General features: G+C 44.0%; 44 protein-coding genes and 1 pseudogene (1 of these 45 running past the window's edge). 22 read left to right on the forward strand and 23 right to left on the reverse strand.

Annotated elements, in window-relative coordinates:
- Positions 1–33: 33 nt before the first annotated feature.
- Both Q0590_RS23710 and Q0590_RS23715 read right to left on the reverse strand, forming a co-directional pair.
- Positions 34–243, reverse strand: a complete 210-nt coding sequence (locus Q0590_RS23710; protein ID WP_302040105.1) for a S41 family peptidase — start codon at positions 241–243, stop codon at positions 34–36.
- 59 nt (positions 244–302) lie between these two features.
- Complete coding sequence (locus tag Q0590_RS23715; RefSeq protein ID WP_302040106.1) at positions 303–767, reverse strand: S41 family peptidase; 465 nt, start codon at positions 765–767, stop codon at positions 303–305.
- Between the two features lie 261 nt (positions 768–1,028).
- On the opposite strand from Q0590_RS23715, the pseudogene Q0590_RS23720 reads away from it, so the two are divergent.
- A pseudogene (locus tag Q0590_RS23720) lies at positions 1,029–2,265 on the forward strand (IS3 family transposase).
- Between the two features lie 273 nt (positions 2,266–2,538).
- Here Q0590_RS23720 and Q0590_RS23725 read toward each other — a convergent pair.
- The gene (locus Q0590_RS23725) at positions 2,539–2,883 is read right to left on the reverse strand and encodes a hypothetical protein (RefSeq protein WP_302040107.1); all 345 of its coding nucleotides are present in this window, start codon (positions 2,881–2,883) and stop codon (positions 2,539–2,541) included.
- 188 nt (positions 2,884–3,071) lie between these two features.
- Positions 3,072–3,257, reverse strand: a complete 186-nt coding sequence (locus Q0590_RS23730; protein WP_302040108.1) for a hypothetical protein — start codon at positions 3,255–3,257, stop codon at positions 3,072–3,074.
- A gap of 406 nt (positions 3,258–3,663) precedes the next feature.
- Between Q0590_RS23730 and Q0590_RS23735 the strand changes: the two genes are divergently transcribed.
- The 3 genes from Q0590_RS23735 to Q0590_RS23745 are packed head-to-tail and all read left to right on the forward strand — an operon-like array spanning position 3,664 to position 11,971.
- Positions 3,664–4,566, forward strand: coding sequence for an ABC transporter ATP-binding protein (locus Q0590_RS23735; protein WP_302040109.1), 903 nt, complete (start codon positions 3,664–3,666; stop codon positions 4,564–4,566).
- 2 nt (positions 4,567–4,568) lie between these two features.
- Positions 4,569–8,279, forward strand: coding sequence for an ABC transporter permease/M1 family aminopeptidase (locus Q0590_RS23740; RefSeq protein WP_302040110.1), 3,711 nt, complete (start codon positions 4,569–4,571; stop codon positions 8,277–8,279).
- Positions 8,280–8,302: 23 nt separating this feature from the next.
- Positions 8,303–11,971: an ABC transporter permease/M1 family aminopeptidase gene (locus Q0590_RS23745; RefSeq protein WP_302040111.1), complete on the forward strand. Its 3,669-nt coding sequence runs from the start codon at positions 8,303–8,305 to the stop codon at positions 11,969–11,971.
- Between the two features lie 48 nt (positions 11,972–12,019).
- Here Q0590_RS23745 and Q0590_RS23750 read toward each other — a convergent pair whose 3' ends face one another.
- Positions 12,020–12,409, reverse strand: a complete 390-nt coding sequence (locus tag Q0590_RS23750; protein ID WP_302040112.1) for a Dabb family protein — start codon at positions 12,407–12,409, stop codon at positions 12,020–12,022.
- 347 nt (positions 12,410–12,756) lie between these two features.
- Here Q0590_RS23750 and Q0590_RS23755 point away from each other — a divergent pair, with 347 nt between their 5' ends.
- Positions 12,757–13,686, forward strand: a complete 930-nt coding sequence (locus Q0590_RS23755; protein WP_302040113.1) for a ThuA domain-containing protein — start codon at positions 12,757–12,759, stop codon at positions 13,684–13,686.
- Positions 13,687–13,970: 284 nt separating this feature from the next.
- On the opposite strand, the gene Q0590_RS23760 is transcribed toward Q0590_RS23755, so the two are convergent.
- On the reverse strand, positions 13,971–14,246 hold the full coding sequence (locus tag Q0590_RS23760) for a hypothetical protein (protein WP_302040114.1): 276 nt from the start codon (positions 14,244–14,246) through the stop codon (positions 13,971–13,973).
- 393 nt (positions 14,247–14,639) lie between these two features.
- Here Q0590_RS23760 and Q0590_RS23765 point away from each other — a divergent pair, with 393 nt between their 5' ends.
- The 8 genes from Q0590_RS23765 (at position 14,640) to Q0590_RS23800 (ending at position 28,224) form a co-directional block, all read left to right on the forward strand.
- A complete protein-coding gene (locus Q0590_RS23765; RefSeq protein ID WP_302040115.1) occupies positions 14,640–15,359 on the forward strand; it encodes a hypothetical protein in 720 nt (239 codons plus the stop codon).
- Positions 15,360–15,361: 2 nt separating this feature from the next.
- Positions 15,362–18,142, forward strand: a complete 2,781-nt coding sequence (locus Q0590_RS23770) for a TonB-dependent receptor (RefSeq protein WP_302040116.1) — start codon at positions 15,362–15,364, stop codon at positions 18,140–18,142.
- Between the two features lie 6 nt (positions 18,143–18,148).
- A complete protein-coding gene (locus Q0590_RS23775; RefSeq protein ID WP_302040117.1) occupies positions 18,149–19,297 on the forward strand; it encodes a DUF4249 domain-containing protein in 1,149 nt (382 codons plus the stop codon).
- An 82-nt stretch (positions 19,298–19,379) separates the two neighbouring features.
- Complete coding sequence (locus Q0590_RS23780) at positions 19,380–21,788, forward strand: hypothetical protein (protein WP_302040118.1); 2,409 nt, start codon at positions 19,380–19,382, stop codon at positions 21,786–21,788.
- Between the two features lie 352 nt (positions 21,789–22,140).
- On the forward strand, positions 22,141–22,473 hold the full coding sequence (locus Q0590_RS23785; RefSeq protein ID WP_302040119.1) for a type II toxin-antitoxin system HigB family toxin: 333 nt from the start codon (positions 22,141–22,143) through the stop codon (positions 22,471–22,473).
- Positions 22,470–22,826: a helix-turn-helix domain-containing protein gene (locus Q0590_RS23790; RefSeq protein ID WP_302040120.1), complete on the forward strand. Its 357-nt coding sequence runs from the start codon at positions 22,470–22,472 to the stop codon at positions 22,824–22,826. The genes Q0590_RS23785 and Q0590_RS23790 overlap by 4 nt, the downstream gene beginning before the upstream one ends.
- Before the next feature lie 588 nt (positions 22,827–23,414).
- The gene (locus Q0590_RS23795; protein ID WP_302040121.1) at positions 23,415–24,659 is read left to right on the forward strand and encodes a GDSL-type esterase/lipase family protein; all 1,245 of its coding nucleotides are present in this window, start codon (positions 23,415–23,417) and stop codon (positions 24,657–24,659) included.
- Between the two features lies 1 nt (position 24,660).
- The gene (locus Q0590_RS23800) at positions 24,661–28,224 is read left to right on the forward strand and encodes a PVC-type heme-binding CxxCH protein (protein WP_366970505.1); all 3,564 of its coding nucleotides are present in this window, start codon (positions 24,661–24,663) and stop codon (positions 28,222–28,224) included.
- 200 nt (positions 28,225–28,424) lie between these two features.
- Here the strand turns inward: Q0590_RS23800 and Q0590_RS23805 are convergent, their stop codons facing one another.
- The 5 genes from Q0590_RS23805 to Q0590_RS23825 all read right to left on the reverse strand — a co-directional run bounded on the left by Q0590_RS23805 (position 28,425) and on the right by Q0590_RS23825 (position 35,361).
- The gene (locus Q0590_RS23805) at positions 28,425–30,989 is read right to left on the reverse strand and encodes a cation-translocating P-type ATPase (RefSeq protein ID WP_302040122.1); all 2,565 of its coding nucleotides are present in this window, start codon (positions 30,987–30,989) and stop codon (positions 28,425–28,427) included.
- A 105-nt stretch (positions 30,990–31,094) separates the two neighbouring features.
- Positions 31,095–31,733 (reverse strand): carbonic anhydrase, encoded by a 639-nt coding sequence (locus Q0590_RS23810; protein WP_302040123.1) that lies wholly within the window; start codon positions 31,731–31,733, stop codon positions 31,095–31,097.
- A gap of 28 nt (positions 31,734–31,761) precedes the next feature.
- The gene (locus tag Q0590_RS23815) at positions 31,762–32,673 is read right to left on the reverse strand and encodes a bestrophin family protein (protein ID WP_302040124.1); all 912 of its coding nucleotides are present in this window, start codon (positions 32,671–32,673) and stop codon (positions 31,762–31,764) included.
- Positions 32,674–32,924: 251 nt separating this feature from the next.
- A complete protein-coding gene (locus Q0590_RS23820; RefSeq protein ID WP_302040125.1) occupies positions 32,925–33,854 on the reverse strand; it encodes an AEC family transporter in 930 nt (309 codons plus the stop codon).
- On the reverse strand, positions 33,838–35,361 hold the full coding sequence (locus Q0590_RS23825; protein ID WP_302040126.1) for an FAD/NAD(P)-binding protein: 1,524 nt from the start codon (positions 35,359–35,361) through the stop codon (positions 33,838–33,840). The genes Q0590_RS23820 and Q0590_RS23825 overlap by 17 nt, the downstream gene beginning before the upstream one ends.
- A gap of 186 nt (positions 35,362–35,547) precedes the next feature.
- Between Q0590_RS23825 and Q0590_RS23830 the strand changes: the two genes are divergently transcribed.
- The 4 genes from Q0590_RS23830 to Q0590_RS23845 all read left to right on the forward strand — a co-directional run bounded on the left by Q0590_RS23830 (position 35,548) and on the right by Q0590_RS23845 (position 38,765).
- Complete coding sequence (locus tag Q0590_RS23830) at positions 35,548–36,066, forward strand: GreA/GreB family elongation factor (RefSeq protein WP_302040127.1); 519 nt, start codon at positions 35,548–35,550, stop codon at positions 36,064–36,066.
- A gap of 35 nt (positions 36,067–36,101) precedes the next feature.
- Positions 36,102–36,350 (forward strand): hypothetical protein, encoded by a 249-nt coding sequence (locus Q0590_RS23835; protein WP_302040128.1) that lies wholly within the window; start codon positions 36,102–36,104, stop codon positions 36,348–36,350.
- Between the two features lie 380 nt (positions 36,351–36,730).
- Positions 36,731–37,465, forward strand: a complete 735-nt coding sequence (locus Q0590_RS23840; protein WP_302040129.1) for an SDR family oxidoreductase — start codon at positions 36,731–36,733, stop codon at positions 37,463–37,465.
- 172 nt (positions 37,466–37,637) lie between these two features.
- Positions 37,638–38,765 (forward strand): mannonate dehydratase, encoded by a 1,128-nt coding sequence (locus Q0590_RS23845; RefSeq protein WP_302040130.1) that lies wholly within the window; start codon positions 37,638–37,640, stop codon positions 38,763–38,765.
- A 565-nt stretch (positions 38,766–39,330) separates the two neighbouring features.
- Here Q0590_RS23845 and Q0590_RS23850 read toward each other — a convergent pair.
- The 7 genes from Q0590_RS23850 to Q0590_RS23880 all read right to left on the reverse strand — a co-directional run bounded on the left by Q0590_RS23850 (position 39,331) and on the right by Q0590_RS23880 (position 45,162).
- Positions 39,331–39,999: a carbonic anhydrase gene (locus Q0590_RS23850; protein ID WP_302040131.1), complete on the reverse strand. Its 669-nt coding sequence runs from the start codon at positions 39,997–39,999 to the stop codon at positions 39,331–39,333.
- A 170-nt stretch (positions 40,000–40,169) separates the two neighbouring features.
- A complete protein-coding gene (locus Q0590_RS23855; RefSeq protein WP_302040132.1) occupies positions 40,170–41,105 on the reverse strand; it encodes a bestrophin family protein in 936 nt (311 codons plus the stop codon).
- Positions 41,106–41,214: 109 nt separating this feature from the next.
- Positions 41,215–41,709 carry a hypothetical protein gene (locus Q0590_RS23860; RefSeq protein WP_302040133.1) on the reverse strand — a complete coding sequence of 165 codons (495 nt, stop codon included), beginning with the start codon at positions 41,707–41,709 and terminating at the stop codon, positions 41,215–41,217.
- Positions 41,710–41,917: 208 nt separating this feature from the next.
- Positions 41,918–43,336 carry a HAMP domain-containing sensor histidine kinase gene (locus tag Q0590_RS23865; RefSeq protein ID WP_302040134.1) on the reverse strand — a complete coding sequence of 473 codons (1,419 nt, stop codon included), beginning with the start codon at positions 43,334–43,336 and terminating at the stop codon, positions 41,918–41,920.
- A gap of 8 nt (positions 43,337–43,344) precedes the next feature.
- Positions 43,345–44,028, reverse strand: coding sequence for a response regulator transcription factor (locus tag Q0590_RS23870; RefSeq protein ID WP_302040135.1), 684 nt, complete (start codon positions 44,026–44,028; stop codon positions 43,345–43,347).
- Positions 44,029–44,348: 320 nt separating this feature from the next.
- Positions 44,349–44,846 carry an SRPBCC family protein gene (locus Q0590_RS23875; RefSeq protein ID WP_302040136.1) on the reverse strand — a complete coding sequence of 166 codons (498 nt, stop codon included), beginning with the start codon at positions 44,844–44,846 and terminating at the stop codon, positions 44,349–44,351.
- Complete coding sequence (locus Q0590_RS23880; protein ID WP_302040137.1) at positions 44,836–45,162, reverse strand: ArsR/SmtB family transcription factor; 327 nt, start codon at positions 45,160–45,162, stop codon at positions 44,836–44,838. Before Q0590_RS23880 ends, Q0590_RS23875 begins: the two co-directional genes overlap by 11 nt.
- Positions 45,163–45,477: 315 nt before the next feature.
- Between Q0590_RS23880 and Q0590_RS23885 the strand changes: the two genes are divergently transcribed.
- Both Q0590_RS23885 and Q0590_RS23890 read left to right on the forward strand, forming a co-directional pair.
- The gene (locus tag Q0590_RS23885) at positions 45,478–45,918 is read left to right on the forward strand and encodes a DoxX family protein (protein ID WP_302040138.1); all 441 of its coding nucleotides are present in this window, start codon (positions 45,478–45,480) and stop codon (positions 45,916–45,918) included.
- Positions 45,919–46,042: 124 nt separating this feature from the next.
- The gene (locus tag Q0590_RS23890; protein WP_302040139.1) at positions 46,043–46,531 is read left to right on the forward strand and encodes a DinB family protein; all 489 of its coding nucleotides are present in this window, start codon (positions 46,043–46,045) and stop codon (positions 46,529–46,531) included.
- Positions 46,532–46,758: 227 nt separating this feature from the next.
- On the opposite strand, the gene Q0590_RS23895 is transcribed toward Q0590_RS23890, so the two are convergent.
- From Q0590_RS23895 to Q0590_RS23910, 4 genes are all read right to left on the reverse strand, one after another.
- A complete protein-coding gene (locus Q0590_RS23895; RefSeq protein WP_302040140.1) occupies positions 46,759–47,538 on the reverse strand; it encodes a 50S ribosomal protein L11 methyltransferase in 780 nt (259 codons plus the stop codon).
- A 68-nt stretch (positions 47,539–47,606) separates the two neighbouring features.
- Positions 47,607–49,427: an SGNH/GDSL hydrolase family protein gene (locus Q0590_RS23900; protein ID WP_302040141.1), complete on the reverse strand. Its 1,821-nt coding sequence runs from the start codon at positions 49,425–49,427 to the stop codon at positions 47,607–47,609.
- A 226-nt stretch (positions 49,428–49,653) separates the two neighbouring features.
- Entirely contained in the window at positions 49,654–51,975 is a 2,322-nt protein-coding gene (locus Q0590_RS23905) for a PAS domain-containing sensor histidine kinase (protein WP_302040142.1), read from the reverse strand.
- Between the two features lie 523 nt (positions 51,976–52,498).
- Entirely contained in the window at positions 52,499–53,512 is a 1,014-nt protein-coding gene (locus tag Q0590_RS23910) for a zinc-binding alcohol dehydrogenase family protein (RefSeq protein ID WP_302040208.1), read from the reverse strand.
- 356 nt (positions 53,513–53,868) lie between these two features.
- Here Q0590_RS23910 and Q0590_RS23915 point away from each other — a divergent pair, with 356 nt between their 5' ends.
- The 3 genes from Q0590_RS23915 (at position 53,869) to Q0590_RS23925 (ending at position 57,299) form a co-directional block, all read left to right on the forward strand.
- A complete protein-coding gene (locus Q0590_RS23915; protein ID WP_302040143.1) occupies positions 53,869–55,437 on the forward strand; it encodes a PAS domain-containing sensor histidine kinase in 1,569 nt (522 codons plus the stop codon).
- Positions 55,438–55,833: 396 nt separating this feature from the next.
- Positions 55,834–56,223 carry a response regulator gene (locus tag Q0590_RS23920; protein WP_302040144.1) on the forward strand — a complete coding sequence of 130 codons (390 nt, stop codon included), beginning with the start codon at positions 55,834–55,836 and terminating at the stop codon, positions 56,221–56,223.
- A 206-nt stretch (positions 56,224–56,429) separates the two neighbouring features.
- Positions 56,430–57,299, forward strand: a complete 870-nt coding sequence (locus Q0590_RS23925; protein WP_302040145.1) for a transglutaminase family protein — start codon at positions 56,430–56,432, stop codon at positions 57,297–57,299.
- 185 nt (positions 57,300–57,484) lie between these two features.
- Here the strand turns inward: Q0590_RS23925 and Q0590_RS23930 are convergent, their stop codons facing one another.
- Positions 57,485–57,671, reverse strand: partial view of an SAM-dependent methyltransferase gene (locus Q0590_RS23930; RefSeq protein WP_302040146.1) — the 3' end only. It continues 716 nt past the right edge of the window; the window shows 187 of its 903 coding nt (coding positions 717–903); its start codon lies beyond the right edge, outside the window; the stop codon is at positions 57,485–57,487.

Genomic DNA, 57,671 nt, shown 5'->3' on the forward strand with positions numbered 1-57,671 from the left:
CCTTACTTAACGATGAATCCTCCTACTTTTCACCTAATCTGACGCTGAACCAACATACTCCGGATTCTCCAGCTTGTCTCTCTTCATGGCATGGAATGCTTGTACGAATTCTTCGGCGGCTGAAAAGGTTCTGCCACTTGTTAGTACTACTACAGGTTTAATAAATGCTTTTTTATCATGGGCAGGCCAACTACCTGTGCCCTGACTTTCATAAACTATCTCTTCTCCCCTGGCACGCCGCAAGGGGCTATATAACTTGGAAGCGTAAGAACCAGTTTAGAAAGAGGAGTCTGTTAGATAGGCTAGATATCCCATCCATAATTACTGTGCCTACCTCCATTAAGCCGAAGGTCCAAAATAAGTGCACGACAAGAAGCAATCGAGTCAAATTTTTCTATGAATCCTTTTTTTGATGCTTCACTTTCAAAATCATTTAGCTGCACATAGGCAATATCACCGGCTAAAATGCGAAATCGGAAGGAAGCCGGCCATTTCAAATTACTATATCCCGAACGCGGTAGTAGCCGGTGGAAAGTTTTGCCTTTGGCATCTTTGAAGGTTAACCGGATAGATTGAGTTTTTGGCCCTTTCAGCAACTTATAGCTAAAGGCGGCCACATCCAGATACTGACTCGTAGAGCTACTTTGATAAAGCCTTACCTGCCTTGTGGCATATTCATGGACAGGTAGTTGATCTATATGGGTCAGTTCTAATCCCGGATATATACCTGTTTTTGTAAGGCTATCACTGAAAATTTCACCGATCATAACCTTGTCTTCTACCAAATAGGTACTAAAAGGAGGACTGCCACTCTCATAGCTAAATGATTCAAGTTGCTAGTTAGTAACAGTGTTATCGTAAGGAGCAATGGGGTAAGTTTGAAATCGCCAAACCTCAAATCTTATCCTTGTATGCTCTACGATAACACTATTGCAATATACATTCTGCTAGATGATATTTTTGGACTTGCTACCTTTGACTGGAGGGAAAAAGATAGGCAGATTTAATAATGTATTAGATTTGACACTATGAAAAGACAAGTATTTGATGAGGCATTTAAACAAATGGCTGTAGAGTTATCCTATGCAAAAGGATCAGTCAAACTAGCAGCAGCAGAATTAGGGATAGATCCAGGTAGATTAAGTAAGTGGAGACAAAATCAGCAGGATAGCCGTGTTGTTTCTAATGAAAAACCTGGGTTCACTGCAGAACAACTAGAAATCAAACGCTTACAAAAGGAGTTGAAGGAGGCTCAGTTAGAGCGCGACATTTTAAAAAAGGCGGTCAGCATCTTCTCCAGGAACGACGGGAAATATTCAGGTTTATAAATGAGCATAAGGACGTATTTTCTGTTGAGAGGATGTGTAGAGTATTCAAAGTGAGTGTAAGCGGCTATTATTACTGGCTCAAACACCCTGTTAGTTCCATATCTATCAAGGAAGAAAAATTATTAGTTGATATTTATAAGATATACGATAATAGCAAAAAACGCGGACCCGATGCTCACGCTCGTGGCAGGTCCATGGTAGTCCTAGAATTACAAGTGAACTAAGAGAACAGGGCATTCAAGTCTCACGTCCACGGGTGGCCAGACTGATGAAGAAAGCCAATATCAAAAGCATTATTAGAAAGAAATATCGAGTACAGACGACTGATTCTAACCATAAATATGCTGTAGCTGAAAATCATCTCAACAGAGATTTCTCTGCACCAACGACAGGACAGAAATGGGTAAAGGATCATTCTCGATCCGTGATCTGACTTATATCAGAACTGGAGAAGGATGGTTGTACATGACGGCTATATTAGACCTAGCTGACAGAAAAGTAGTAGGCTGGGCCGGACCTCAAATGAGATTTGATCTCAGGTCCGAGTGATACTATGAAAGCTGCAGACACTACGATAGCCGCTTGGAAAATGGCTATTAAAAACAGGCCTATAAAGCAGATTCTGTTGTTTCACTCTGACAGAGGTATACAATACGCCTGTACAGATTTTAGAGAACAGTTAAAAGGAATGCCCGTTTTGCAAAGCATGAGCAGGAAAGGGAACTGTTGGGACAATGCAATAGCTGAAAGCTTCTTCAAAACATTGAAAACAGAATTGGTTTATCATGTTAATTATGCTACAAAGCAGCAGGCGAAACTTTCTATTTTTGAATATATTGAAGGTTGGTATAATCGAAAGAGAAGACATTCTGCATTGGGTAACAGAAGTCCAGAACAATATCAATTCTATTTGGAAGAAAAAAGAATGGCTGCCTAAAAAAATCCTCCAGTAAACTGTTGCAATTCCACAATTCCTACGTAATCATTCACTAAACAGGCTTTGCCATAATCCGCTTCCTGAGCATCCATAAATCATCTGCCTCTTCCTCTTTCTTCATTAAATAGGAACTTCTTTTTAAAATGCCCCCTCCAGGATTCTATGATAATTTCCCCTAATAAAACAAATGGTCCACCAGCAGTTTCTATCCAATGCAATTTTTTCTTAACCTAATTTTTCTGTAGCAACTACTAATAAAACTTGAGTAAATGATTAGGGTATATTATGCTGCTGTTTATTAAATATTTTTTTAAAAGGTACGCTAAAAAATAAAGCCACTATACCGCTGAAAGGTATTCCAATAGGTATGACAATTGGAATACCATCAATAACAGAATGTTTATTTCCAACAAAACTCGTTATATGTTCTATTACCAAAGGCAAAGCAATTCCTACTAAAATCAGATACGTGATATAGCCTAAGATAAATGACTTTAAAAAAGTAAGATTGCCCTTATGCCATCGCTTGTAGAGTAGGTTTCCTAGCAATACAAAACTTAAAACAGTAAAATCCACCATAAAGAATACATGTTCATCCTGTTCCTTTACTTCAGGCACTATCACAAAGTACAGGAACAAAGCTCCTAAAATACCTGCTACGATAGAGGAAGGCAATATGCTTGGTTTAAATAGCTTTATTTTGTCACTTATAAAAAAGGAACATATAAAGTGTCGTAACCTATTTTAATTGTTAATCATGGTCTATGCTAGCTACTTCCACCATGGCACACGGGTTATAGAAACAGTTATGTATTTCGTTTTTTTTCAATCAGCCCATCTATCTCTCCCATTCTAGTTTGCCAAACCTCAGCCAATACCTGAAAGTACTTCTTATTTTTAACCGTATAATTTTCGGCTCTTGTCGTATAACTATCAACTTGCTCTAGGCAATACTGCCTGGCGGCTACTAATTCTGAATAGGTTGGTTCCATGAGATGATGAAGTTAAGTTGAATTTGGCTACAAAGTACTACTCTTCTTATGGAATCTACTATTCTGGCCAAACTTTAATTATGACGCCTTTTGCATGACACGCCTGTGTTTCGAATAAAAATAACAAGCAGTTTAAATTCAGGTTGTCTTCTGGCCTTATCTTAGGTTCTTCTACAGCGGCACCCAATACGTGAGAACAGCAAAGATCACTTTTGTACTTGGGTAACATTTTAAATTTTTCCCTACACTAAAAAAACACTCAACCTCTAAGCTATATAAACTTGATTAAAAATATTTATTGCAAAGAACTTTGCAATTCAAAGTTACTTTTGATACATTTAACCCTGTAAAAAAATAAAACATACAGGTTCTTACACCAGCCATCTTATGGTATAATCAGAAAGCTATGACACTCAAAATTACGAACATCTCCAAAACCTATCCGAATGGTGTGCAGGCGCTGAAAAACATAACCCTTACCATCCCTAATGGAATGTATGGCTTGCTCGGACCTAATGGTGCTGGTAAATCTACCCTGATGCGTATCCTGGCAACCTTGCAAGAACCTGATGAAGGAAGCGTTTACCTCGGAGATATAGATGTAGTAAACCAAAAGGACGAAGTTCGCAAAACGCTAGGCTACCTGCCGCAAGAGTTTGGGGTGTATCCAAAGGTAAGTGCCGAAAGTCTGTTAGATTATTTTGCTATTCTGAAGGGCATTACAACACGCGGAGCCCGGAAGGAGATTGTTGAGGCGCTCCTCCGGCAAACCAACCTTTGGGATGTACGCAAACAAAAACTGGGTGGCTATTCGGGGGGTATGCGTCAGCGATTCGGTGTTGCCGTAGCGCTTTTAGGCAATCCTAAGCTGATGATTGTGGACGAACCCACAGCAGGACTGGACCCGGCTGAACGTGTACGCTTTCTGAACCTGTTAAGCGAGTTAGGTGAAAATAGCGTTGTCCTTCTTTCCACGCATATTGTCGAAGATGTCAGCGAGCTCTGCACGCACATGGCAATCATCAACAAGGGAGAGATTTTACACGAGGCTGAACCACTGAAGGCAATGGAAAAGCTAACCGGACGTATTTGGCGTAGGATCATCCAGAAAAGTGCCCTATCACAACTGGAACGCGAGCATAAGATTATTTCTACCAAACTGCTGGGAGGGCGCACGGTTATCCATGTGTATAGTGAAGAAGAGCCGGCCGGTTTTGACAAGGTGCAGCCTGATCTCGAAGATGTGTACTTCACCACCATGGCCGGGTATTACCGGCAAGAAACTAAACAAGAGCCAAAGGAAAAATAACCATGAAATTCCTGGAAATTTTTCGTTTTGAGTTCATCTATCAGGTACGCCGACCCTTTACATGGCTATTTGTTATCGTCCTGCTTGTCCTCTCTTTCCTGATGGCCAGAGACGGCTCGCTGTCTGAAGTTCTGTATGCAGACTTCTTTCTTAACTCCCCATTTGCTATTGCAAAAACCACTGTGTTTGGCAGCCTGATCTGGCTGGTAATGGCTGGAGCCATAGCCGGAGATGCGGCTGCGCGGGACAGAGGAACAGGAATGCATCCACTCACCTATACCGCACCCATTAGCAAGGCCACTTATCTCGGCGGGCGATTCCTGGCTGCTCTCACGATGAACGCCTTGATTCTTCTGGCCGTACAGGCTGGCATTCTGCTGGGTGTCTACTTGCCTGGCGTAGATAAAGAACTGATTGGCCCATTCCGGCCGGCTGCATTTCTTACAGCCTATGCCTACATTGCCTTACCCAACGCCTTTGTAGCTACGGCGATCCAGTTCTTCATGGCCGTGAAGATGGGCCGGGGTATGGCAAGTTATGTTGGAAGTTTCCTATTGGTTTTCATGGGTTTCTTTGTCGCCTCACTTCTGCTATTCAACCGGGGCTTGGGAACACTGCTGGACCCCATCGGTATTCGCTTCGTTGTAGAAGATATCGCACATCTGTGGACACCGATTGAGAAGAACCGGCGACTGCTGGAGCTGGAGGGCATTGTGCTCACAAACCGCCTCTTTTGGATTAGCATTGCTCTAGTAACCATCGCAATCACCTACCTCGGGTTTCGTTTTACACACCACACTGGAAACATAAATTTCTCACTTCACGCCTTAGGGGCAGGTTGGTGGAAGCGCATAACACCATTCTTCAATCCGTTCAGCAGAGGATACCAATCCTTGCCTGCCAATTTTTACGATATGAAGCCACACTCCCACCTGTCCGGGCATAGCATCACGGATAGCCAGCTGATTTCCCTCCCACAGTTTCCTAGGACGTTCGGATTTGCCACCCACACACGTCAAACTTTGGTTATCGCCTGGGCATCATTCCGGGCGATCACGGGAAGCTGGGCAGGTATTGCCCTGCTGATTGGCATCCCACTCCTGACAGTGCCTGTCATACTGGATCAGATGCAATCCAACGGCGTTCCACTGCTCCCCACCACACCACTTGTCATTGCCGAATTGACAGCCCCTATGTCTGATGAATTGAGCCGCTGGGTGATAATCCCTTTTCTTATTGTTTTCTTCGCTGGTGAGCTAATCTGGCGGGAACGCGATGCCGGACTTGGAGAAATCACTGCCTCCATGCCCGGGTCAGAATGGGCTCCTTTGTTAGGGAAGTTCCTGGGCCTCACCCTCGTCCTCGTCCTTTTCATGGCAATGCAGGCAACAGCCGGAATTCTAGCTCAACTAATCATGGGCTATCAGAAGTTCGAAATAGGCCTGTATCTGAAAATTCTATTGGGTCTTCAATTGACTGATTATCTGCTTTTCGCACTCCTAGCCCTTGTAGTACATGTGGTGGCAGATCAGAAATATACTGGGCACCTGGTGGCAATTATGACCTTTGTTTTCATCACCCTCTCCTCCCTATTTGGAGTCGAGCACAATTTGTTAGTCTATAGTGCCAGTCCAGGCTGGACGTACACGGAAATGCGAGGCTTCGGACCATCCATAGCGCCTTGGTTGTGGTTCAAGTTTTACTGGGCCGCATGGGCAGTACTTTTCGCAGTAATAGCAAAGTTACTTTGGGTACGGGGCAAAGAGACTAGTCTACAGGATCGTTTTCAAATAGCAAGATATCGGCTCGGGCATTCCACACGGTGGGTTGCCGGAGTGGCATTGGTGTTCATTCTCTGGCTGGGTGGGTTTATCTTTTACAATACAAATATATTGAACGAATACCTCAACACCACTGAAACAAAAGAGCGGGCGGCTTCATACGAGCAGCGTTATGGACGGTATGCAACATATCCACAACCACACCTGACGGCTACCAAGCTGCTAATAGAAATTTATCCGGAGCAGCGAAGCCTGGGCATTCGAGGCACATACCGTTTGGTGAACCGCAGCGGCGTGGCGATCGACTCCATCCATATAGCGACTGTACCTGAGGTTGAAAATAGAGCCCTGACGTTCGACAGGTCGTCCACTGGTGTGCTTACCGACAAGAAACTTCACCACCGGATTTATGTGCTGGAAAAACCACTGGCTCCCAACGACTCGCTGCAGCTCAACTTTCAAGTTCACATTGAGCCACAGGGATTCCGTGAGAATGGAATTGATGCCTCAGTAGTAGCAAACGGTACCTACTTCACGAATGGATGGTTACCTACCATAGGCTACAAAAGCAGCCGTGAGTTGATCATCGCTAGCGACAGGCGTGAGCATGGCCTAGTGCCCCGACCCTTGATTGCCTCTCTTTATGATGTAGAAGCGCGAAAAGACCGTGGCCAAGGCAGCACCTTTGAAGCGGTAATTGGCACGGATAAGAATCAAGTAGTTGTTGCACCTGGGGCAATCCGCAGGACGTGGACAGAAGAAGAGCGCCGGTACTTCCACTATTCTACGAATGGCCTGGTCGGAAACGAATATGCTTTTTTTTCAGCTAACTATGCGGTGCATGAAGTATCTTGGAAGAATCCTGATGTAGATGCTGTACCATCACTTGGAGACTCTCAGCTCACAGGAGAAGTGAAGATCCGGATTTTTCATCATCCTGCCCATACTGCGCACCTGAACCGAATGGTTCAAAGCATCCGGGCATCTCTTGACTACTACACGGCACAATTTGGCCCCTACCGACGCAACTATCTGAGTGTGGTTGAAGGACCCGGGAATGGTACTGGAATGCATGCTGAGGCTGGAATGATCACGCATGCGGAAGGATTTACCTTCTGGAATCCGGAAGACGATCCGGAGAGCCATGATCACCCCTTTGCGATAGTGGCACATGAGATGGCTCACCAGTGGACGGTACCGTATGCAAACGTCGAAGGGGCCCCAGTGATGTCTGAAAGCCTGGCCTGGTATTACGGAATGAAGGCAGTAGAACACGCCAGGGGGCGCAGGTACCTCCGGCATCTTCTGAATTTCATGCACCAGCCGCATCCCTACCCGGCAATCCGCCGGGGTGAACCGTTGCTGCGTGGACTAGATCCATACCTTTCTTACCGCAGGGGGCCCTTTGCCCTATTCGCATTGAGCGAATACGTAGGTGAGGAGCAGGTAAACCGTGCGTTGCGGCTCTTGTTAGAGAAGCATCGACAGAAAGAGGCTCCTCTGGCGACAACACTTGATTTATACCGTGAGCTCCAGGCCGTAACGCCAGATTCCCTCCACTACTTGCTCCACGATCTCTTCGAGGTAAATACATACTGGATGCTTGAAACCAAGCGAGCGACTACGAAGCAGACTTCCTCAGGCATCTGGGAGGTGGCACTGGATATTGAATCGCGCAAACTAGTGCATGATAGCACAGGGGTAGAGACCGAAGTGCCGATGGATGATTGGATAGAGGTTGGCGTATTTCCCCCAGCCAAAGAGGATGAGCCAGGGCCCCCGCTTTACCTTCAGAAGCACCGCATCCGTTCCGGCAAGCAGACAATCCTTCTTCAAGTGTCCGAAAAACCTGCACGGGCCGGAATTGACCCGAATCAATTGCTGATCGATCTGGATTCAGATAATAACATCAGGCATGTAAAAATTGAATGATGAGCAAACGTAACACGCAACGTATGAAATTTATTAAAATCTTTCAATTTGAATTCAGGTACCAGTTACGCCATATTTCTACTTGGCTGCTGTTCATTGTATTTCTGCTATTTGGTTTTATGATCCTGAGAATGGTCACCCTTACCGATGATACCTACCTAAATGCACCTGGCACAATTGCCTTCTTTACTATTTTTGGCACCGTGATATGGATGGTGATTGGAGGAGTCGTTGCCGGTGAGGCAGCAACACGCGACCGGCAGACATTAATGCATCCGCTTACCTACACCACGCCGGTGAGCAAGGGCAGCTACCTTGGTGCACGGTTCCTTGCTGCATTAGCATTAAATGTATTGATTCTGCTTATCCTTTATACCGGCATGTTCTTCTCCTTTTATGGCCCTGGTGCCAAAACGCAGTTTATCGGGCCTTTCCGGCTGGCGTCTTATCTGACAAATTTCGCTTTCATTGCCTTGCCTACGGCCATTGTCACTACATCCATCCAGTATGCTTTTGCTGTAGTAAGCGGCAGGGCTATTGCCAGCTATTTTGGAACCCTTGTTATCCTTATACTTTCCCATCTCATCGGCACTACGGTCCGGTTCAAGCTTGAATGGGTGTTTTTCGGCAGTATGTTAGACCTCCTGGGTATTACGATCATCCAGGATATGGAGGGCTGGACACCCATCGATAAAAATACCCGGCTTATCACCTTAGAAGGCACATGGCTCTGGAGCCGCATCCTATGGTTTTGTATAGCTGCAGGTGCACTTATGTACACTTACTCCCGGTTTCAATTGAGTCATATTACGCCGAACGCTAAAGGATTGAGACTTTTTAAGCGTCGATTACGGATTCGTAGCAGCACTCAGGTGTCATCCAGTTCATTAACCTATACTCGCGAGGATGTAATTACTCCCGTCAATGTTCCGAACATCACTCGTAATTTTAGTTTCTCGACCTATCTGCTACAGGCACTTACCATCGCCGGGACATCATTCTGGACAATTGCCAGAAGCCCAGCTGGGCTTACGCTGGTTGCCGTGCTGGCCATTGGCACTGGGTTGTTTGCGACGGAGTATATGGAGTGGTTTGGCGTTCCACTATTTGCCCGGACTGAGGAGGTATTAAGAGTCTTAACGCCTCCTTTAAACAGCTACCAAACACACTGGATTATTATTCCTTTACTCACCATTTTCTATGCCGGTGAACTCCTCTGGCGTGAGCGCGAAGCAGGACTACATGAGCTTTCAGACACTGCTCCAGTGCCCGAATGGGTTATGTTGGTTGGCAAATTCCTAGGACTTTCCCTCATCATCGGTGCATGGGTAACCTTGTTAATGCTGGCTGGACTCATTAACCAGCTGGTCATGGATTATCATCATTTTGAGATGGATGTATACCTGAAAGCACTTTTTGGAATTCAACTGACGAACTACCTCCTGTTTGCAATCCTTGTTTTCGTGATCCATGTACTGGTAAATCAAAAATATATCGGTCACATGATGGCATTAGGGGTGTATGGTTTCATACTCTTTGCTTCGCTAATCGGAATTGAGCATAAGTTACTCATCTACGCTTCCGATCTGGGCTGGTCGTACAGTGACATGCGGGGTTTTGGGCCATTCATCAAACCGTGGCTATGGTTTAAACTCTATTGGGTAGCTTGGGCATTGCTTCTGGCGGTACTAGCAATGCTGTTCTGGATGCGAAGCAAAGAAACTGGACTAAAGATGCGGTTTCACCTGGCACAAGGCCGGTTAGCTACGTATAAAATGACTCTGGTCATAGCCCTTTTTTTGGTCATTGCATCTGGTGCTTTCATTTTCTATAACACGAATGTGCTGAATGTGTATAACAATAAGGAAGATAGAATGGAGATGCGCGCGGAATACGAGCGACGGTACGGGCAGTATGAAAACAAAATACAACCACTACTTGCGCGTACCAATCTGCATGTCGAGATTTACCCGGATGAGCAAGCGGCCGACATCCGGTGCACCTATCATCTGGTGAACCGAAGCAAAGTAGCCATCGACTCCATTCATCTTTCTACTACTCCCTACTCAGGGGTTACTGCTGTTTCTTTTAACCGGGAATTTATTCCTGTCGTTCTTGATACTGAGCTGGGTTACCATATTTATTCCATTAAAAATGCGCTTCAGCCTGGCGATTCTGTGCAAATGAGCTTCGAAGTGCATATCAAACCAAATGGCTTCCATAATAGTGGTGTAGATGCCTCCGTCGTCGCCAATGGTTCGCACATTGACAGTGATGACTGGATGCCTATAATTGGTTACCATCAGGACCGGCGCCTTCGCAATGCACGTGACCGTTCAACGTATAGGCTTGCTCCACGTCCGGAGAGACGATCTCTCGATGATAGTACGGCACGCTATGATACACGTCATATGAATAAGATAGATTTTGAAGCAGTGGTTGGCACAAGCAGAGACCAGATAGCTGTGGCACCGGGGGGGCTGCACCGCACCTGGGCAAAGGGAAATCGCCAGTATTTCCACTACGTTACCCAAACGCCGATACTTAATGAGTATGCTTTTTTTTCAGCAAGGTATGCAGTCCGTGAAGCACAGTGGGTGCCAGGTTCGCCAAAATCAGGAAATGGCTCAATAGACCCGGTTCAAGAACTGGAAAAGACAGCAAAACCTGTGACCATCCAGATTTTTTATCATCCAACACATGAGGCTAATATAGAGCGCATGGTGAGAAGTATACAAGCATCGCTAGACTATTACTCTCAGGAGTTCGGGCCTTACCCGTACAGTCACTTTCGTGTGCTGGAGCGGCCAGGGCCAGGCCGGGGGATGCATGCTGAGGCTATGACAATTGATTACCCGGAAGGCTATTCGCTGATGAATCCGAAACCCGGCGGCCTCGACCTCCCCTACCACATTATGGCACATGAAGTAGCACACCAATGGTGGGGCATTACTTTTAATCCTGCTGCTGTAGAAGGAGCCGGATTACTTGTCGAAAGCCTGGCGACCTATTCAGCTATGCAAGTGGTAGAGGAAACACTAGGCTACGAGCATTTGCTAAAGTATTTGTCCCAGATGCGAGAGGAGTACGAGGTACCCCGTTCGCGTGCGGCTCCTCCATTGCTGCGGGCCAACAACGCATTTATGAATTACCGCAAGGGGCCTTTCGCCCTCTTTGCCTTAAGAAACTACATTGGAAAGAACCGGGTAAATGATGCACTGCGGCAAATGCTGCACGGCTATACAGCTGTTCCTCCCCTGCCAACCACACTCAATCTGTATCGCGAGTTGCAGGCAGTAACGCCAGACTCCCTTCACTATCTGGTGCATGATCTATTTGCAGCCAACACCTTTTGGGAGCTTGAAACCAAACAAGCCACTTCGAAACAAACCGGACAGGATAAATGGCAAGTAACTCTGGAAGTGGAAGCGAGCAAGGTGACAGTGGATAGCATGGGCATAGAAACGAACATCCCGATGAATGACTGGATAGAAATGGGGGTCTTCGCACCGCGTGCTCCAGGCGAGCCCTCCGCAAAAAAGCTCTACCTCCAAAAGCACCGCATCCGTTCCGGCAAGCAGACAATCCTTCTTCAAGTGTCCGAACAACCCGCACGGGCCAGAATTGATCCGAATAACCTGCTTATTGATTTGAATAGGGAGGATAATACTAGCCGGGTGAAGGCAGAATAACTAATTAATGAACAGGTTTAGAAAGAAAAAAGCATGAAGCACAGTATCTTACTCTGACCAGTAATCCACCACCATAACCTCTGCTAGTAAGGGATCTGCTGTTTTGCTGAAGGCTTTATGATCTGGATGATCGCCATAGATGGAAAGATCCTTTTCATTCTGAACAGTAACAATAAAGCAATGGGTAAATTGGCCTTTCTTTGCTTGGAAATGCACATCTGCCCCACCTTCAAAGGCCAGGATTTGTGGTATTTTTTGCTGAAGGGCATAAAAATCCTGCGTCACTTTTTGCTGCTGTTGTAAGCTAACCTCCGGTTTAAACTTAAAAGCCACTACATGGCGCAGTTTCTTGGCTTGTAAAGCCCTGGCATTTACATAATAAAAGCTACTCAAGATAAACACCAATGAGAGAGCAATCGAAATGGTAACTTTGTTCATATTTAAAAAATGAAGTGAAGATAGAATAATCTGATACTAGCTAAAGGTAAGCTTATTATTTATACCATATTGACCTATAGGATGTGTTTCTTGGATTATATTTTTTTATATCCCGAAGGGTGGACAGGAGTAGGAAGTTGTTGCTCACTCCGGGGAGAATTAAGCTGATTAGCAATAGTGTCTGCATTAGAAGGAAGTAAAGACTACATTTTATATCCCCTGGATTGTATCTTTTCGTGTACAGGGATATTTTAACTTGAGTTTGTTTCTGATTTCCCTAAAATTTATCTTACCTTTTCCAGGTGTATGAACCAGATCCAGGCAATGTATTATTAAATAATGTACCCATGAACAAATCACTTTTAGTCCTTCTCACAATCATTTTTTTATCTACTCTCTCCGTAAAGGCACAAAATCAAATCCGGGTGATGATCCTGGATGGAGAGACCAACAAGTATCACCGGTGGGATGTGACCACACCCATCATTAAAAAGATATTAGACGAGCCCAACAAATTCAAGGTTGAAGTTGTAACAGCACCCTCCCAAGATGGCGATTTCAGCAAGTTTAAGCCAATGTTTAGTGAGTATCAGGTAGTGGTGCTCAATTATGATGTTCCTACCGAACGCTGGCCGGAGACATTGAAGAAATCATTTGAAGAGTATATGTCCAAGGGAGGTGGGTTGGTGATTATCCACGGAGCCAACAACTCCTTTCCGGAATGGAAAGAATTTAATAAAATGATTGGTATAGGTGGCTGGAGAGACCGCACAGAGAAAAGCGGCCCCTACTGGTACTATAAAGATAGTAAGCTGGTAGCTGACCCTAAACAGGGCAGTGCAGGTAGCCATGGAAACAGAATTCCCTTCCAGATGAAAATTGTTAATCCCAATCACCCGATCACCAAAGGCCTGCCTGCGGTTTGGATGCATCATAATGATGAACTCTATGCCCAGCTTCGGGGTCCGGGTGAAAACATGGATGTGCTGGTAACTGCCTATTCGGATAAGAATAACAAAGGAACAGGCTATGACGAACCCCAAATAATGGCTCTAACATATGGCAAAGGAAGGATTTTCCATTCCACCCCAGGGCATGATGCAGTAGGCATGAGTTCGGTAGATTATGTAGTGTTGCTGCAACGTGGCACAGAGTGGGCAGCCACTGGCAAGGTTACACAAAAGGTACCTGCTGATTTTCCAACCGCCAACACAGTTTCGTACAGGGCAGATATTGCTGCTATGGTTCCTGCGCCTGAGGCGAAAGCAGGAAACTAGTGCCTTTGCTAGGTTTTAAGAAGGTAGTCAAAAAAACCAGAATAAGAATCAACCTGAGTAGCAAGGCGGGTATAGGCGTAACTTTGCGGGATATTTTGAACGGCAAAGAAATAATTTTCAACATAACACTTCGCATAGGACTAAATAAGCTTGATTCCCAAGTAAAAAACTCCATGTGTTTTGGGCAAAAAGAGACAATAATATTTCCTCTTTTGCCCATTTTTTACAGGTTGGCCTAGCTTGTACAAGTTATCCGGCTATTCTCTGGTTGCACCTACGAATGATCATTTTTTATGCACCAAATAATAGGAGACAACCGTATCGTACTGCTGGTAATTTGTGTGAGCAGCCGAAAAGAAGACAATATCATCAATTTTGCGTAACTCTTTCAGAAACTCATCTCCTACATTGGCTTCAATATCCTTGGTAGAGAAGCTCAGAATATCTCCTTTCCGTAAAATAATTCCATTACTGGCCAGAAGTTCTAAGTTAGCAATGGTATCGGTGGCATATTCAATTTTCTGTTCACCTAAGTGAATCAAAACTTTAATTCGTATCATAGAAATAGGTTAAGTACGTGCATACGGAATTTGCGAAAGTATGGCGAAAATTTCCTTCCATTTATCTTGTATTTTCTTTTGCCTGTATACAGGCCATATACCCCATCTGTTTCTTAGGTGTAGCGAATGCCGATTGTTTCATACTTAACAATTAGCCGGCGGACTCAATAAATTTGATACTCTTTGTGGTAAACATCCACTGGACCCGGATGAATGAATTCTTGTTTTTACAAATGCGCTTACTAATGGCAGAAGCTATAGATGTAGCGTAAAGATTTTTCAATAGCATAAATGCATTTGGAAATAATTATTGGGATATGTTTTTAAAGAAGTAAATATTTTTTATAATTCATCCTGTTTTGTAACAGAATACTTCTATTTTCTAAAGTTCCGATGTTAAAACAAGCCGCCTTGTTGATTGTTTTTTTACATGCTCTTTCCATCCGGCTAGTTGGCCAGATGCAGGAGGCAGTACCCCAGCCTTCAGAAGCCGGAATAGTTATTTCAGATGAGGCTGCGAGCAACCACCTGCATTTATACAAGGGGATTGAGTATGTAAGTTATGAAGATCAGGCAGCGGGTTATCCGTTTTTTGAGTCAGAAGTGTTAGAAAAAGGGAGTCTTGTATATGATGGAATTCTGTATGAGCAGGTACCCATGTTGTACGATATTGTGAAAGACGAAGTAGTGATTGAGCACTTTCATAACTATTTCAAAATACGGTTAATTCCTGAAAAAATCGCTGCCTTCTCTCTGTTGAATCATTCGTTTATCAGAATTGAAGCAGATAGCCTGCCGGGTTCGGGTATTAGCAGTGGTTTTTATGAAAAGTTATTCGATGGAAAAGTAAAGGCATTGGCTAAACGCATAAAAATCACGGAAGAAGAAATTGCTTATCAACAGCTGAAGAGAAGATTTGTGCAAAAGGACCGATACTATATCTTCAAAGAGGCACATTATCTTCAGGTGAAAGGACAGCCGGGAGTTATCCGTGTGTTCAAAGACCGTAAAAAGGAAATCAAGAAATATATACGGGAAAATACCTTCACTTTCAAAAACAACCCTGAAGCCGCCATAATCAGCATCTGCCGGTTTTATGATACGCTGCAATAAGAATGATTAATTTTATAACCAGCTTCTTTCTTTTACTAATTACCTTAATTGCAGGGTTTTCTCCCCTCTCTGCGCAAGATTCCCAGCATAAGCTGATTAGTGGAGCTTATGAAAACACATCGTTCGAAAAGGTTGTTACCGATATTGAATCCAGGACAAGTTACCGTTTTTTCTTTGATATAACCCAGGTAGACACCGTAACAGTGACTCTACAGTTTCAGGATAAAACCCTGCCGTATATTCTGGCCAAAATCTTCGCCGGTACCGATTTCAGGTTTGCCATCGACCGGCATCAGCGGGTATTTATTACCAAAGACCGGTCAATTCTTACCAGAATTCTCACTGACTCCCTGGCACCTGCCGCACCAACAGAAAATCAACCGACAGTCAATGCTCCGTTTGCCCTGGATGAAGCAAACTCAGCAGTTCATACAGCTGCTGAAAACAAGTTGTATGAGCTAGGAAATAAAACTGCTGACATAGGTTCGGGTAAGGCTATACTAACCGGAACCGTAAAAGACAGTAAAACCGGAGAGCCAGTCATTGGAGCTGTTGTATACATTGAAAACCCCCGAATTGGCGTAAGCACCAATCAGTTTGGTTATTACTCTATTTCGTTGCCCAAAGGACGCCATGAACTAATGATCAAATCGCTGGGTATGCGGGATACTAAACGGCAGATTATGCTTTATTCGGATGCAAAGCTCGATGTAGAAATGCAGGACCAGGTCATCGGGTTAAAGGAGGTGGTAGTTGAAGCAGAGAAGTCAGTAAATGTAACCAGCATGCAGATGGGGGTAGAACGGCTGACTATTAAAACCATTAAACAAACGCCCACGGTATTTGGAGAAGCGGATATTTTACGGGTGGTACTTACCTTGCCTGGCGTGAAAACAGTCGGAGAAGCCAGCACCGGATTTAATGTACGCGGCGGCTCTACAGATCAGAACTTAATTTTGTATAACGATGCCACCATCTATAATCCTTCGCATCTATTTGGCTTTTTTTCTGCATTTAATCCGGATTTGGTAAAAAACGTGGAGCTGTATAAAAGCGGTATTCCGGCAAAATATGGTGGCCGGCTTTCATCGGTGCTGGAAATTACCTCCCGCGACGGAAACAAGAAAACGTTTGGTGGTTCAGGAGGAATTGGATTGCTTACCGGCAGACTGACCCTGGAAGGCCCCATCATCAAAGATAAAACCTCTTTTATTCTGGGTGGAAGGTCTACGTATTCCAGCTGGTTGCTGGGTCAGTTGAAAAATACAGCCTATTCTAATAGTAAAGCCTCTTTTTATGATCTAAACCTACAACTTACCCATGAGTTCAATGAGAAGAACAGCCTGTATGTTACCGGATACCTGAGCCGGGACCGGTTTAAGTTCAACACCGATACGCTGTATGGCTACCAGAACCAGATAGCCAGCCTGAAATGGAAACATGTGTTTAGCAATAAATTGTATGGTGTGCTCACCACCGGGGTCAGTAACTATCAGTACTCCGTAGAAAGCGATAAAAATCCGGTGAATGCATTTAACCTGGCTTTCGATCTGGCACAAACGAACGTCAAAGCAGATTTCAGCTATTTGTTAGGTGACCGCCACACCCTGGATTTTGGTGCCGGATCTATACTTTACAAGATCCATCCTGGTTCCTACACGCCTCAAGGCGATGGATCGTTCGTTGTTCCTGAAACCATACAAGCAGAACAAGCCCTGGAAAGTGCATTTTACCTGTCCGACCAGTTTGAAATTACCCCAAAACTCTCAGTGAATGTAGGACTGCGGTATTCCTTGTTTCATTTTCTGGGAGCCAACGATGTACTCAGGTATGCACCAGGCTTACCTAAATCGGAAGCTACTGTCATAGATACTGTATCCTATTCCTCAGGCAAAACCATTCAAACGTACCAGGGACCAGAGTACAGGCTTTCGGCCAGATATGTTCTTACAGATAATGCATCGGTAAAACTAAGTTACAATACGTTGCGGCAATATATCCACATGCTCTCCAATACAACAGCCATCTCTCCTACCGACATCTGGAAACTAAGTGATCCGCACAGTAAACCCCAACTCGGCGACCAGATTTCACTTGGCTGGTATAAAAACTTCCAGAATAATACGATAGAAACCTCTGTTGAGCTTTACCATAAGAATATCAAAAATTTTCTGGATTATAAAAGTGGTGCCAGGCTTATTTTGAATCCGCATATTGAAACAGATGTGATGGGTACGGAAGGAAAGGCATATGGCATAGAAGTATTATTCAAGAAATCAACCGGAAAGCTGAATGGCTGGGTTTCCTATACCTATGCCCGCACACTGCTCAGAGTAATTGATGCCAATGCTGGCGAATTAATCAACGATGGGGAATGGTACCCGGCCAATTTCGACAAGCCACACGATTTCACCCTGATTGGAAATTACAGGTTTTCTCACCGGTTCAGTACCTCGCTGAATGTTACTTATAGTACAGGCCGGCCAGTAACGCTGCCATTATCCTACTTCGACATGGGAGGGTCTACCAGAACCTATTATTCAGAGCGGAATGAATACCGGATACCCGACTATTTTCGGGTTGATTTCTCGATGAATATTGAAGGAAACCATAAGATAAAAAAACTGGCTCATAGTTCCTGGACGCTGGCAGTATATAATCTTACTGGCAGAAAAAATGTATACTCGGTGTATTTTAAATCGGAGAACGGCCGGGTAAACGGATATAAGCTATCTATTTTTGGTCAGCCCATTCCTACGGTTACCTATAACTTTAGATTTTAGTACCTTATGAAACAGTACCGTAATGCTATCTATATTGGCTGTCTGCTGGCAATGCTTACCGGATCGTGCGTAGACCCCTACAATCCGCCGGCTATTGCTGCTGCCGAAAGTTATCTGGTGGTAGAAGGCTTTATTAACAGCGGCTCAGATCCTTCGGTATTTACCCTATCCAGAACCAGGAAACAGGCAAATGCGGGTAATTTTATACCAGAGGTAGATGCCCAGGTTTCTATTGAAGGTGAAAACGGGGAAAGATACACCCTGGCCGAACAAACAGAAGGCACCTACGCCAGCAGTTCACTTACGTTGAACCCTACTACCAGATACAGAATTCACATCCTGACTCAGCGGAAAGAATATGCTTCTGACTATGTACCAGTAAAAAGTACACCTCCTATTGACTCCGTTACCTGGACACTGGCACAAGACGGAATACAACTCTTCGTAACAACGCATGATCCGGAAAATAACACCCGTTATTACCGATGGGATGCAGAAGAAACATGGGAATATGTGTCTGCCTTTTTCTCCAATTACCAATACAAGGACAAGCAGATGTTCGTCAGGTATGACGACGATCTGATTTTTACCTGCTGGCGTTCAGACCAGACCAAGCAAATTTACCTGGGTTCTTCGGCTAGATTAACAGATGATGTCATTTATAAGCAGCCCATCATGTTTACCCCGGTAGCCACCGGCAAATTGATGGAAAAATACAGTATCCTGGTAAAGCAATATGCATTAAGTCAGCAAGGATTTGAATACTGGCAAATTCTTGAAAAGAACACCGAAAGCACAGGTTCTATATTTGATGCCCAACCTTCCCAACTACAGGGAAATATTCATTGCCTTACCAATCCGCAGGAACCTGTTATAGGTTTTGTAGATGCTTCTTCCATACAGCAGAAAAGAATATTTATCGTAGGCCGTTCTTTACCCTTCCGTACGATAAATATAGGCTACGAGACCTGCGATCTGGATACAGTTCCCAACACTCCCCAACACCTGGAAGATAAATTTGGAGACGGCTATTTTGTCCCGGTTAATCCTATTGGAAGTTCTTCAGGCATAATTGCTTATACTTATTCAATAAACCAGTGCGTGGATTGCCGTGAAAAAGGAGGAACCACAAGTAAACCAGATTTCTGGCAATAATCACGAAGAAGAAGTAGATACAAGCCTTTTAAAAGGATATCTATTAATTTAACAACAAAGTCAGTAGCCATCATTTGTTCTCATGAACTGCTTGTTTAATTCTTTAAAAATTCTGCTTTCCGGATCACTATTTCTACTAAGCAGCTATGTTGATGGCTACAGCCAGGAGGCCCGGCTGGCTAATATCGTGAGTTCCTTTGAGAGCTATACCAAAACAACCTCCCAGGAAAAAATATTTGTGCACACTGATAAGGATTTTTATGTGGCTGGAGAAATTATCTGGTTCAAAATATACTGTATGGATGCTGCTTCTCATAAGCCTGTTGTTCTCACGAAAGTAGCCTACCTGGAGATTATTAGTGAATCACATAAACCGGTAGGGCAAGCCAAAATCTCTCTTAGCCTTGGCACTGGTCATGGATCATTGTCTCTTCCTTTTACACTTACGTCGGGCAAGTATAAAATACGGGCATACACCAGATGGATGAAAAACTTCAGTCCAGAGTTTCACTTCGAAAAAAACATAACCATCGTAAATTCCCTAGTCAATCTGGATATAAACAGTGCTAAACGCCTGCCAGTATACAGTATTCATTTTTTTCCGGAGGGAGGCAATCTGGTAGAAGGCATTCAGAGCAAAGTGGCCTTTAAAATAACAGACCAGTTTGGCCAGGGCGTGGAAGGCAAGGGTGTCATTCTGAATCAGAACAATGATACACTGGCACAGGTGGAGCCGTTCAAATTTGGAATGGGCTATTTCTTTTTGAAGCCAGAGCCGGGTGATGACTACAACGTTCAGCTTCAAACCAATGATGGAAAAACAATACGCGGTGCCCTACCCGACGTGTATTCGCAGGGGTATGTACTAACCTTGGAAAATACAGATGCAAACACCATCAGTATTTCTGTCTGGTCGAATGTTCCGGCGGCAGGCAACTCACCCGTTTATCTTCTGGCACACACCAGGCAAGTGATACAGGTAGCGCAAGCTCAAAACCTTCGGGAAGGAAAAGCCCTGTTCAGGATAGATAAAAGCAAGCTAGGAGAAGGAATTTCGCATATTACTATTTTTGATAAAAACGGGATTGCCCTGTGTGAACGCTTATATTGTAAACTTCCTGAACAAAAACTGCTGATAGAGGCAAGCACCAACCAACCCCAATACCATATACGCCAGAAAGTAATTGTAGATATCCTGACCAGCACCTCCGGTCGCAAGCCGGAAAGTACAACTATGTCCTTGTCTGTATTCAGGCTAGATTCCTTGCAGCAACCGGAGCCTTCTACTATTCAAAGGTATGTATGGCTGGGCTCTGATTTGACAGGAACCATAGAACATCCGGATTACTATTTTTCACATTCTAATGAGGAAGCAGAACAAGCCCTCGACAATCTGATGCTAACCCAGGGATGGCGCAGGTTCCGCTGGGAAGAAATCCTGCAGAACAATACCCCTTCTTTTGATTTTGTGCCGGAGCATGAAGGACACATCATATCCGGCAGCATAACTGATAAGCGTACTGGTTTGCCTGCCAGTGCTACTACCTATCTTTCTATCCCCGGCAAGCGGATTCAGCTATACGGGGCCATTAGTGACCAGAATGGAAAGCTTGTATTTAACACCAAAGACCTATATGGAGAAAATAAGCTAGTGCTCCAAACCCAATCACAGCAAGACAGCATACTGCATATCACGATAGACAGCCCATTTTCCAGCCAGTTTTCTACCAGGGCTTTTCCGGAGTTTTTGCCTTCTCCCCTGCACCTGGGGTTACTTGCCGACCAGAGCGTAGCCATGCAGGTACAACACATTTTTGCAGCTAATAAGGGGAACGAGTTTAGTTACCCACCAGTAGATAGCACACCTTTTTACCATACACCTGAGAAAACCTACCGGCTGGATGATTTTACCCGCTTCCCTACCATGGAAGAAGTAATCAGGGAATATGTACAGGAAGCAGGAGTCAGAAAGAGGCAGGGGAAATTACACTTCCAGGTGGTAGACCGCTCAAATGAAACGTTCTTTACAAAAGATCCACTGGTTTTACTGGATGGCCTTCCGGTAATTAATACTGATAAATTCTTTGCAATGGACCCACGTAAAATTGAAAAACTGGAGGTGATCCCACGGAGGTACTTCTGGGGCCCGTTAATTGCCGAAGGGATACTCAGCTTTACCACCTATACCCATAACTTGTCTGGGTACGAACTTGACCCGCATGCATTGATAGTAGACTATGATGGGCTTCAACAGAAACGGGAGTTTTACCAGCCTGCATATGAACACGAAAGCCAACAAAAAAGCCGCTTACCAGATCTGCGGAATGTATTAGTATGGTCTCCTGAATGTAACACAGGTGCAAGCGGAAAAAAGCAACTGAGCTTTTATACCTCTGACCAGACAGGGAAATTTATAGGCGTTATACAGGGAATTACAAGAAATGGAGAAGTTGCCAGCCATACGTTCACCTTTGAGGTTCTAGGTGAGTAGCAAATGCGTAGAAAAAGCTTCAGCTAGCAAGTCAGCAACCCGTATTCCTGGTATGAGTATGCAGGGAAAAATGCTGCTATGCATACATTACAAAAATTACAAAATATGAAGAAAACGTAAAATTTTGTAATATAGAGAGTAATTATTTACTTACAGTTCTGGAAGTTTACTACCTGGAGCGCGATACAAGCAGGAAATAGAAAAGCTTACAGAATACGCACGCAAAACCGTAAATGATGATAATTATTTTTACTGACTATAACAAATCATGAGCTACACCCGTTAATTGATTATCAAGCTTTTAACAACAAGTAACATGAAGTTAAAACAAATTTTTGCCCTTAACTAAAAAATGATTGTATTCCCAAACAGAGAGAAGATAGCAAAAAAGAATGAGTACCCAGAATCTATCTTACATACACTTGATGCATTTTATAAAATCGCCTATGCCGCACACTGGCAAACACCCTCAGCCGTCAAACAAATTTTTCCTGAAGCCGAAATACTAAAAGATGGAAGAATCATCATTGACATTGCTAACCAGTACCACCTGATTGTTAAAATTAATCCTCAATTTGGGGCGGTTCATGTGCAATTTTTTGAGTCTTATGGAAAACTTTCAGAAATATTGTCAAGTAGTTCGTATCTTAAAAAGCTCGAACCCCTTGATAAGACTACCTCATGACCACTATTGCTTTACGTGTCATAAAAAATAAAACGGATTATGATGCAGTAGTAACACGCATTAACCAACTATTTAATGCAAGCCCAGGAACTACGGAGGGCTATGAACTTGAACTGTTACTACTCTTGGTAGATAATTACCAACGGAAAAACCTTTGGCTACCAGATGTAGAGCCAGTGGAAGTAATAAAGTTTGTGATGACACAACGGGGCTTAACTCTCCAAGACATAGCCAATTACCTGGGTGGAGAAGATATAGCCCATCAAATTATGAGCGGCAAAAAAACGCTGACTCCTCAGATGATTAAAGCCCTCTCTACCTATTTGCATATACCTGTGGAAGCCCTTCTTTGAGCGTTCCATTTTAAAAAAATGAAAAGCCCCAGCCATACCTGGGTCTTTTTTTTGGTAGTATCTAACTATTCAACCCGTACTTTTCACTCACTAGCCGCCTATAGTTTAGTTTCGAATATTTAGTTTCATGTAACTACATTATTCAAGTCTTCAGTATTCTCCTGCTGCATAAAATTCCTTTAAAAGTACTGCAGGTAATGGTACAACTATTTTCTGCTTTCCATATTGATTTTTTATTTCTTTCACCATGCTTTTCCTAGGCTGAACCCTGCCAGATCCGATCATAGATTTCTTGCAGAAAAGTAGAGAAACCCACAAACCCAGGCAATCACCAAATATCTAATAACCTTCTCAACAATCACCTTTTACCAACAAACCTCTATAGGACGCCTGCCATCTGGCTACCCTATCAATTTCAGTAACCATAAAAGTTAATGAAGCAAACAGTAGTAATTTTTCGGGTATAGGCATGTTCAGTATAGAAGTATTTTGCTAATTTTTGTTAAATTTCTTGTTAATTGGCCCTGCTTTTTATAAGTGCCTTTTTCCGTACTGTTTTCTTCTTGCACCTAGTATAAAACCATATTCATGAAAAAGATAGCCATTACACTTGGTTATATAGTACTGTTATTTTTTGATCTGCCTTACAAATCAGCCCTTACGCAACCTGTATCACGGGTCAGCAGTCAAGCACCCACTACACCCTTTGAGCTGACTACGAATGACAGAGTAGTTTTTTTAGGAAACTCACTTTTTGAAAATGACCTGCAATATGGGTACCTGGAGTTAGTGTTAACCACTAGGTGGCCAGACCGGAATATAACTTTCCGTAACCTCGGATGGTCGGGAGATACTGTTTGGGGCGATGCCCGCAAGTATATCTCCCCTCCTAGCGGCTACCATTTATTGCTTGAACAACTAACCAAAGCCCAACCTACAGTTGTTATTATCGGGTATGGAGCTATTGAATCCGAGGAAGGCGAGCAAGGCATTGCCCATTTTAGCGAAGGGTTGAATAAACTTATTGATAAAATAGACCAGCTGGGTGCCAGAACTATTCTGTTGTCGCCGCAGCCAGTTATGCCCACAGCCTCTGGCCAGGATCTGGGTAGCCGAAATGTCATCTTAGAAATGTATACTTCGGCTATTGCTAAAACAGCCACAGATCGGGGCAAACCTTTTATTGATATTTTCCATCCCCTACTGGAGCAAAGCAAAACAGTGGCATTATCAGACAATGGCTTTCACCTGAATGAAAATGGCTATTATTATTTAGCCGCTACTATTGAGAAAGAACTTGGCTTAGTGTCACCAAATGCATCCGTGTATCTGGATGCTTCTAGGAAAACGGTAGAGGGAAAATTGAAAAGTAAAGTTCTGGAGTGGAACAAAAACAATGACCATATCCAATTTTCTATTGACGAAAACTACCTCCCCCTCCCCTTGCCTCAACCCGTGGATATACCAAAAGCAAATACGCAAACAGTAACAGTTAAGGGACTAAAAAAAGGTATATACACACTTTCCATAGACAATAGCCAGGCAGCTACTGCTTCTGCCAGTCAATGGGCAGCAGGGGTAGAAATCAAACAAGGGACAGCCTTTGATCAGGCAAAGCAGCTACAGGAGTTGATTGTCAAAAAGAATGAATTATTTTTCCATCAGTACCGGCCGCAGAATAAAACCTATATTCTTGGATTCCGCTCTCACGAACAAGGCAGGCATACAAAAGGACTGGAGGAATTACAGATTCTTATTACCTGGCTCGAAGGACAAATCGCCATCAAGCGTATGCCAAAGACGAGCGTTTATGAACTTACCCGCGTTAACTAGCATGAAAGAAAATAAACATAGTAAACCTGCAACCCAGTCTGGGTTCATTATTTCAGGCATAGAACCCAACAGAGGGTATATTGCCAGAAAATTCACTTCCGGCTTGCTTGTAAAAATTTACAGCAGAATCCTTTTCATCACCAGTAGCATACTTTTCACTTCCATGATAACCCAGGATAACCGGAAAGACAACCCAGATCCGGCAGATGAACTGGCATCTTTTCATGTAGCGGAAGGATTTGAGGTAACGCTGTTTGCTGCTGAACCGATGGTAGTAAAACCTATTCAGATGAACTGGGATGCAGACGGCCGGTTATGGGTAGTAAGCAGCACAGCCTATCCGCATCTGAAGACCGGGGAGCAGGCCAATGATAAGATTTATGTACTCGAAGATACCGATGGAGATGGAAAAGCAGATAAATCAACCATTTTTGCTGAAGGTTTGCTCACGCCTACTGGTATACTACCCGGTGATGGCGGCGTTTATGTGGCCAACTCCACGGAAATTTTACATTTTTCAGATACCGATGGAGATGGAAAAGCCGACAAGAAACGAGTTATATTAACTGGGTTTGGTACAGCCGATACCCATCATCTCATTCACACATTCCGTTGGGGGCCGGAAGGGCATCTGTATTTTAACCAATCCATTTACATTTACAGCCATGTAGAAACACCCTCCGGTGTAAAAAGGCTGGAAGGGGGCGGCGTTTGGCAATTGCAGCCCAAAACACTGGATTTAACCATTTATGCCAAAGGATTAATTAATCCCTGGGGACTACAGTTTGACCGCTGGGGGCAATCCTTTCTCACGGATGGAGCAGGCAACGAAGGAATAAATTATGCTTTTCCCGGAGCAACTTTTGTAACCTCCCCAGGAGCTGAACGGATCATCAGAGGCTTAAATCCAGGGCAACCCAAACATAGTGGACTGGAAATGGTCTCCGGGCGCCACCTGCCAGATTCGTGGCAGGGAAGTTTACTCACCAACGATTTTAGGGCAAACCGGATCAACCGCTTTACGCTGGAGCAACAAGGCAGCGGGTATGCCTCTAAGCAAGCTGAGGACGTATTATGGACCGACCATGTGGCTTTCCGCCCCGTAGATGTGTTGGTAGGACCCGATGGAGCCGTTTATGTAGCGGACTGGTACAATCCCATTATTCAACATGGAGAAGTAGATTTTCATGACCCGCGCCGCGATCAGCAGCATGGCCGTATCTGGCGGATTGTAGCCAAGGACCGGCCATTGGTTAAGAAGCCACAGCTAAGTAACGCACCGGGAGAAGAACTATTGGAAGCATTGACATTCCCGGAAGATTGGACACGCGCTCAGGCCAGACAACTATTGAAGGAACGCGGCACGAAAGAAGTAATGCCTGCCCTGGAAAAGTGGATAAGTAATCTGGATAAGAAAAGTGCCGATTATGAGCATCATTTACTGGAAGCCCTTTGGGTACATCAATCGCTGGATGTGGTAAACGAGCCTTTGCTGCTAAGCTTGTTAACTGCCCAACGCCACCAGGCGAGGGCCGCCGGTCTCAGAGCCTTACAGCTTTGGCATACCAAGATTAAAAATGTACCCTCTTTGCTGGCAAAGGCTGTAAAAGATACCCATCCTCAAGTACGTCTGGAAGCAGTGATTGCCCTCCGCCTTGTGAAAACGCCTGAGTCGGCACGGACCGCGTTAACAGTATTAGATTATCCAATGGATGAGTTTTTAGAGTACTCGTTGTGGTACACCCTGCGCGAACTGGAACCGTTGGTGATGGATCGGTTGAAAACTGAACCGGCTTTTTTAGGTAACGCCCGCCAGACAGCTTTTGCCCTTAAATCCATGAACAATCCGGAAGTAATTAGCCCGCTTTTAAAGCTGTATGAGAGCAATGAAATTCCGGAAGAATATCAACCTGATGTACTTCATTCCCTTGCCAAGTGGGGAAAGACAGCTCAGCTAAATACTCTTTTTGATATGGCTGTTACAGGGTATGCCAACCAAAACAAACAGGTTCCTGCCTTGCTAGGTACTTTAGTAGAAGCAGCCCGCCAGAGGGATGTCAGACCAGATAAAGACTTACATAGGATAGCCAGGTTTATCGGCAGTGATGACGAAACTACCGTAATTCATGCCTTACATTTAACCGGGTATTGGCATCTGGAAGAAATGCGGGAACAGTTGATTAGCCTGCTTCCTAAGAAAGATAGAAACGTCCAACGGGCTATCTTAGCTGCATTGGTGAGTCTGGACAAGACCAAGGCAGAAAAGTTATTGATCGGACTGGCTAGTAGTAAACAGTCTGTAGATTTAAGGCTTCTAGCTGCTGCTCAACTGGTACCGTTAAATGTCCCGGAAGCGGCACGTATAACGGCAGAGCTGTTACGTACGATGCCGGCAGAAACAGAGTCTGCTGAACTTTTCAGGGCTTTTTTAGCTCATCCGCAGGGAACTCAACTACTCGCGGAAGAACTGATCGCCAAAAAGATTCCCACAAATGTTGCGAAAGCTGTGAGGCCGGTTTTTCAACAGCAAATACCCTGGGGAAGGCATAAGAATGAAGATGTACAAAAAATGATACAGGCCTTAGAAGCATCCGGGGGCTTTCTTCCGGCAGAACGGATGCCTCAACAATTGAGTAGCCAGGAAATTAACCGGCTGGCCATTGACATACGCGGTGGGGCTAACTATGCCTTAGGCGAAGCAATGTTCCGGAAAAGTAATTGTGTAAGCTGCCATGCTATTGGAGGGGCCGGCGGTCTGATAGGCCCTGACCTGAGCAGCCTTGGTACCAGTTCACCAGTCGAAACAATTATTAACTCCATCCTTTTTCCTTCTAATTCAATTAAGGAAGGCTATGAATTACAGCGGGTTGCTAAAAAAGACGGCAGTCAACTAATGGGATACCTGGTAAGCAATGGCAACTCAGAAATCGTAATGCGGGATGCAGCAGGAAAACGGATTACCATTCCTAAAAGCCAGATTACGGCTCTCGAAAAAATACCAGGTTCTTTGATGCCCGCCGGGTTAACGGCCGGATTAGAAAAGGAAGAGTTTGTTAATCTGATTGGTTTTCTGTCCAGGCTTGGTGAGCCGGGAGATTACCGGGTGCCCAATACACGTTTTGTTAGAAGATGGACAACTATTGCAGCCAGTAAAGAACTTGCTGAAAAGACAAATGATGAAGGAGTAGCCTATGTGGTTAAACAAGCAGCCAGAATCCCTTCAACTCCAGCGTATAGCAACGTAGCCGGAAACTTACCCATCGAAGAATTACCTGTACTGGAGGTGTCAACGAATAAAAAATACAGTGTAGCCAGCTTTGAGATTGAGGTGCTGAACAAAGGTCAGGTACATTTGCTGATTAATTCAATTGCCGGAATCACAGCCTGGGTAGGTCAACAGCCCCTTACACTCACCGACCAGGGCGTACGTACAGAATTACCACAAGGCATCCACCAAATCACCCTGGTGTTAGACCGGAACATACGACCTAAAGGACCGCTTGGTATTCAATTACAAGAGGCTGCAGGTTCAGGGGCTCAAACCAGGTTAGTTATGGGGCAATAAAGAATGATAAACGTAAAACGTGTTGAAAGAAAGCTAATCTGGTGTTTCCATGTTTTGGTAAAAGAGGTTATTTAGCAAATAACCGAAGTATATTGAGCAAGGAATAGCCAATGATGAAGGAGTTTACCCCCATAATCGAAACTCATTGTACGACCTTTAATCATATAATAACTTCATTTATCGATAGTATAAGCGGGTTATTACTTCTTCCTAAACATCCGGTTGGTTAATAATTTTATGAGCTCAATACCCAGGATACACAAACCAGTAACAGCTAAAATCATCCGCATGGCATTCCAGTCCAAGGCATTCGTTTTAAATACAGATTCTGTAAAAGGCAGATACACAATAATGAGTTGTAGCACTACCGTCAGTACAATGGCTCCCCACATACCGATGTTGGCAAATAGCTTTGAACTGAACATGGTATGATACGCAGACCGAACGGAAAGGGCATTCCCTAACTGAATGAAACAAAGCAGGGTAAAAACAATTGTTTGCTGCGTTTGCACCACATATCCCTGGTTGGCAGCCCATGCCTGAGTTAAAATAACGGCAACCGCCATTAATACGCCAGTGAATAGGATTTTAGGAATTAAGCCACCGGCAAACAGATTTTCTTTCGGGGGCCTGGGAGGCAGTTGCATAATATCTTTTTCTGCGGGCTCTGCCGTAAGGGCAAGGCCAGGTAAGCCATCTGTTACCAGGTTGATCCAGAGAATATGAATGGGAAGCAAAGGAATAGCCAGGCCAAACAGCGGTGCAAAGAAAATAGTTAAAATTTCCGCCAGATTACAGGCCAGTACGTATAAAATGAATTTTCTGATGTTCTCATAAATGCGCCTGCCCTCTTTTACGGCTTTAACAATGGTGGCAAAATTATCGTCAAGCAAGATCATGTCGGCGGCTTCTTTGGATACATCCGTACCGGTAATCCCCATGGCTACGCCGATATCTGCCTGCTTCAGCGAAGGGGCATCATTCACACCATCACCGGTCATGGCTACAAATTCGCCATTGTTTTGCAATGCTTTTACTATGTTTAATTTTTGCTCCGGAGATACCCTGGCATAGACAAAAATATTTTTTACTTCGCGGCTGAATTCTTCTTCGGTTAGTTTGGCCAGATCGGCACCGGTTCTGGTATTTTTGGAACCTTCCTTTACCATTTGCAATCGTTCAGCAATAGCATAGGCCGTCAGGGGTTGATCACCGGTAATCATAACGGTTTTAATACCTGCGGTTTTGCATTCCTTTATGGCTTCTATCACTTCTTCTCTGGGCGGATCAATCATGGCGGCCATTCCCAGAAAATCCAGGTCTTTCTCTATTTCTTCCGTAATAACGGCAGGTTTCTGTTCAAACTCCTTGTAGGCAAAGAATAATACCCGCAACCCATCTGCTGCCCAGGCCCGGTTTACATCCAGCCATTTGGGAACCTGGTCTTTGTATTTACCGGCTAATACTTCCACTACTCTGGCCGGGGCACCCTTCACAAACAATATCCATTTATCCTGAGCCTGATGCAGGGTGCTCATACGCATGCGTACTGAATCGAAAGGTAATTTGTCAACCAGTGGTAATTGCTGTTCTGCTTCTTGTTTCGTATGGCCTTTCTCCAGCGCATAGGTAACCAGAGCAGTTTCTGTAGAATCGCCCAGGATAGTGCCATCCTCTGAAAACCGTACTTCATTGTTCAGGAGCATGGCTTGTTGTAACAACTCATCCCGTTCCGGAACAGCCCGGAACTTCTCTACCGTCATGATGTTTTGGGTGAGCGTACCGGTTTTGTCGCTACAGATGTAGGTAACAGAGCCTAAGGTTTCCACAGCAGGTAACACCCTGATTAAGGCTTTCTGTTTCACCATTCTCCGCGCACCATTGGCAAGGGCGATGGTGATTACCGCAGGCAAGGCTTCAGGCAAGGCAGCCACTGCTAAAGAAAGAGCCGTCAGGAACATCAGGAAAGCCGGTTCGCCCCGCCACAAGCCAAAACCAAACACTATGGCACATATAATTACTACGATTACGGCAAGCTGCTTGCTGAAAACGGCCAGGCGTTTTTGCAGCGGTGTTTGTTGTTCGCCTACTTCCAGCAATCCGGCAATCTTGCCAATTTCCGTATGCATGCCTGTAGACGTAACAATGGCTTTGGCCGATCCGTTGCTGATGATTGTTCCTTTAAAGACCATATTCAGCTGGTCGCCAGGGCCCAGTTGTTCTTTTGCAATAGCATCGGTTATTTTTTCTACCGAATGGCTCTCCCCGGTTAAGGCGGCCTCTTCCGTTTTAAGTGCACTAACCTCCAATAACCTGGCATCGGCCGGTACAATATCTCCTGCTTCCAGGAGGATAACATCCCCAGGCACCAGTTCTTTTGCTTCAATTTTAGTAGGATTATTATCCCGGATCACGAGGGCATATTGTGCTGCCATCTGCTGGAGCATCCGCATAGATTCTTCTGCATTATTTTCCTGCGCATAGCCTATCCAGGCATTTCCAATGATGATGGCCAGAATGACATAGGCATCCGTATGCTCCCCTACCACAAAGGAGATTATGGCTGCTATAATCAGAATAACAATCATTACATCTTTAAACTGGGCAAACAGGATGGCTAATTTACTTTTCTGCTTGGCCTCTTTTAAGGTATTTTTTCCATGCTGTTGTTGCAGTGAAGGAATTAATTCTTTTTTTAGCCCTGAGGTAGAAGATTGCAATTTCTTAACAACTTCCTCAGCCGGTAGCTGATACCATGTATCCATATGTGTAGGCAATTAGGTGTAGTGAAATGAGAATGGCTGACTTTATGCCATCCATAGAATTACTTTAAATAACCGCTGTGACAAAAAAGACTGTCTGCTAAACCTTTATGAATCGGTCAGGTTATAAATATCTTTTATGTCTTTAAGAATATGTTCAAAGTCAATGTTTAAATCTACTATCCGCCCTGTCCTGATGTCAAACACCCAGCCGTGTACCTGCGGATACCCTTCGGCCAGATAACTTTGTTGCAGGGCTGCCGTCTTGATGATGTTGATACATTGCTCCTGCACATTGAGCTCGGCTAATCGGTCGTAGCGTTTCTCTACGTCGGCTATCGCCTGGAGTTCTGTTTTGTGAATGCGGTAAACATCCCGGATGTTGCGTAACCAGGGATTCAGGATGCCCATATCTTTGGCAATCATGGCGGCTTTAATGCCTCCGCAGTTATAATGTCCGCAAACGATAACTTGCTTTACTTTCAGATGTCTGATAGCATAGTTGATCACCGACATCACACTCAGATCTACACTGTTTACCAGATTGGCAATATTGCGGTGCACAAACACTTCGCCAGGGCCTACGCCCATCAATTCTTCGGCGGTTACCCGGCTGTCGCTGCAACCAATGTATAAATAATCCGGGTTTTGCTCTTTAGCTAATTGAGCAAAAAAGTCTTTATCCGTGCCGGTTTTTTGTGCAATCCATTTGCGGTTATTTTCAAATATTTCTTCGTAGGTAGTCATAGCAATAGTTTAGTATATGGTGTATGCATTACAAGTAATACTCTTGATTAATGGGTTGAACAGGAGGTGGAATGTCTTTTTCACCCAGCATTTGTAACAGGTTAATCTCAATCGTCCGGCAAATCTGGTTAAGCGGAATACCAGTGGAAATTTCATCAAACGGGTCCATCAGCCCCATGCCATTCTGGTGCGTTACATGGAAAATAAAGCCAATAATCCATCCGATTACGATGGACCATCCGCCCACGGCATCGGCCAGAATTAAGGTAAGAAAGATAACAAAAGCCCAGATAAACAGCCTGGTAAAATAGATATATGAGGTAGGGAAAACCGTATTCCGGATACGTTCGCTTCTGCCCATATGGTCTGTTAAGGCACTAATCAATGTATTGAATTGTACAAACCGGAACTCATCAATGGCATGCGCTTGCGATAATTGTTGCAGGTCAATGGCATGCAGGGATAAAATGGCATTGGCCGTATTGCTTTCTTTATTTACTTGTTCCAGGTCTGTTTCACTCAGGAATTGCTTATAATATCCCTCCGCATTTCTCCGCAAACTCTCTTTTAAGGCATATATAAAAGCTATCTGCCGGAAAATTATTCGTTTTTTTAAAGCCGCTAATTCATCAATGGTTAACTCCCCGGGAACCGTATAATACAAAATATTGCGGGTCCAGCTGCGGCTATCATTTACAATGGCTCCCCAGATGGTTCTGGCTTCCCACCACCGGCTGTATGCCTGATTATTATTAAAACCTACAAAAAAGGCAATGGCTGTACCTAACAAAGTTGCCAGGGTAGCAGGTATCTGTATGGCTCTCGACACAATGTATTCATGCAGATAATAGGTAGCTACACAGGTGAAAATCATCATTAGGTCTACTTTCCAGGTGGACCGCAGAATCCGTACTAAGCTTAAATTCTGAGTAATTAACATGGGTAATAGTAAGGTGCCTTTCTCAAGTCAAGTAAAACCGTAATAGTATACCAACAATATGAATCAAATTTCTAACTCAATCAAGTTATCTGGATAATTCCGGCTATTTACCTTTCAGGAAGGAATGGGGATTAGCCTCTGGTCAGCAAGTAGAAAACAAAAAAGCCCTCTGGTTAGAAGGGCTTTCCGTTGTACAACTTTGGAGTAAGTATAGGGAGCATGTAAGTAACTAAACTACTAAAGCAGGTTCTCTACATACTCCCTCCAAATAAGATTACACACACAATAGGTACCAGAAGCAAGGATATAATGGAAGATAAGGACACCAGCAGCGAAGCATTCTCCGATTCTGTTTCCAGGAAAGAAGCAAACACTACCAGGTTAGCCGCAATAGGAAAAGCCGGAATCAGCAAAAGCAATTTTTGTTCATCGGGCTTGAGCTGTCCCATAACCGCCATTTCCAGCAAAACCAGCCCACCCATCAGCAAAGCAGCCGCCACATAGCGGATACCCAATAGTTTACTGAATTTCTTATACGCTACTTTTTTCAGGTTTACGGAAGTTAGCCCGATGCCTATGATCACCATCCCCAGGGCCGATAGTATCCAGCTCAGTCCTTCCATAACAGGAGCCAGAGATTCCGGAACCTTGAACCCCAGTGCATTGGCAACAATGGCTGCAACAGAGGCATATACGGCGGGTATTTTCACTACATTCAGTACGGCTTTTTTAATCGGCAAATCTTTACTGCGGGAAACCAGATAGTAGCCTATGGTATCTCCATAAAACACATTACCCATATACGCACTGATAATCAGCGGCATCTGTTGTTCGCCGAACAGAGCCAATACCACCGGAATACCAAACCAGCCAATGTTGAAATACGAATACGAACAGAATAACAAATATTTATTCATATCCTTTGCCACATACCGGTGAGTGATCCAGGCAGGCAGGTTCATGAGCAAGCCTAGCACAAACACCATCAGTGAAACAGTCAGCAGTTGAGACAATTCTGCCTTTGCCAGGTTATCGAAAATGACTACCGGAATTAAAAAATACAGCAGAATTTTAGAGACCGGCTTACTCTTTAAGCCGAACCACCGGCTGGCTGCATAACCGGCTGCAATAAACAGATAGAGAGGCAGTACATGAGAAAACAGTTTACCTAGTACGTCCATGGCATATCCGGTTAGTTATAGCACTGGCCATCCGGTCAATACAGGTTACATTGAACCATACTGCATTGGTGTCGAAAAGTTCGCCTACCAGCAACTGCCCGGTTCCATACAAAGGCGCATCCGGATGTCCGGGTACGTGTACTTGTAAGGTATAAGTATCGGCCCGTATGCCTCCTGGCTTATATGGAATAAGCAGGTTTTTCTTCAACAGTTGCTCCAGCAAGGGAATACGCATATAGGTAATATCCCGTGCGGTACCAGTTGCATTCACGAGATAAGGCACTTTATCAGTCTTTCCATTAGCCATTCTCAGCTGGAACAGTTGTTCTTTAGCCTCCCACTCTACTTTTTCTGAATGGCCTTTTACCGTAAGTTGCCCGGATTCCAGCAGCCTGATTAGTTTACGGCCATTTTCCGGAGGTATACAATGCCTGTTAATGTCGAAGTAATGACCAACCCATTTGGAGAACAGAATTTTCTGATCGGTAGGCAACAATTTCCATATTTCAAAAGAAAGGTACCGTGTAGCGTAAAGGATATTCTGAAATTCACTTTTTCCTTCCAAGGCTACTTCCAGATCGTATTTGAGTAATGCCAGCGGGTCCTTGCCTATTCTGTCAAACTTTTTCCAGTCTGTTTGTTTGCCCATTACCCGTTCAGCTTCTGCCCGGAACAAACGGATCAAGTCTTTAGCCCGCAGGGTACGTTTTTGCTCCCGGATTATTTTGCGGATGTTTTCCATGGTCAGGATTTTGCGTTCAAAATCTACATCAAAAGGTGTTTGTATCCGGGGCAACAATCCGTGTCTGGAATATAAGGTGAGCTTGCCGGTATGCCCGTTATCCATAAACGTCATCAGCGTGTCGATAGCCGTAAGACTTGTGCCCAGAATAGCTACTGGCGCATCGGCAGGAATATCCCTGATCAGCCGGCTGGAGGGCCAGGGAAAATCAACGTACGCAGGTGAAGCTTCTAAATGCCGGAAGTTATTGGGTTTTGGTGTGCCAGTTGCCAGAATGGTTACATCCGTTTCAAGTGTCTCTCCGGATTTCAGAAAAAGATCCACCTTCCCTTCCCGTATTTCTGCATCCACCACTTCATCATGGCATAGTTCTACCTGGATGTTATGCCGGCTGGCTAACTGGGTATATTCGGCGACAACATCTTTCAGGTATTGGCCATACAATTGGCGGGGCAAATACGCATCCGGATGAATCACAGCCTGCGGGTATTGTTGCTGCACGTTGCTTTTATGCGTTTGAAGCCACTCTACAAAATGCATGGGTTCGAAGGCAAAAATACCCATTAAACCAGCAGAGGTGTTCAGCAAATGGCCCTTCTGAGAGGTATCATAGGCAAGGCCGGGGCCAACCTCTTCTTTCTTTTCAAACAGGGTAATAGAAACTGGCGTAGGGGCCGGTTCAATAAGTAATTTTAATACAAGGTGGACAAGTGAAGCAACACCATTTGCCCCTCCTCCGACGATAGCTAGTGTGGTTGATTTCATTAAAAATGCCTATTCATATGTTTCTTCCAACTACGGGCTTTGTTGTTTTGTTTAGAAACGGATGATAAAAAGGAAATAACCTACATTCAACGAATAGGCAACCCGGCAAATCAATAGTGCTGTAACAACAAGAAACAATCCATCCGGAGAAGAAACTTGCATCCACCGGCTACGTTAAGGAAACGTATGAGCAGAGCTTTTGTAAAAGAAGATGATTCCGGCGAACCGCCTATTATTCCACCAAGGGCTGCCCTGCCTCCAGGTACGCCCAATTATGTAACGCCGCAGGGCTTGCAAATGCTTCGGGCAGAAGTAGGCCAGTTAGAAATGGAACGGACCGCCATTGAAGCCAACCGCCAGGATGAACCCGAGCGGAGAAGGCAGTTGTTAATCATTAATGGCCGCTTGAGTGCCCTCACCGAGCGGTTGGCAAGCGCCAGGCTGGTAGAGCCCCTCAGTGAATCAGCAGACCAGGTGCGTTTTGGCGTTACGGTAACCTTACGCACCAAATCCGGAGGCAAACCCGGCACCATCCGTCAGTTCACTATTGTGGGAGTAGATGAAGCCTCGGTACCCGATGGTCGTATCTCGTTTGTTTCGCCACTGGCAAGAAGTATCATGGGCGCTACCTTAGGCCAGAATATAGCCCTGCGCATGGGGCCGGTAACCGAAACTGTGGAAATTGCTGATATTTGCTATTCTTAATCTACCTTTGCAAACTCATATAGTATACGTTATTAATGGACGATTCATTTGAAATTCCCGTACTCTACAAAGGACAAGACCTGCACTTTACCTCCCGATTGCTTGTCTCTGGTTACACGCATAAAATCGAGGTAGATGTAAATGGCACGCCTGTTCAGTTTGAACCTGATGAAGAACGCAACTACCGGGCTATTGTAGATGCTGAAAAAGTAATTTCTACCCACAAAATAGACGCAGCCTTGCTAAAAGCTATAGCTCAGGCAATTGAGTCTATTGTGAAGTAATAATTGTATACCTGATGAGAGAAAACCCACTACTTTCATCCAGTAAACTTCGAGTTAACTTAGTATTCTTTTTTCTGTGAATTGCTCACAAAAGCAAACGATTTGCTATCTGTCTATCAGGAATAGACATGAATCGTGGCCGGGCTTCCTTAAAGAACGGCAAGCAGGTTAGGCACACCTTCTGCTACCCTCATCAGCCCTACCATTACCTGCTTACCGGATGGATGAGAATATCCGCCAAGCCTCAGATCATAACTTCCACGACCTCCTGTCTTGCATAAAAACAACTTTACTCCTGTATCGCCGTATCGGCTTGAGAGTTTGGAGAAGTTGCTTTGCGGCTTATTTCGGCATATAAACAGTTTTTAACTTAGGTAGCAATGAATTTATCTGGAAATACAGTGCTGATTACCGGTGGTGCTTCAGGCATAGGCCTGGCTCTGGCCGAACGTTTTTTGAAGGCAAAAAGTGAGGTAATTATCTGCGGAAGGCGGCAAGACAAACTGCAGGAAGCCAAACAAAAATTCCCTGCGCTACATACAAAGGTCTGTGATGTAGCCAATGCCAATGAACGTGTTGCATTACTAGAATGGATAGAAACCGAATTTCCAGAAACAAATGTACTGGTTAACAATGCCGGTATTCAGCACCGGGTAAATTTAGATGCAGGAACAGCCGGCTGGGAACATTACCGGCAAGAGTTACTTATTAACCTGGAAGCTCCTGTTCATTTATGTATCCTGTTCATTCCTCACCTGAAAAAGGTAAATCCTTCGGCAATTATAAATGTTAGTTCGGGCTTGGCTTTTTCACCCGGGGCATTTGCTCCGGTGTATAGTGCCACCAAAGCCGGGCTTCACTCCTTTACTTTATCGCTACGGCATCAGTTAAGCAAGACTTCTATTGAAGTGATTGAAATTGTGCCTCCGGCTGTTAACACTGATTTGGGTGGCCCGGGTTTGCATACCTTTGGTGTTCCGGTGAATGAATTTGCCGATTCTGTTATGAACCGCCTAGCCAATGGAGAACAGGAAGTAGGCTATGGCACCTCTGAAAAAAACCGGCTGGCAAGCCGTCAGGAACTGGACGAAATTTTCAAACGGATGAATGGCTAATCTTCCTCTCATTAATACTTCCTACTTGATTCTACTTTACTGGGAACAGAACCAATACTGAAAATAATTTTCATCCCAGCACATAGATTTTTTGTGCATTTTATTGGATATTAGGCCATACTGGTAAAACAACTGCTTATCAGTCACTATACCTTCTTAAAGGCCTTAACTTATGAAAGATTCCCGACGAGATTTTCTGAAGAAAAGCAGTTCCTTAGCTGCTTTATCCCTCAGTGGCCTAGATGCCCGAAAAGCCATGTCCGTTCCTTCTGTCAGAGAAGTGGTGAAAGATGCCGGCATGCAGCTATGTCTGGCGTACTTCTGGGGAATAGAACCCAGGAGAGTAGCACTGGCCAGGCAAATGAATGTCCTGGGGGCTGTTGGAGGAATTAACCCTGGTATGGCCGGACTGAAAAATATACCTGCCTGGGACGAAAAAGCCGTCAGGGGCGTGAAAGAAGCCTGGGAAAAAGAAGGCTTACAACTCCGGGTGGTGGAAGGTCCCCCTTCTCTCGGTACGTTAACAAAACTAGGATTGCTAGGCAGAGATCAGGAGATTGAGAATTTTATTACCTTAATGAAGAACCTGGCCAAAGTAGGCATTGATACCATTTGTTATAACTGGATGCCAGTTATTAGCTGGGCCCGTACTACACTCGACCGGCCTAGCCGCGGAGGTGCACTGGTTAGTGCATTTGATGTGGAAGACATAAAAGATCAAACTCCGTTTACCGAATATGGACCCTTGACTCATGCGGGTATGTGGAAAAACCTGGAATACTTCCTGAAAGCCGTTATCCCAGAAGCTGAAAGAACAGGCATAAAACTAGCCCTCCACCCGGATGATCCACCTGTAGATCAGATCCGGGGTATTCCCCGAATTATGACTTCAGTAAATGCCTTTAAACGGCTGTTAGACTTGTATCCTAGCTCCAGCAACGGCCTTACCTTATGCCAGGGAAGTTTTGCCTCCATGGGCGAAAAAGATAAAGGCGAAGATATTATTGGTGCCATCGAATATTTTGGCAAACGGAAGGCAATTCATTTTGTACACTTCCGCGATGTTAGAGGCAACAAAAATAACTTTGAAGAAACCTTCCATGACGATGGCAAAACGGATATGTTCCGGGCCATGCAAACGTATTACAACACTGGCTTCCGGGGGCCGATCCGCCCCGACCATGTGCCTACCATGGCCGACGACAGCAATGAACATCCTGGTTACAGCACCATTGGGGCTTTGTTTGCCATAGGCTATATGCGCGGACTAATGGAAGGGGTCAGTAAAAGCAGTAGGTAATGTTATATTTCCAGCTTGATCGGAAATACAACTACCTTCCACTTAGCTGAAACAGGACTATAACTAGTGTGTCAGAAGTAAGACAAATTAGCCTAAACAAGTTTATCACCCTGGCACTGGTGAGCAGTGAGTCAGTAACTTTCGTACAACACCAGGCGCCGGAAAACTAAGAAAGGTTTCTGACGGCTAGTTTATTTTCCGAACAACTATACCCGTACAGAAACCTTAGTACCAGTTTTCTTTTGCCAGTAAGTATTCTCTACATTCTATATATGAACCTGTTTAAACTTTTAAGAATAATTATTAGAAAGTGCGTTGGCCCGGAAAAACAGCGGGGTGTGCGTAAGCCTTGAGCGCAGAAACATAGTCAACTGCGTTGGTTCCTTTCGCATTCGCATGCTTGGGAATCCTAGACTTTTTTTGTTACTCAAGGCACTGGGCTGGCTCAAAACGTGCGTTTTGCCCTGTGGCAATGACAAAAAAGTAAGAAGGTATGGTCAAAATTATATGCTTTAGGACACACTTAATTGATAGTTTAATAAGTTTAAACAGCCTCTATATCAATTTACACACTTTGCAGATGTGGTTTAGTACTTGTTTCCTGTATAATGGTCCCTACTTCTTCTATCCGCAAGAACTGTTTCTGCTCAAAGTTATACGCATAAACACTGCCGGTTTCAATATGATACACCCAGCCATGCAAGGTAATTTTACCCATAGCCAGCCCGGCAGCCACACTTGGGTGCGTCCGCAGATTTGCCAGTTGAACCAGTACGTTTTCTTTTACGGTGGCAAGCAGTTTTTCCTCAGCTGTTAAATCCGGATATTTTTCCTCCACAATCCGGCGGGTTGCGTCTGCATGCTGCAACCAGCTGACTACACTGGGCATGGAGGTAAGTTTGTCCTGGTGTAATAACCCATGCATGGCGCCACAATGCGAATGTCCGCAGACAATAATATCCCGGATACCAAGCGCCGTAACCGCATATTCCAGCGTAGCTCCTTCTCCCCCATTTGCTGCCCCAAATGTTGGAATAATGTTGCCGGCATTCCGCATAATAAACAGTTCACCTGGCTTTGTCTGGGTGAGCAGGTTGGGATTGATGCGTGAATCGGAGCAGGTAATAAAGAGCGCCTCCGGTTGCTGACCACCAGCCAGCCGCTGAAAAAGTTCGCGGTGGGAGCTGAAAATCGTATTTTGAAAGTGATGAATTCCGCGGATGATTTTTTCCATAAGGCGTTGTTGTTGAGAGGAGTTAGGCGAAGGTAAGTAATATACACACGTTATGGATATAATCCAATCTTTACAGAATTTACCTTATACCGTGTAGTGAAAAAAGAAAAAGAAGGACTAGGGCCAGTTACACTTCCTAAAGGGAAATACGAACTGGCCAGTCCATTCTATTATAATATAAAGTACTCTGATTTGCTATTCTTTTCAGTTCTTTCCATACGTTTACTATCATCAGCCAGGTGGCTTTCTTTAAGCATTTGCCTTAAATCACGTTCTATGGTCCTGGCAATGCTGGTTACAGGCGTATCGGTTGGCTTATTTTCAAAGGGGTCTTGCAAATGAATAGCCATTTTCTCAATTAATGAAAGGGAGACCACAATAGCGATCACTAATGGAATCTCGGCTAGTCCAAAAAACTCAATAAGGCCAAAAGGGAGTAAGGCAATAAACAAGACCAGGGCGAAATGGATGTACAAACTGTACGTTACCGGAAATACCGTATTCTTGATCCGCTCACAGCCTCCCATGGCGTCGCAGAGTTTGGTTAAGGTTTGCTCCATGTGTACTTGCTGATATTCGTTGATCCATCCTTTTTTTAAGGCGATCCGCAGGTCATCAGCATGTAATTCCAGCAGGGCTACGGGCTTGTTTGTGTACCGTCTGGCAAAATCGAGTTCCTCTTTGGTTAACAATTGTTCTGTTCCAGCCAGGGGTGAGAGCTTGCGTAAGGATTGCCCTAAAGAATACGCCCAGGCTACCTGCCTTTTAATAAACCGCTCGCGGAAATACTCAACCTCGGAGGCCTGATAGGGATCTTCTACAAATGCCAGCACTTGCCTGGCTAAGGTACGCGAGTCGTTTACAATAGCTCCCCACAAGGTACGCGCTTCCCACCAGCGGTCGTAAGCCTGGTTAGAGCGGAACGCCAGTAACAAAGACAAAATAGTGCCCATTATTGCAGGCACTGAAATAGGTATAGAAATGCGAGTAAAATGAAAGGTGTTGTATACCACGGCTACCACAATAGCATAGATACTTACCACAATCACTTCTGTTTTTATTTTGCCCAGTACATATTTTACCGGAATATTCTCTTTTAATAACATATAGGCAGTTATCTAAGCGTCAATCAAAAAATTAGTTATTAGGTGGCCTTCCCAATGAGGAAAGGCTTATTGTTACTCTCATTCTTCAAGCCTGCCTTCTTTAAAGAAATTAATTTAACGACCATTGATAGGTCATATTTTTAACCCAGGCATATGGACTTATAGGCTTTTGTTTTTTCTCTTTCTGTAGAATCAACACTTCTTTTCCACTTTTGGCAATTAGCTTGGCAGGGTCGAAACTTTCTTTGCTTAACTGCTGAAAATGATACTGTTGCGGGTATACAATTAAATCTATCTTATGGCTTTCCAGGTAGTTTTTAAAAACAGCTACGGTGCTGCCATAGAAACAATCTACTTTAATGGAGTTAATCTGCTGCCAGTATCTGCTTTCCAGCCGCTTACAGTTACTCCAGAATTCATCACTGATATAGCTATACTCTTTGCGTCTGCGGGATAGCAGCATCAGATCGACCACCGAATTTGACAGCAAAAACACGTGTACAAATACAATATTGAGTTGCTCGGAGCGGAATTTATGTACCAGGTCTTCTATGCAAGCCAGCGATTGCAGACTAAAGTCGCTCGGGATTAAAATGTTCTTCATAGGCTAGTTGGTTATTTGTTTCAATGACACAAAACTAGCTTTCAGTTATTAAGAACTTTTAAGAAACTTATTAAAATCTGATTAGAATTATGATGGGTGCCGTTGTATAACTACCTGTAGCTTTTCCTGCACAAATGCCTGTTAAGCCTGCTGTATGCTGGCGCAAGGCTGAAAATACGAAACAAAAAATCTGTGAAAACTGCCTGTGCTAAGAACGTTGTGAAACAGGTATTTCCTGCGCGGCAACCTGGTTAATAACGTGTGGCTCTGCTACTGGCAGGACAATACTGATATCGGTTCCTTTGCCTTCTTTGGTATTAATTTGTATGCTGCCTTTGTGCAGCCGGATAATATTCATAGACAAGGGCAGACCAATGCCATGGCCTTCAAAATCACTGGTATTGGAAGCCCGGAAAAAAGGTTCAAAAACGTATCGGAGTTCCTGTGCCGGTATACCGATGCCCATGTCTTTTACCTGAACTACTACTTGTTTGTCTGTACTTTGCAGGCTGATAATTACCTGCTGATTATAGGAATATTTGCACGCATTGGCTACAATATTACTGATTGCCAGTTTAAGCAGCGTGGCATTGCCATGTACTTTCAGTTCATCTTCCTCGGGCGGTAACTTACTAAAATCTACCTGTATCTTGTTTTGCGGGTATAACTGATCTACCGACTCTTTTACCTGCCAGATCAACTCATCTGTCCGGATAGCTTCCCAGTTTTGTTTTTTGCCATCAAAGCCGGTTTGGGCCAGTCCCAGCAAGCCGGTAATCATTTGATTCAACTTTTCTGATTCCCGGTGAATGACCTCTAACGAATACAAATGTGCTTCCGTTAAGCCTGGTTGCCGAAGCGCCAGTTCAGCTTCTCCTTTAATAACCGTGAGGGGCGTACGCAACTCGTGAGAAGCATTGCTTACAAAATTGTTTTGTATTTCAAAGGCTGTTTCCAGGCGGGTAAGCATATCGTTGAATGTGTGCCCAAGCATATTCACCTCATCTTTGCCCCCATTGGTTTCCAGGCGCAAATGCAGGTTCTGAGCCGTAATATTCTGTACATTGTGGATCATCTCCCGGATAGGTTTAAACGTCTGATAAGAAAACACTTTTCCTACCCAATACACCACCAGAATAGAAATACCAAACCCCAGAATGAGGATGTTTTTTAAATGATTCATCTCCTGAAAGCCATACGGATCGGTAGCCGATACTACCACCAGGGTGAGTTCTGTAGGACTGCGGTAGAGGGTGCCGGCAAAAAATTTATTATCCTGGCGGTACCGTGCTTTCTGGTTTGTACGCAGGTCTGCTAAGAATTCTTTGGGTAGTTCCTCCGGAAGGGACGTCATAAGTTGCTCCCCGGAAGGGATGGGTAAATAATATTCTTTCTCGGAGGGAAGTTTTTCCAGGTATTGCTGGCGTATATTTTGCACTACCCGGCTGCTGTCTGAGTTTTTATTAGAATAAATAGACCGCACAATCTGAACCCTGGTTTCCAGGCGTTTGTAAAAATCTTCGAAGGCATAGTGGTTAGCAAACAAAAAGATAAACCCATTGAGGAACAAAATGACCATGGAGGTCAGAAAGAAAAACAGTATGGTAACTTTTGTTTGTATATTCATCTTAAAAATCAGGGTTCTTTCAACATGTAACCCATGCCGAAAACTGTTTGAATGAGTTTGGGTTCGAAGTCTTTGTCGAGTTTCTTGCGCAGGTAATTGATATATACGTCTACAACATTGGTGCCCAGGTCAAAATTTATATCCCAAACGTGTTCCAGAATCTCAATTCTGGAAAGTACCCGTTTCCGGTTAGTAGCCATAAACTCCAGCAGCCGGAATTCAGTAGAGGTTAAAGTAATGGGCTGATTATTACGGGTTACACTTTTGGCGGCCAAATCGATGGCTAAATCAGCAATTTTGATGATATGGTGTGCTGCTATGCCTCTGTTTCTGCGGATAAGCGTCCGTATGCGAGCATTCAACACATCAAAATTAAAAGGCTTTACCAGATAATCGTCGGCACCGGTATCTAGGCCGGTGACAATATTCTCGGGCGTACTTAACGCAGTTAAAATCAGAATAGGTACCTGGCTGTTTTTTACCCGTATATTCCGGCAAAGCTCAAGACCTGCCATACCTGGAAGCATCAGATCTAATAAGATGAGATCGAACTCATAATTGATGGCTAGTTTGAGCCCGGAATGTCCATCCATCGCAGCACTTACCTGATACCCTTCGTGGGTGAGCCCCCGCTGAATCATGGTCACCAGGCTGGCTTCGTCTTCAATTAATAGTATTTTTAATGCTTCCATGTTACAGCAACTAGCAACAGCGCAGAATGTTTTACCGGGAATACTCCTGATACCTTTGCTTAAATAAACCAATGAGATATAGCTGAGTGTATGAGCGAGCCTACAAACCTACCCTTGAAGAAAACCAGGATTTTATTCGGAAATTGGCAAGTTAGCATGCACTTCTGGTACAGCTAAACCTTTTATACGTTCCTGTTATCCATGAGTTTTACTAATGCGCTTCTTCTTTGTATAAAGAATTATTTCCAGTATAAAAAGCAGCGGGCAGACACCTGATGGTAGTATCTGCCCGCTGCTTGCTGTTTTGGAAGGGGAACCTGTTAGGTAGTCTGAAGTAATTCGTCTAAATTTTCGAGAGCTGAACTAAAGCCTTCTTTAAAGCCCATTTCCAGTATTTTTTCAAGATCGGCTAAGCTATCAAAAGTAAGTTCGATCAGTACCAGGGTAGCTTCTGCGGCTTGATTAAATCTTGTATGCCACTTATTTTGAGGCAGTTCTTGAGTAATTACTCCTTGTGAATCACAAAAACCTTCCATTGCTGTAAACTCCTTTAATGCTTTAATCGATTGATAATCCATTCTTGCCCAATGGGTTTCCCCCTCCGGCCCGACCATTGCATAGAGCCAATATCCTCCTTCGGTAAAATTCATCAGTTTAGTTTTGGCTTTCCAGGGCTTTGGCGCCCACCACTGGTCGAGTAAGTCACTTCTTGTCCATGCTGCCCACACTTGAGAAAGGGAGGCGGCAAATTCTCTTTCAACGGTAATTTTTCTGTTTTTCTTGTCTACAGAAAAATTCATGGATAAACTACTGTTCATGTTGGGTAGATTTTAGGTTTGTCAATAATTGATCAAGTTGAGTAAAACGGTTTTCCCAAAGGGTTTTAAACTGTTCGAGCCAGACATACATTTCTTTCAACTTACTGGGCGCTAACTGGTAGTATATTTCCCTGCCTATCTTTTCTTGTTTTACTAATTCACATTGCGAGAGCACTTTAATATGTTTAGACACAGCCTGTCGGGTAGAATTAAAATTATCGGCCAGGGCATTGGGAGTCATGGCTTGCGTTGCCAGAAGCAGCAATATGGCCCTTCGGGTTGGGTCTGCTATGGCTTGAAAGACGTCTCGTTTCATAAATAAATTATCATCATTTGCAACCAAGTAGTTGCAAATATACGCAACTACTTGGTTGCAAAAAATATTTTTCACTATTTATTTAATATTTCACTCTCCTAGTCAGGTAGAACACCAATAATGGATCAACAAAAAACACTTATATAATTTATTACTTTCCTTACCATATAGGATTTTCAGGTTTGTTTTTAGCCATCCGAAGCTGCATAATAATAAGTAAAAAATTGCCGCAAATGCCCTGCAAGAATGCCTTAATCACACACGATAAAAATCTTCTGTATACACGTACTTTGTACTAATCAAACACACAAAGCTATGACCTCACGTAATATCACCAAAGGTATTTTTTGGACCACTACCACCCTCCTCTTTCTATTTGAAGGAGTAATGCCTGCCCTTACCTCTCATACAGAAGTAGCAGTAGAAGGTATCAGGCACCTAGGCTATCCGGATTACTTCCGGGTTCTGTTAACTGTTTTTAAGGTGGCAGGCGCCCTTGCATTACTGATGCCCTTTGTTAAAGGACGGGTGAAGGAATGGGCCTATGCAGGTTTCGCCTTCACGTTTATCAGTGCCATTGTTAGCCACTGGATGGTAGATGGATTGCATGTACAAACCTTTTTCCCGCTATTCATTTTAGCTATTCTGATCACCTCCTATCTATCGTACCATAAACTCCTGAAACAGAAACATCCGGTGACTACATCTGCCCAGTCACTGCCGTATACCAATCCAAGGCTTGTATCTTCTCATTAATTCTACGCTGGTTTCTTGCTTTCGTAACCTACTAATTTGCTAGACGGAAGAAATGGCCTTATTGCAGAGTGCACGCCATGAAAAAGGTTTTAAAAGAGGCCGGAAAACCGCCTACCCACTACCTATGAAAAATTTATTGCTTACACAATTTGATCTACACCACCGCTTGTATATGAATGTGCTGGATGGTTATTCCGATGAAGAAACAAACAAGCGGCTGCAGGGCCATCCGCAAATAAATCATGTAAAGTATCTGGCTGGCCACCTGTTGAATTCACAATATGGCCTGGCTTCCATGGCAGGTATGCATCCGGAAATTAAGTGGAATGATTTATTTGCCGTTATGGGCCAGTCGAAAGCCAAAGATAATTTTCCATATCCTACGATTGAAGAAATTAAAGCTGAATGGAATGGCCTGTACCAACCGTTAAGAGAATGCCTCAAAAAGTTAACACCGGATGGGCTGGCACAAAAACCAGTGGCTCCTTTTGATGAAGTAGCTTCCTCTTGTGGGGAATTGTGGGCCTTTATTAATCACCATATGGCCTATCATATCGGTCAGATTGCCCTGCTGCGTAAAGGATTCGGAAAGAGCCCCATGAGTTACGAGTAGATGCGTCTATAAAAGCTGCAGGAATTTGGTATACGGCTATTTTGAAAAATAAGTGGGAAGGAAAGAACGTATCTTCCCTTTCCGCTTTGTTTTTTCTAGCTAACACTAATAGGTTTGTCCGTTTTCAAATAGAGTAGTTCAATCGTTACCAGGTGTTTTCAACAATTATTCAAAGGAAAAATCAGTAGGGTATACAGGTGGCTAAATTTCAGTGTTAAAAACAGGTATCACGCCGGATTAGTTTTCAGGGTAACTTCATAGATATACCCATTCGTATACCAGGTATCTCCCTGCTTGAACACTCGTATAATTCCTTGTTCATTCAATGTTAGATAATAGGCTAAGTTTTGCTGTACAAATTCTTTAGCTGGCAACTGCGCAAGGGCTAGTAGTTTAACATTGTATGAGCTAATGGCTGTTTGCAGTACCTGATGATAGTCTGTTAATGTATGTACTGGTAGATAGAGTCTGCTTTTGGCATGCATATACGTTTTTGCTTTATCTAACAGTTCTAAGATAAACCGGTTTCCACTTTCTCCACCATCAAAGGTATCTGCTAACTGTTGGCCTAGCTGGTGGGCGTATACTGGCGGAACAATTTCATTGGGTAAATTAGCTATAATAACCTCAAAGGGCCCATCAAAATCTCCAAACAAAGAACCAAGTCTTACCTCTACCGGTACTCCATTCAATTGCGCATTCCGCCGGGCTAGTTCAACGGCTGGCACTTCTATATCTGTAGCCGAGACAATAGCTCCTTTTTTTGCCGCGTAAATAGCCAGTACCCCTGAACCTGTACCAATATCGATGACCCGTTCCTGAGGGTAAATGCCGAGTGTATTCGCATAAAAAGACCCGTTGGGGGAAGGAGCAAACACAAATTGATTCAGCTCAAGTGTTATATTCTGCTCTTGAACTGTTACGTGACGTATTTCATTCTCTTGAGCAAACATTGACTTTCCTTTTACAAGTTGTGGGTACAAGTGTTGCGATGCTATACTTTCCAAAGGGATGAGGTTGCTGCCAGCTACCTTATTGCAGTTTGGTATGGCCCAGCTCTCCGTAGGGAGAAAGTTTATTTTTTACGTTTTCCGGTTTGTTGTGCTGGTTTCATAGGTGAACTAAGCTTTTCGGCCAGTTTGCGGTACCCTTCCGCATTCGGGTGTAAGCCATCTGTAAAGAGTGTTTCATCAATTTTGCCTTCTGATGTCAGCAGCACCCTGCCAGGCTCAGCATACGTTACATTTAACTCCCCAGATGCCTGGGCAATGCCTTCATTCAGGCGGGAAATCCGTTGCTCTTCTTGGCGGCGAGGAAGTATCCCTAGTAACAAAATAGCTGCCTTTGGCTGGCGGATTTTAATGGCTTGTACCAACCATTTCAGTCCTTCGACTATTTCTCTATCTGAATTGAGGTGCAAATTATTTGTACCCATCAGAATAATAACCTGGTTGGCTGTGTACCCGTCTAGTTCCTCATGATACACCCGCCACAGTACATTTTCAATCCGGTCCCAACCATAGCCTAAATTCTGCGTTTTTGAGGAGGCAAACAAGCTATTCCACGAATCTTTTCCCCGGCTGATAGGTGCTTCCGGTTGTCCTGCCCAGTAATGAGTAATAGAGTTTCCTATAAATATAATTTCAGGTGGGCTAGTTTTAGTCAGGGCTAGTATGTCCCTGTGCCTGGTTTCCCAATCATAAATCTTAGCATCTCTCGATTGAGTGCAAGGCTGCATAGTCGTATAGGTGCCGATGGGTTCTTGTAAAATAACCCGGATTCTCTTTTCGTAAGCATCGGCATACTGTTGCATGCCTAAATCCGAGGGATGTGTACCATCCACCATAGCATCCAGACTCAGATTAATTTCTGACTGGGGAAGCAAATAGAGTTGCTCTACGGATTCCATCTTCAACTGGGCGAAGGCCTCCCGCATCAGCGCATTTACCTCCTGATATAGTTTGCGTCTTTCCGGATTAATTAGTCCTTCTGTATAACCGGCGTGTTCCACTAACAGGATGGACGTAGTTGGGCGTTTTTGCCGCAGTATTTTCACCGATTCTATGATGCGTTGCTTTATTTCCTGAGGAGAAATTCCTACGCTAGCCACTAAATTGGGTAAGCAATCCAGTATGTATAGTTTAGCGTCAATATGTGCTAGCAAGCTTACTACTTCTTTTTCTAACCGGCCATTGCCCGAAAAGCCCAGGTTAATCAGGGGACGGTCCAGTTTACGGCCGACAATAGCCGGCCAGGCCATACCCGGCCTGGAAGCACAGGCACCCTGGGCAATAGAAGTTCCATACACTACAATTGGTTTATCTACCCGCACTGGCAGTGGGGTAAAACTTGCACCTTGCGGCACCCCTATTTGCATCCACTTCACAGAATTATACAATGGCAGGTATAGCCGGTATTCGCGTCCTTTTGGGTGGTAGGTATCATTGGGTTGCAGGCCGGTAAAACTGTATTGAATAGTATCGCCGAATGTATATTTTCCGGCACACCAAAGATAGCCTCCATCACTGGAAACTGCATATAAATCCACTCCACTTACGCCAGTAGCCGGCATATGTGGTAACGCATGTTTCCCCTCCACCATATACTTTATAATTACCTGGTCGGTACTGGCCCGGAACCGGATAAGCAGCCCAGCCGACTGGCGCGACAAATTCCATACTTCTTTTCTGACAGTTTGCTGGGCTGATGCTGGGAGCCGGTCGTAAGGATGTTCTAGTTGGTTAGGCCAGGCTTGCCCTTCAATTACCGGAAAATCGTGTTGAGCAGGGTTCCACCACACATAGTTTGCAGGAGCCTGAGAAAAGGCAGCCAGGCTTTGCAGAAAGGTGGCCAGCAATAAAAGCGTTTTCTGTATAGATCGGGAGTAAGTGAACATGTGATGCCAATTTACTCCAAAGTAAAGGGATACTGCCGGATTAGCAAATAGCAAGTTAGTTAAAAGATGCGTCCAATGAATCTTCTCTTTTTATTCTTGCTGATTACAAAAATCAAATCTGTGCAATAAGCCTTAAAACTGACTAGTAGTAGTTGAAAGGATTAGCTTCTACTAGCGAATAGTTGAACTGAGCTAGTAACCCGTCTATTGATAGGCTGCGCGTTTACTAACCGGCGGCTTTATTGGGAAGATGAATGCTAAAACTGGTGCCTTTGTTAATTTTACTTTCCAGGGTAATGCTGCCTTGCAAAACCGTAACAGCTTGTTTTACGATATACAGCCCCAAGCCCGAACCTTCCGACTGGTCGGTAGCCCGGAAAAACATACTAAATATACGATCCTGGTAAGCCTGCTCTATGCCTACTCCGTTATCGGTAAACACAATTTCTGCCTGACCCGGCGAAAGGGTGATATGAATGTGTAAATAACTGTCGGGTTTGGCAAAGTCCTGATACTTAATGGCATTAGAAATGAGGTTGGAGAAAATGATTTTCAAGCGGAACGGATCTGAATTAATGTTTTCTCCGGTAATCTGGGTAGCAATTTGCAGCCGGTCGAAATGTTTCAGGCTTGCCAGTTCCTGTAAACATTCTTCCATCAAAGCCGGAAAGTGAATACTAGCTGATCGAACTGGTGTTCTGGTGTTGCGGGAATAGTCCAGCATCGATTTAATAAAGGTATCTAACTTCTGTACTCTTCCTTCAATTAAATCCACATACTGCATTTTGGTGCTTTCTTCGGCTTCCCCCCGGATAATGGTCACTAATCCCAAAATAGTTGTCAGCGGAGCCCTCAGATCATGAGATGTTTTGTAAACGAACTGGTCTAATTCAAAATTTTTCTCATGCAGTTCGGCCAGGGTATTTTCCAGCATTTTCTGCGTTTGCTTTTGCTCTTCAATGTCGGTACCTACCCCAAACCACTCCAGCAGGTTGCCTTCTGAGTCAAATACGGGCACAGTTCGCCCCAAATGCCAGCGGTACGTACCATCTTCCCTTTGCAAGCGGTATTGTGCTTGCCAGATTGATTGGCTCCGTTGTGCCTCCTGCCAACTGCTATATACAGCTGGCCTATCTTCGGGGTGGATAAGCTCGTAGGTGTTTACTTTTTCTCCTACCGGGATTCCACAGTAAGAATACCAGTGAGAGTTGTAGTAAGTAGTGTTTCCTTGTACATCCGTTGTCCAGGCCATGGCTGGAATCCCTTCTAAAATACTCCTTATCCGGGAGCGGCTTTCTTCGATTTTTTTCCGGGCGTTTACCTGTTCACTCACATCATGGCCAAAAATCAGCACACCGTTCCTGCCGCCCGTCTTGTTGCGTATCGCCTGAAACAGCAAATTATGATAGGCATCGGGTGGGCCTTGCCGCCCGGTAAGCTGGATAGGCATTTCAATAATTGCCCTTGTTTCCCCAGTCTGGTATACCTGTTGAATCATTTCAAAGAAATACCCGGCTGGCAAGCCTTCCAGGCAATTTGCCAGGGGAACCCCTACCTGTAGAATATTACCTAAGAGTTTTTCCAGATGCGGGTTAAAAAATTCGACTATGTGCTCAGGGCCCCTGACAATTGCAATAGGACTGGGAATAGCCATCAGCAGTGAATAAAAATAGTTCAACTGATCTTCCGTTTCCGTTTTGGCTTGTCTTACCTCTTCAATATCGGTACAGGTACCAAACCATTTGATGATTGTGCCATGCTTATCTTTGTAGGGGACGGCATCCACTTGAAACCAGCGGTAAACCCCATCGTGCCGGAGCAAGCGGTGTTGGATTTGGTAATTAATACCCTGTTGAACAGACGTATACCAGGTCTGTAAGGTGAGTTCTCTATCCAATGGGTGAATAGCCTTTGTCCATCCATCGCCTACTATCTGCTTCATCGCTGACCCAGTATATTGTAGCCACTGCTTATTTACGAAATCGGCATGTCCATCTGGTTGCGTACTAAAGACCAGGGAAGGGATTTCATCCAGTAAAAACGCATACTCGTTTGATAACTCTTCCCGGGCAAGTTCAGATTCTTTTTGCTTGGAAACATCCTGCAAGGTGCCTATCATACGCACTGGTTTGTTCTGGGCAGCATATACGATATACCCCCGCTCCAGCACATACGCATAGGAACCATCTTTTCGGCGGAAGCGGTATTGCTCTACCCACTGCGTACCGCCTTGTTGAAATAGTGCCTGCAGACTTTCCTGAACTCTTTCATAATCTTGCGGATGCAGGTGAGCAGACCAGAAATGAATGGTATGCTCAATGGCTTGTTGCTCACAGCCAATCAGGTGAAGAAAGCCTTCATTCCAGGAGAGATACCCCGACAGCAAATCCCACTCATATACGGCATCATTGGTTGCCTGCAGGATCAATTCTGTCCGCTCTTTTGCCAGAGCCAAGGCTTGTTTTAAGTGAAGAACTTCCTGTATAAGATCTTCCCGGCTAAGGTCCTCCAGCGAATGGCTGGATGAACTATCTTCTTGGAAAAGCATATAGTGCGTTGTTAAAAGTTGTACTACTAACGTAAACGTATCCTGGAAATGTATCCCACTTACTGGGAGAATTCCCTGTTGGTTTATACGGGTCTTACTGATTTTGTTTAGTAATCCGGTAGCTTTCATGCTTTCCGGCAGGTATACCATGATGGTGTGCTATATCCGGATCAGGTACCTAGCCACATCCTTGTACGTGCTCTCAAGCGGCAACTTTCCTTTGAAATTCCGAGGAATACTTTCAATATACTGTTCCCTGGCAATGCCTTGTTTTCATCTTTGTGTACACCCAAAAAGTTGTAGATACTAGGCGTATCCAGCAACACCCGATCCCCCACTTTATCAAAGCCTACTTATACGGGTATACAGAAAGGGAAAAAGCAGCAGACTCAAGGTATAGCTTACCTTTACTAGTTAAGAGTGATTCTTTGCCAGTAACTGAATGCTACAAAAAGTTTGAGCCTAACGTACGTTCTTTTGTAAACTGATACACAGGAAAGTCAGCATGAGTACGTATTCCATGCTAAAACCTGATAACCAGTTTACCGATTGTACTTCCTGACTCTAGCTGCTTATGGGCTTGTTTAAAATTGTCGGCTGTCAATCCTTCCAGCGTTTGTGTTAAGGTAGGTTGTAATACTCCCTGATCCAGCAAATCGGCTACCCGGTTCAAGATAATATGTTGCTCTATCATGTCTTCTGTTTGAAAGGTAGAACGGGTGAACATTAATTCCCAGGAAAAGCTCACACTTTTACTCTTCAATTTATTCAGCAACACAGGCGTTGGACTGCCAGTGATGGAAGCAATGTGGCCTTGTGGTTTAATTAGTTCTGCCATGGCATCCCAGTACAAGTTGGTATCCACAAAGTCTACTATGTAGTCTACCTGCTGATACCCTGCTTTCCGGACCTCCTCTATCAGATTCCGGTGGTTGACTACTACATCGGCTCCCATTTTTTTACACCATTCAATGGTTTCAGAACGGGAAGCAGTAGCAATTACTTTCATACCTAGTAGTTTTTTGGCAAGTTGTATGGCTATGGAGCCTACCCCTCCTGCCCCACCAATAATCAGCAGTGTTTTATTTTGATCTCTTTCGGCGGATAAACGCATTCTGTCGAAGAAAATTTCCCAGGCAGTTAAGGCAGTTAAAGGGATGGCCGCGGCTTCTTCAATGGTTAATGAAACCGGTTTTTTGCCTACTATCCGCTCATCAATCACCTGATAAGCTGCGTTGCTGCCTTGCTTGGTAATATCCCCTGCATAATAGACTTCATCTCCCTTATTAAATAAAGTTACGGCCTCACCAACGGCTTCTACTGTACCTACAGCATCCCAACCAATAATTTTAGGTTGTGCTAACACTGTGTTTTTGGCTGAATTTTGCCTGATCTTATAATCAACCGGGTTTACGGAGATGGCTTTTACTTTCACCAATAATTCATGCCCGGATGGGGTGGGTTTTTCGGTTTCAACTTCTATAAAACTTTCTGGTTCCGAAATTGGGAGGGATGTTTTAAATCCGACAGCTTTCATTTTGTTATGTTCCATTTGTGCTAATTCTGTCAATTAAATATACTTGGTACCTATAATTCTGTAAAGTAAGGAAAAAGGCTGTGTTCCTGAAATAAGTTGACCTGTTAAAATAAATGATTCCTACAAAAGCTCAACCAAGCGAACGGCCACAATCCCTTTTGTAGGGCAAGCAACGAAAAGAAACGGTAGCCTTTTGTTTGCTATTGGAGAGGAGAATGCAGCCTACTCCAACAATTAGCAAGTGATGTCGTAGAATAGATACCCTACTTACAGTTGGTGTACATGTATATGACTGATAGAGTAACGTGTATTGCGTTATATAATTTTTAGCTTCTATTTTTTATCGACCTTTACCAATGAGTAAACCACTATTGCTATTAGAATCACCCTGGGCTGGCATCACGCTGTTATCTACCTCTAAAAACAAGGATGGAGACCTGGTAGACCTGGTGATCGAACAAATAAATACAACGGCACAAAAGCAGTTGGGCTATCTGGGCATAGCAGAAGGAAAAAAATATTCGCAGGTGTTTCCGCTCAGCCCGGAACTTCTTGCTTTATACCACACAGTACTGGACACACGAACGCCTGTAGAATATCAGCTTTGTTTACCCTTTGAGGGCAAGGATATATGGTGGCGCAACCGCTGTTTTATGTACAATAACGACTGGCTAGTAGTGATTAGTGAAAATGTGACCGCAGTAAAAAAAATGGAAGCGGATATTCAGGAGAAGAACAACTTATTGCAAGCCATGAACGAGGAACTGCAAGCAGTGAATGAGGAATTGCAAAGTGCGAATGAAGAACTGCAAGCACAAATTGAGGAGTTAAAAGCAAAAGATAAGGTTATTCTGGCCTATAAAGAGTTTGAACGCCTGCTGGAAACACTGCCCCAGCTGGTATGGACCACCAATCCGTATATGACAGCAGGAAAAAGTATGTATATCAACCATCGGTGGTATGCGTATACTGGCCTGCCAGCTGATAAGGATTTTACTGATATTTACAGAGAATGTGTACCGGTAGCGCAACAAGAAGCTTTGCAGGAACACTGGCAACATTGTATGGCCACCCATGAAGATTTTGAAAGAGAAATCTTGCTTAGACGGCATGATGGGGAGTACCGGTGGCACATAAGCAAAGCTATTTACGCCCCAGACACCAATCATTGGGTTGGCACCTTTACAGATATTCATGAACGAAAAAGAGCGGCCCAGGAACTTTCAGAAAAAAACAAACAACTTCTGCTGATTAATACCGATCTGGATAATTTTATTTATACCGCTTCTCATGATCTGAAATCTCCCATTGTGAACATAGAAGGATTGGTAATTGCCCTTACAAAAAGATTAACCGCTAACTATTCCCTGGATGACGAACAGAACAGAATACTCTCTATGATTGCCGCTTCCATCAACAGATTAAAAGCTACCATCACCAACCTGACTGAAATTGCTAAAATCCAGAAAGAAGACACACCCAAAGAAATCATCTCCGTAAGTAACCTACTCGAAGAAGTAACAACTGACTTAGCCAAACTTATGGAAGATAAGCAGGTAGTGTTGCACAAAAAACTGGCGGCAGATAAAATTGCGCTAGCCCCTAAAAATATGCGCTCTATCATCTATAACCTGCTATCGAATGCCATCAAGTACCACTCTCCAGAAAGGCAGCCTGTAGTAGTTATTGAAACCAGAAGGGAGGAAAATTTTATGTTGATGAGTGTAACAGATAATGGCATTGGTATGGCGCCACAGCACGTAAAGAAACTCTTCACAATGTTCAAACGCTTTCACACGCACGTAGAAGGCACCGGGATAGGACTATATATTGTTAAAAGAATTGTAGAAAATGCCGGAGGTAAAATAGAGGTAGAAAGCACCCTGGATGTAGGCACTAAATTTATAGTGTATCTACCTTATTAAGAGTACAAGCAAGCCAGAGTTACGCGGCTTTACTTATCTGGAAAGATACTTCCAATAAATGCATTTTCCAGGGCATATTGAGTCATAAAACCTGCGGCCAATAGCTGCAAAATCTTTTGTTCTTCTGGAAGAACGAGAAAGAATTACTTGGCCATTTGTGTTTCAGCCCTGCTATAACTGTTAGCAAAATGATATTTCTGTAAAAACAACTGATTAGTAGGTTATTACCGATAATAAGGGTATATTCACATAAATAGCTGCTTACGGCTTGCTTTGTCTAACGTCAGTTACTCTTTGCCTCAATACGCAAACTTTTCTGTTTTTAGCCTCACTCCGGATTTGTTTTTCTGCTGCTGAATACCGTTTATTTTTATCATACTTCTTACCTTCCTTTTTATGTTATCCAGATTTATTTACGTAATTGAAACAAATGCCATCGACCGCTACATGACAAGTGCATGCCTGATCGACACCTTCCCCTTGTGCAGGATTTTCCCTTTCAACACCGTTGATAGTGCCATTCATTCCCTGCAGCATGCCAGCGAATATCCATCACTTATTTTAGTAGATCAATACATGCCAGATAAAGACGGATGGGATTTTCTGGAGGAGTATATTTCATTAGATACCTACGTATTGGATAAATGCAAAGTAGTTATGCTTTCCTCTACGTCTAATCCTTTTGATGCTGTAAGAGCGAAAAAGTATGAATGTGTGGTAGACTTTATCAAAAAACCGGTAACCGACAGTTTTGTGGCGAACCATGTAAAAGCACATTTAAACTAAAAGAACGTTGCCTGCAAACAAGGTATACTAGAGCCTGTATTATTTCACTACCCTGGAGCTATGGGAAGTCCACGATACAAATCTCTAAGGACATGGGTATGACTGCTTTTTTATAGGAATCTCCATAAGGGAAGTTACCAGCTGAATGTTTTAGCCCTGGCATATGTTACCAACGGATACAAACCACTGCTTCTAACATTTATCCTATGCGGATTGCTATCCATCATCACACCCATTACGAATATGACCGCCCGGTGCTCCTTTCTACCCATTTTCTCCGGCTTAAGCCTGCTGCTCATACACGTACACCTATTGAATCGTATACGCTTCAAATTCATCCGCAAACCTACCTTATCCACTGGCAGCAAGATCCGTTTGGTAATTTTGTATCCCGCATAGATTTTGAAGAGTTCATGAAAGAAGTGTCTATCGAAGTGGCTATTGTTGCAGATATCAGCCGCATAAATCCGTTTGATTTTTTTATAGATGCATATGCCCAGTATTTTCCTTTTCAGTATGAGGCTCAGTTAAAAAAAGACCTTGGTCCATATCTGGAAATTTCGGAAAATGGCACGCAGTTACAGCAATGGATAGCTGCTATAGACTATTCCCAAAAGGGGATTATTGACTTCCTGGTTATGCTCAATGAGAAGGTGTTTAAGCAAATTAGCTATACTGTCCGGATGGAACCAGGGGTGCAAACCTGCGAACAAACCCTTCACTATGCATCCGGCTCCTGCCGCGACTCTGCCTGGCTGCTTGTGCAACTACTCAGGCACATCGGGCTAGCAGCACGTTTTGTATCAGGCTATCTGGTGCAACTGGCAGAGACTGCCCCACATGGCCACTCATTAACAGGCACCGAAGAAGATTTTGCTGCGTTGCATGCCTGGGCGGAAGTTTATATTCCTGGTGCTGGCTGGATCGGCCTGGATGCTACCTCGGGCTTAGTTGCCGGGGAAGGACATATACCTCTCGCCTGCACACCCGAACCGGCAGGGGCTGCTCCTATTACCGGTACAGCAGAAAAGGCCGAAACCCGCTTCACCTATGCTACCACCCTGGTTCGTTTATGATTGGCTGGATTCCACTTGGTAGTTTATGGCTGAGTCTATATTCATAGTCTATCAGTAAAGAATGGTACTTTTATCTATAGTCATTCTGTTGAAATAAAACCATCTTCCGGTAGAATTCAGCAAGGGGGCATTTATCAAAAAGGTTCTGTGGACACGGCAAGCAAGGCCTGTTTTTTTGTGAGTATTTATATCTTCTCAAATACAAACCGGAAGTGGTCCATTGTTTCTCTTTCAAAACAAACTTTATTGGGACTTACCTTAAACACGGCTACCTGGTGCCGGAACTCTTTATCTGTCAGGAACCTGGGAATTAAGCAGGCATAGTAATAATATTTTTTTAGATGAAACTGCCTGAATTTTCTTCTCCAGCGT

The organism is Rhodocytophaga aerolata (assembly GCF_030503435.1).
Lineage (GTDB): Bacteria > Bacteroidota > Bacteroidia > Cytophagales > 172606-1 > Rhodocytophaga > Rhodocytophaga aerolata.

Bases quoted from the DNA above. Each gene is read 5' to 3' on its own strand.
- Q0590_RS23865 (WP_302040134.1), bottom strand. From the start codon at position 43,336: ATGAATATACAAACAAAAGTTACCATACTGTTTTTCTTTCTGACCTCC.
- Q0590_RS23745 (WP_302040111.1), top strand. From the start codon at position 8,303: ATGAAATTTATTAAAATCTTTCAATTTGAATTCAGGTACCAGTTACGC.
- Q0590_RS23920 (WP_302040144.1), top strand. From the start codon at position 55,834: ATGTTATCCAGATTTATTTACGTAATTGAAACAAATGCCATCGACCGC.
- Q0590_RS23735 (WP_302040109.1), top strand. From the start codon at position 3,664: ATGACACTCAAAATTACGAACATCTCCAAAACCTATCCGAATGGTGTG.
- Q0590_RS23830 (WP_302040127.1), top strand. From the start codon at position 35,548: ATGAGCAGAGCTTTTGTAAAAGAAGATGATTCCGGCGAACCGCCTATT.
- Q0590_RS23875 (WP_302040136.1), bottom strand. From the start codon at position 44,846: ATGAACAGTAGTTTATCCATGAATTTTTCTGTAGACAAGAAAAACAGA.
- Q0590_RS23870 (WP_302040135.1), bottom strand. From the start codon at position 44,028: ATGGAAGCATTAAAAATACTATTAATTGAAGACGAAGCCAGCCTGGTG.
- Q0590_RS23780 (WP_302040118.1), top strand. From the start codon at position 19,380: ATGAACTGCTTGTTTAATTCTTTAAAAATTCTGCTTTCCGGATCACTA.
- Q0590_RS23885 (WP_302040138.1), top strand. From the start codon at position 45,478: ATGACCTCACGTAATATCACCAAAGGTATTTTTTGGACCACTACCACC.
- Q0590_RS23750 (WP_302040112.1), bottom strand. From the start codon at position 12,409: ATGAACAAAGTTACCATTTCGATTGCTCTCTCATTGGTGTTTATCTTG.
- Q0590_RS23740 (WP_302040110.1), top strand. From the start codon at position 4,569: ATGAAATTCCTGGAAATTTTTCGTTTTGAGTTCATCTATCAGGTACGC.
- Q0590_RS23765 (WP_302040115.1), top strand. From the start codon at position 14,640: ATGTTAAAACAAGCCGCCTTGTTGATTGTTTTTTTACATGCTCTTTCC.
- Q0590_RS23805 (WP_302040122.1), bottom strand. From the start codon at position 30,989: ATGGATACATGGTATCAGCTACCGGCTGAGGAAGTTGTTAAGAAATTG.
- Q0590_RS23880 (WP_302040137.1), bottom strand. From the start codon at position 45,162: ATGAAACGAGACGTCTTTCAAGCCATAGCAGACCCAACCCGAAGGGCC.
- Q0590_RS23715 (WP_302040106.1), bottom strand. From the start codon at position 767: ATGATCGGTGAAATTTTCAGTGATAGCCTTACAAAAACAGGTATATAT.
- Q0590_RS23855 (WP_302040132.1), bottom strand. From the start codon at position 41,105: ATGTTATTAAAAGAGAATATTCCGGTAAAATATGTACTGGGCAAAATA.
- Q0590_RS23890 (WP_302040139.1), top strand. From the start codon at position 46,043: ATGAAAAATTTATTGCTTACACAATTTGATCTACACCACCGCTTGTAT.
- Q0590_RS23800 (WP_366970505.1), top strand. From the start codon at position 24,661: ATGAAAGAAAATAAACATAGTAAACCTGCAACCCAGTCTGGGTTCATT.
- Q0590_RS23825 (WP_302040126.1), bottom strand. From the start codon at position 35,361: ATGAAATCAACCACACTAGCTATCGTCGGAGGAGGGGCAAATGGTGTT.
- Q0590_RS23760 (WP_302040114.1), bottom strand. From the start codon at position 14,246: ATGATACGAATTAAAGTTTTGATTCACTTAGGTGAACAGAAAATTGAA.
- Q0590_RS23815 (WP_302040124.1), bottom strand. From the start codon at position 32,673: ATGTTAATTACTCAGAATTTAAGCTTAGTACGGATTCTGCGGTCCACC.
- Q0590_RS23905 (WP_302040142.1), bottom strand. From the start codon at position 51,975: ATGCTTTTCCAAGAAGATAGTTCATCCAGCCATTCGCTGGAGGACCTT.
- Q0590_RS23835 (WP_302040128.1), top strand. From the start codon at position 36,102: ATGGACGATTCATTTGAAATTCCCGTACTCTACAAAGGACAAGACCTG.
- Q0590_RS23770 (WP_302040116.1), top strand. From the start codon at position 15,362: ATGATTAATTTTATAACCAGCTTCTTTCTTTTACTAATTACCTTAATT.
- Q0590_RS23925 (WP_302040145.1), top strand. From the start codon at position 56,430: ATGCGGATTGCTATCCATCATCACACCCATTACGAATATGACCGCCCG.
- Q0590_RS23730 (WP_302040108.1), bottom strand. From the start codon at position 3,257: ATGGAACCAACCTATTCAGAATTAGTAGCCGCCAGGCAGTATTGCCTA.
- Q0590_RS23790 (WP_302040120.1), top strand. From the start codon at position 22,470: ATGACCACTATTGCTTTACGTGTCATAAAAAATAAAACGGATTATGAT.
- Q0590_RS23755 (WP_302040113.1), top strand. From the start codon at position 12,757: ATGAACAAATCACTTTTAGTCCTTCTCACAATCATTTTTTTATCTACT.
- Q0590_RS23775 (WP_302040117.1), top strand. From the start codon at position 18,149: ATGAAACAGTACCGTAATGCTATCTATATTGGCTGTCTGCTGGCAATG.
- Q0590_RS23910 (WP_302040208.1), bottom strand. From the start codon at position 53,512: ATGAAAGCTGTCGGATTTAAAACATCCCTCCCAATTTCGGAACCAGAA.
- Q0590_RS23850 (WP_302040131.1), bottom strand. From the start codon at position 39,999: ATGGAAAAAATCATCCGCGGAATTCATCACTTTCAAAATACGATTTTC.
- Q0590_RS23915 (WP_302040143.1), top strand. From the start codon at position 53,869: ATGAGTAAACCACTATTGCTATTAGAATCACCCTGGGCTGGCATCACG.
- Q0590_RS23795 (WP_302040121.1), top strand. From the start codon at position 23,415: ATGAAAAAGATAGCCATTACACTTGGTTATATAGTACTGTTATTTTTT.
- Q0590_RS23840 (WP_302040129.1), top strand. From the start codon at position 36,731: ATGAATTTATCTGGAAATACAGTGCTGATTACCGGTGGTGCTTCAGGC.
- Q0590_RS23810 (WP_302040123.1), bottom strand. From the start codon at position 31,733: ATGACTACCTACGAAGAAATATTTGAAAATAACCGCAAATGGATTGCA.
- Q0590_RS23820 (WP_302040125.1), bottom strand. From the start codon at position 33,854: ATGGACGTACTAGGTAAACTGTTTTCTCATGTACTGCCTCTCTATCTG.
- Q0590_RS23785 (WP_302040119.1), top strand. From the start codon at position 22,141: ATGATTGTATTCCCAAACAGAGAGAAGATAGCAAAAAAGAATGAGTAC.
- Q0590_RS23860 (WP_302040133.1), bottom strand. From the start codon at position 41,709: ATGAAGAACATTTTAATCCCGAGCGACTTTAGTCTGCAATCGCTGGCT.
- Q0590_RS23900 (WP_302040141.1), bottom strand. From the start codon at position 49,427: ATGTTCACTTACTCCCGATCTATACAGAAAACGCTTTTATTGCTGGCC.
- Q0590_RS23845 (WP_302040130.1), top strand. From the start codon at position 37,638: ATGAAAGATTCCCGACGAGATTTTCTGAAGAAAAGCAGTTCCTTAGCT.